The sequence below is a fragment of the Pseudomonas sp. S12(2018) genome (assembly GCF_024355235.1).
Classification (GTDB): Bacteria; Pseudomonadota; Gammaproteobacteria; order Pseudomonadales; family Pseudomonadaceae; genus Aquipseudomonas; species Aquipseudomonas palmensis.
The window spans coordinates 1-57,671 of the sequence record NZ_QLAD01000008.1 but is presented as its reverse complement, the minus strand read 5'-3'; the positions used below and the strand labels follow the sequence as shown (position 1 = coordinate 57,671).

General features: G+C 62.8%; 47 protein-coding genes and 2 tRNA genes (1 of these 49 running past the window's edge). 30 read left to right on the top strand and 19 right to left on the bottom strand.

Features of this window, described 5'->3' with window-relative positions; all coding sequences use genetic code 11:
• From ftsH to pnp, 14 genes are all read left to right on the top strand, one after another.
• Positions 1 to 746: the 3' portion of an ATP-dependent zinc metalloprotease FtsH gene (ftsH, locus tag DN388_RS19205; RefSeq protein ID WP_043863825.1), read on the top strand. The gene continues 1,162 nt to the left of window position 1, outside the view; the window shows 746 of its 1,908 coding nt (coding positions 1,163-1,908); its start codon lies off the left edge, out of view; its stop codon occupies positions 744 to 746.
• A gap of 8 nt (positions 747 to 754) precedes the next feature.
• Positions 755 to 1,606 carry a dihydropteroate synthase gene (gene folP / locus DN388_RS19200; protein ID WP_255001695.1) on the top strand — a complete coding sequence of 284 codons (852 nt, stop codon included), beginning with the start codon at positions 755 to 757 and terminating at the stop codon, positions 1,604 to 1,606.
• A 20-nt stretch (positions 1,607 to 1,626) separates the two neighbouring features.
• A complete protein-coding gene (gene glmM / locus DN388_RS19195) occupies positions 1,627 to 2,967 on the top strand; it encodes a phosphoglucosamine mutase (protein ID WP_054916542.1) in 1,341 nt (446 codons plus the stop codon).
• Between the two features lie 66 nt (positions 2,968 to 3,033).
• Positions 3,034 to 3,789, top strand: a complete 756-nt coding sequence (gene tpiA, locus DN388_RS19190; RefSeq protein ID WP_058540554.1) for a triose-phosphate isomerase — start codon at positions 3,034 to 3,036, stop codon at positions 3,787 to 3,789.
• Positions 3,790 to 3,792: 3 nt separating this feature from the next.
• Entirely contained in the window at positions 3,793 to 4,179 is a 387-nt protein-coding gene (gene secG / locus DN388_RS19185) for a preprotein translocase subunit SecG (protein WP_078481335.1), read from the top strand.
• Between the two features lie 19 nt (positions 4,180 to 4,198).
• A tRNA-Leu gene (locus tag DN388_RS19180) sits at positions 4,199 to 4,284 on the top strand.
• 98 nt (positions 4,285 to 4,382) lie between these two features.
• A tRNA-Met gene (locus DN388_RS19175) sits at positions 4,383 to 4,459 on the top strand.
• A 130-nt stretch (positions 4,460 to 4,589) separates the two neighbouring features.
• Positions 4,590 to 5,048, top strand: a complete 459-nt coding sequence (gene rimP, locus DN388_RS19170; RefSeq protein WP_043863937.1) for a ribosome maturation factor RimP — start codon at positions 4,590 to 4,592, stop codon at positions 5,046 to 5,048.
• A gap of 59 nt (positions 5,049 to 5,107) precedes the next feature.
• The gene (nusA, locus tag DN388_RS19165) at positions 5,108 to 6,589 is read left to right on the top strand and encodes a transcription termination factor NusA (RefSeq protein ID WP_043863821.1); all 1,482 of its coding nucleotides are present in this window, start codon (positions 5,108 to 5,110) and stop codon (positions 6,587 to 6,589) included.
• A 26-nt stretch (positions 6,590 to 6,615) separates the two neighbouring features.
• A complete protein-coding gene (infB, locus tag DN388_RS19160; RefSeq protein ID WP_043863820.1) occupies positions 6,616 to 9,120 on the top strand; it encodes a translation initiation factor IF-2 in 2,505 nt (834 codons plus the stop codon).
• A gap of 122 nt (positions 9,121 to 9,242) precedes the next feature.
• A complete protein-coding gene (gene rbfA / locus DN388_RS19155) occupies positions 9,243 to 9,644 on the top strand; it encodes a 30S ribosome-binding factor RbfA (RefSeq protein ID WP_043863819.1) in 402 nt (133 codons plus the stop codon).
• A gap of 3 nt (positions 9,645 to 9,647) precedes the next feature.
• Positions 9,648 to 10,565 (top strand): tRNA pseudouridine(55) synthase TruB, encoded by a 918-nt coding sequence (gene truB / locus DN388_RS19150; protein WP_043863818.1) that lies wholly within the window; start codon positions 9,648 to 9,650, stop codon positions 10,563 to 10,565.
• Positions 10,566 to 10,718: 153 nt separating this feature from the next.
• Positions 10,719 to 10,988: a 30S ribosomal protein S15 gene (gene rpsO / locus DN388_RS19145; RefSeq protein WP_010222985.1), complete on the top strand. Its 270-nt coding sequence runs from the start codon at positions 10,719 to 10,721 to the stop codon at positions 10,986 to 10,988.
• 250 nt (positions 10,989 to 11,238) lie between these two features.
• Positions 11,239 to 13,344: a polyribonucleotide nucleotidyltransferase gene (gene pnp, locus DN388_RS19140; RefSeq protein WP_043863817.1), complete on the top strand. Its 2,106-nt coding sequence runs from the start codon at positions 11,239 to 11,241 to the stop codon at positions 13,342 to 13,344.
• 221 nt (positions 13,345 to 13,565) lie between these two features.
• Here the strand turns inward: pnp and DN388_RS19135 are convergent, their stop codons facing one another.
• A complete protein-coding gene (locus DN388_RS19135; protein ID WP_255001688.1) occupies positions 13,566 to 18,485 on the bottom strand; it encodes a hypothetical protein in 4,920 nt (1,639 codons plus the stop codon).
• 326 nt (positions 18,486 to 18,811) lie between these two features.
• Here DN388_RS19135 and DN388_RS19130 point away from each other — a divergent pair, with 326 nt between their 5' ends.
• Positions 18,812 to 19,165: a BON domain-containing protein gene (locus DN388_RS19130; RefSeq protein WP_043863815.1), complete on the top strand. Its 354-nt coding sequence runs from the start codon at positions 18,812 to 18,814 to the stop codon at positions 19,163 to 19,165.
• Between the two features lie 136 nt (positions 19,166 to 19,301).
• On the opposite strand, the gene DN388_RS19125 is transcribed toward DN388_RS19130, so the two are convergent.
• From DN388_RS19125 to dksA, 14 genes are all read right to left on the bottom strand, one after another.
• Entirely contained in the window at positions 19,302 to 22,238 is a 2,937-nt protein-coding gene (locus tag DN388_RS19125; protein WP_255001685.1) for a DUF748 domain-containing protein, read from the bottom strand.
• Positions 22,239 to 22,339: 101 nt separating this feature from the next.
• On the bottom strand, positions 22,340 to 23,356 hold the full coding sequence (locus DN388_RS19120) for a class I SAM-dependent rRNA methyltransferase (RefSeq protein WP_043863813.1): 1,017 nt from the start codon (positions 23,354 to 23,356) through the stop codon (positions 22,340 to 22,342).
• Positions 23,357 to 23,415: 59 nt separating this feature from the next.
• Positions 23,416 to 24,285, bottom strand: a complete 870-nt coding sequence (locus DN388_RS19115) for an oxygenase MpaB family protein (RefSeq protein WP_058540550.1) — start codon at positions 24,283 to 24,285, stop codon at positions 23,416 to 23,418.
• A gap of 33 nt (positions 24,286 to 24,318) precedes the next feature.
• The gene (gene acs / locus DN388_RS19110) at positions 24,319 to 26,253 is read right to left on the bottom strand and encodes an acetate--CoA ligase (RefSeq protein ID WP_255001675.1); all 1,935 of its coding nucleotides are present in this window, start codon (positions 26,251 to 26,253) and stop codon (positions 24,319 to 24,321) included.
• A 132-nt stretch (positions 26,254 to 26,385) separates the two neighbouring features.
• Positions 26,386 to 28,050 carry a glucose-6-phosphate isomerase gene (gene pgi, locus DN388_RS19105; RefSeq protein WP_255001672.1) on the bottom strand — a complete coding sequence of 555 codons (1,665 nt, stop codon included), beginning with the start codon at positions 28,048 to 28,050 and terminating at the stop codon, positions 26,386 to 26,388.
• Between the two features lie 103 nt (positions 28,051 to 28,153).
• A complete protein-coding gene (gene panC, locus DN388_RS19100; protein WP_054916534.1) occupies positions 28,154 to 29,011 on the bottom strand; it encodes a pantoate--beta-alanine ligase in 858 nt (285 codons plus the stop codon).
• The gene (panB, locus tag DN388_RS19095; RefSeq protein WP_043863808.1) at positions 29,008 to 29,808 is read right to left on the bottom strand and encodes a 3-methyl-2-oxobutanoate hydroxymethyltransferase; all 801 of its coding nucleotides are present in this window, start codon (positions 29,806 to 29,808) and stop codon (positions 29,008 to 29,010) included. The genes panC and panB overlap by 4 nt, the downstream gene beginning before the upstream one ends.
• A 250-nt stretch (positions 29,809 to 30,058) precedes the next feature.
• Positions 30,059 to 30,535: a 2-amino-4-hydroxy-6-hydroxymethyldihydropteridine diphosphokinase gene (gene folK, locus DN388_RS19090; RefSeq protein WP_058540546.1), complete on the bottom strand. Its 477-nt coding sequence runs from the start codon at positions 30,533 to 30,535 to the stop codon at positions 30,059 to 30,061.
• A 6-nt stretch (positions 30,536 to 30,541) separates the two neighbouring features.
• Positions 30,542 to 31,927: a polynucleotide adenylyltransferase PcnB gene (locus DN388_RS19085; protein ID WP_043863806.1), complete on the bottom strand. Its 1,386-nt coding sequence runs from the start codon at positions 31,925 to 31,927 to the stop codon at positions 30,542 to 30,544.
• A 697-nt stretch (positions 31,928 to 32,624) separates the two neighbouring features.
• Complete coding sequence (locus DN388_RS19080) at positions 32,625 to 34,061, bottom strand: sigma-54 dependent transcriptional regulator (RefSeq protein WP_043863805.1); 1,437 nt, start codon at positions 34,059 to 34,061, stop codon at positions 32,625 to 32,627.
• Between the two features lie 22 nt (positions 34,062 to 34,083).
• Positions 34,084 to 37,038, bottom strand: a complete 2,955-nt coding sequence (locus DN388_RS19075) for a sensor histidine kinase (protein ID WP_162484883.1) — start codon at positions 37,036 to 37,038, stop codon at positions 34,084 to 34,086.
• Complete coding sequence (locus tag DN388_RS19070) at positions 37,022 to 37,198, bottom strand: hypothetical protein (protein WP_003250005.1); 177 nt, start codon at positions 37,196 to 37,198, stop codon at positions 37,022 to 37,024. The genes DN388_RS19075 and DN388_RS19070 overlap by 17 nt, the downstream gene beginning before the upstream one ends.
• Before the next feature lie 257 nt (positions 37,199 to 37,455).
• Positions 37,456 to 38,343 (bottom strand): tRNA glutamyl-Q(34) synthetase GluQRS, encoded by an 888-nt coding sequence (gene gluQRS, locus DN388_RS19065; RefSeq protein ID WP_255001663.1) that lies wholly within the window; start codon positions 38,341 to 38,343, stop codon positions 37,456 to 37,458.
• Between the two features lie 66 nt (positions 38,344 to 38,409).
• Positions 38,410 to 38,856 (bottom strand): RNA polymerase-binding protein DksA, encoded by a 447-nt coding sequence (gene dksA / locus DN388_RS19060; protein WP_043863802.1) that lies wholly within the window; start codon positions 38,854 to 38,856, stop codon positions 38,410 to 38,412.
• 210 nt (positions 38,857 to 39,066) lie between these two features.
• Here dksA and DN388_RS19055 point away from each other — a divergent pair, with 210 nt between their 5' ends.
• Complete coding sequence (locus DN388_RS19055; RefSeq protein ID WP_078481321.1) at positions 39,067 to 40,239, top strand: pyridoxal phosphate-dependent aminotransferase; 1,173 nt, start codon at positions 39,067 to 39,069, stop codon at positions 40,237 to 40,239.
• Positions 40,239 to 40,949, top strand: a complete 711-nt coding sequence (gene sfsA / locus DN388_RS19050; protein WP_043863800.1) for a DNA/RNA nuclease SfsA — start codon at positions 40,239 to 40,241, stop codon at positions 40,947 to 40,949. Before DN388_RS19055 ends, sfsA begins: the two co-directional genes overlap by 1 nt.
• Here the strand turns inward: sfsA and DN388_RS19045 are convergent.
• Complete coding sequence (locus tag DN388_RS19045; RefSeq protein WP_043863799.1) at positions 40,942 to 41,259, bottom strand: Rieske (2Fe-2S) protein; 318 nt, start codon at positions 41,257 to 41,259, stop codon at positions 40,942 to 40,944. The genes sfsA and DN388_RS19045 overlap by 8 nt on opposite strands.
• 166 nt (positions 41,260 to 41,425) lie before the next feature.
• Here DN388_RS19045 and DN388_RS19040 point away from each other — a divergent pair, with 166 nt between their 5' ends.
• From DN388_RS19040 to DN388_RS19025, 4 genes are read left to right on the top strand one after another with little or no spacing between them, the layout of a single operon-like run.
• Positions 41,426 to 42,307: a hemin ABC transporter substrate-binding protein gene (locus DN388_RS19040; protein WP_255001660.1), complete on the top strand. Its 882-nt coding sequence runs from the start codon at positions 41,426 to 41,428 to the stop codon at positions 42,305 to 42,307.
• Between the two features lie 50 nt (positions 42,308 to 42,357).
• Positions 42,358 to 43,341 (top strand): iron ABC transporter permease, encoded by a 984-nt coding sequence (locus DN388_RS19035; protein ID WP_178075056.1) that lies wholly within the window; start codon positions 42,358 to 42,360, stop codon positions 43,339 to 43,341.
• Positions 43,341 to 44,108 carry a heme ABC transporter ATP-binding protein gene (locus tag DN388_RS19030; protein ID WP_043863796.1) on the top strand — a complete coding sequence of 256 codons (768 nt, stop codon included), beginning with the start codon at positions 43,341 to 43,343 and terminating at the stop codon, positions 44,106 to 44,108. The genes DN388_RS19035 and DN388_RS19030 overlap by 1 nt, the downstream gene beginning before the upstream one ends.
• A gap of 10 nt (positions 44,109 to 44,118) precedes the next feature.
• Positions 44,119 to 45,018, top strand: coding sequence for a ChaN family lipoprotein (locus tag DN388_RS19025; protein WP_255001657.1), 900 nt, complete (start codon positions 44,119 to 44,121; stop codon positions 45,016 to 45,018).
• A 246-nt stretch (positions 45,019 to 45,264) separates the two neighbouring features.
• Here the strand turns inward: DN388_RS19025 and DN388_RS19020 are convergent, their stop codons facing one another.
• From DN388_RS19020 to DN388_RS19010, 3 genes are all read right to left on the bottom strand, one after another.
• Complete coding sequence (locus DN388_RS19020; protein WP_043863794.1) at positions 45,265 to 45,537, bottom strand: TfoX/Sxy family protein; 273 nt, start codon at positions 45,535 to 45,537, stop codon at positions 45,265 to 45,267.
• 167 nt (positions 45,538 to 45,704) lie between these two features.
• Positions 45,705 to 46,049 carry a pentapeptide repeat-containing protein gene (locus DN388_RS19015; protein ID WP_043863793.1) on the bottom strand — a complete coding sequence of 115 codons (345 nt, stop codon included), beginning with the start codon at positions 46,047 to 46,049 and terminating at the stop codon, positions 45,705 to 45,707.
• Positions 46,050 to 46,153: 104 nt separating this feature from the next.
• A complete protein-coding gene (locus DN388_RS19010) occupies positions 46,154 to 47,716 on the bottom strand; it encodes a bifunctional aminoglycoside phosphotransferase/ATP-binding protein (RefSeq protein ID WP_236177083.1) in 1,563 nt (520 codons plus the stop codon).
• Between the two features lie 118 nt (positions 47,717 to 47,834).
• Here DN388_RS19010 and mrcB point away from each other — a divergent pair, with 118 nt between their 5' ends.
• The 9 genes from mrcB (at position 47,835) to msrQ (ending at position 57,671) form a co-directional block, all read left to right on the top strand.
• The gene (mrcB, locus tag DN388_RS19005) at positions 47,835 to 50,156 is read left to right on the top strand and encodes a penicillin-binding protein 1B (protein ID WP_054916525.1); all 2,322 of its coding nucleotides are present in this window, start codon (positions 47,835 to 47,837) and stop codon (positions 50,154 to 50,156) included.
• Positions 50,157 to 50,183: 27 nt separating this feature from the next.
• The gene (locus tag DN388_RS19000; RefSeq protein ID WP_078481315.1) at positions 50,184 to 50,921 is read left to right on the top strand and encodes a hypothetical protein; all 738 of its coding nucleotides are present in this window, start codon (positions 50,184 to 50,186) and stop codon (positions 50,919 to 50,921) included.
• Complete coding sequence (locus DN388_RS18995) at positions 50,921 to 51,250, top strand: YqcC family protein (protein ID WP_043863789.1); 330 nt, start codon at positions 50,921 to 50,923, stop codon at positions 51,248 to 51,250. The genes DN388_RS19000 and DN388_RS18995 overlap by 1 nt, the downstream gene beginning before the upstream one ends.
• A gap of 422 nt (positions 51,251 to 51,672) precedes the next feature.
• Complete coding sequence (locus DN388_RS18990) at positions 51,673 to 53,397, top strand: acetolactate synthase 3 large subunit (protein ID WP_043863936.1); 1,725 nt, start codon at positions 51,673 to 51,675, stop codon at positions 53,395 to 53,397.
• Between the two features lie 2 nt (positions 53,398 to 53,399).
• The gene (gene ilvN, locus DN388_RS18985; RefSeq protein ID WP_043863788.1) at positions 53,400 to 53,891 is read left to right on the top strand and encodes an acetolactate synthase small subunit; all 492 of its coding nucleotides are present in this window, start codon (positions 53,400 to 53,402) and stop codon (positions 53,889 to 53,891) included.
• Positions 53,892 to 53,944: 53 nt separating this feature from the next.
• Positions 53,945 to 54,961 carry a ketol-acid reductoisomerase gene (gene ilvC / locus DN388_RS18980; RefSeq protein ID WP_043863787.1) on the top strand — a complete coding sequence of 339 codons (1,017 nt, stop codon included), beginning with the start codon at positions 53,945 to 53,947 and terminating at the stop codon, positions 54,959 to 54,961.
• 146 nt (positions 54,962 to 55,107) lie between these two features.
• Complete coding sequence (gene pssA / locus DN388_RS18975; RefSeq protein ID WP_043863786.1) at positions 55,108 to 55,968, top strand: CDP-diacylglycerol--serine O-phosphatidyltransferase; 861 nt, start codon at positions 55,108 to 55,110, stop codon at positions 55,966 to 55,968.
• Between the two features lie 63 nt (positions 55,969 to 56,031).
• Positions 56,032 to 57,045 carry a protein-methionine-sulfoxide reductase catalytic subunit MsrP gene (msrP, locus tag DN388_RS18970; RefSeq protein WP_255001646.1) on the top strand — a complete coding sequence of 338 codons (1,014 nt, stop codon included), beginning with the start codon at positions 56,032 to 56,034 and terminating at the stop codon, positions 57,043 to 57,045.
• Positions 57,045 to 57,671: a protein-methionine-sulfoxide reductase heme-binding subunit MsrQ gene (gene msrQ / locus DN388_RS18965; protein ID WP_255001645.1), complete on the top strand. Its 627-nt coding sequence runs from the start codon at positions 57,045 to 57,047 to the stop codon at positions 57,669 to 57,671. Before msrP ends, msrQ begins: the two co-directional genes overlap by 1 nt.

Below are 57,671 nucleotides of genomic sequence, written 5' to 3'. Positions count from 1 at the left end.
AGCTGGCCAAGGACAAGATCATGATGGGCGCCGAGCGCAAGTCGATGGTCATGTCCGAGAAAGAGAAGCAGAACACCGCTTACCACGAGGCGGGTCATGCCATCGTCGGTCGCGTGGTGCCCGAGCACGACCCGGTGTACAAGGTCTCGATCATTCCGCGCGGTCGCGCCCTGGGCGTCACGATGTTCCTGCCGGAAGAGGACCGCTACAGCCTGTCCAAGCGTGCGCTGATCAGTCAGATCTGCTCGTTGTACGGTGGTCGTATCGCGGAGGAAATGACCCTTGGCTTCGATGGCGTTACCACGGGTGCCTCCAACGACATCATGCGAGCCAGCCAGATCGCTCGCAACATGGTCACCAAGTGGGGCTTGTCGGAAAAACTCGGCCCGCTGATGTACGCCGAAGAAGAAGGCGAGGTGTTCCTGGGCCGCAGTGCCGGTTCCCAGCACGCCAGCGTTTCGGGCGAGACGGCCAAGTTGATCGACTCCGAGGTGCGCAGCATCATCGACCAGTGCTATGCCACTGCCAAGCAGATCCTCACCGAAAACCGTGACAAGCTCGATGCAATGGCCGATGCACTGATGAAGTACGAGACCATCGATGCTGACCAGATCGACGACATCATGGCCGGTCGCGAGCCGCGTGAGCCACGTGACTGGGAAGGTGGTTCGGGCACTTCGGGCACCTCTGCCACGCAAGGTGATCGCCCCGAGTCCCCGATCGGTGGTCCGGCGGCGCAGCTCTAAGGGTTGACATGACTTCACAGCAGTACCCAACCCGGTTGCCTTGCGGCAACCGGGTTCTCGACCTTTCCCGTACCCATGTGATGGGTATCCTCAACATAACCCCTGATTCCTTCTCGGACGGCGGTCGTTTCACCCAGCGTGATGCGGCCTTGCGCCATGCCGAAGCGATGGTGGCGGCCGGTGCTACGCTTGTCGATGTCGGCGGGGAGTCCACCCGGCCAGGTGCACGCGTGGTCACTGCTCTCGAAGAGCTCGAGCGGGTTGCACCCATTGTCGAAGCGATCAGTCGCGAGCTGGATGTCATCATCTCGGTCGATACCTCGACGCCGTCGGTGATCCGCGAGACTGCCCGCCTGGGCGCGGGGCTGATCAACGATGTGCGCTCGCTGACCCGCGATGGCGCCCTGGATGCCGCTGCAGCCACCGGTTTGCCGGTCTGCCTTATGCACATGCGCGGCGAGCCCGGCGACATGCAGAACAACCCGCACTACGACGATGTAACCGTCGAGGTGGCGATGTTTCTCGAGCAGCGCATGGCAGCCTGTGCTTCGGTGGGTATCGGCGCCGAAAAGATTGTGCTCGATCCGGGCTTTGGTTTTGCCAAGACGCTTGCGCACAACCTCAGCCTGTTCAAGCATATGCAGGACCTTTATCGCCTGGGCCGTCCCCTCCTGGTGGGCGTTTCGCGCAAGAGCATGATCGGCCTGGCGCTGGAGCGTCCGGTCGGTGAGCGGCTTTATGGCAGCCTGGCGCTTGCTGCGCTGGCGATGACCCGGGGTGCGAGCATCCTGCGGGTTCATGATGTTGCCGAGACCGTCGACGTGGTACGGATGATTGCAGCGGTTGAAGCCGCCGAATAAGAGTGACGGAGCATTTCACTATGAGCAGAAAATATTTTGGTACCGACGGCATTCGTGGCCGTGTCGGCGAATACCCGATCACGCCGGATTTCATGCTCAAGCTCGGTTGGGCCGCTGGCATGGCCTTTCGCAAGCTCGGCGCCTGCCGGGTGCTCGTAGGCAAGGACACGCGTATCTCCGGCTACATGTTCGAGTCGGCCCTTGAGGCCGGTCTGTCGGCGGCGGGCGCAGATGTGCTGCTGCTCGGCCCGATGCCGACGCCGGCCATCGCCTACCTGACCCGCACCTTTCATGCCGAAGCCGGGATCGTCATCAGTGCGTCGCACAATCCGCATGACGACAACGGCATCAAGTTCTTCTCCGGTCAGGGCACCAAGCTGCCCGACGATGTAGAGCAGATGATCGAGGAGTTGCTCGACAAGCCCATGACCGTGGTCGAGTCGAGCAAGCTGGGCAAGGTGTCGCGCATCAACGACGCGGCCGGCCGCTACATCGAATTCTGCAAGAGCAGCGTGCCGACCAGTACCGATTTCGCCGGCCTCAAGCTGGTGGTCGACTGCGCCCACGGCGCCACGTACAAGGTGGCCCCCAGCGTGTTTCGCGAGCTCGGCGCCGATGTCACGGTGCTGGCAGCGCAGCCGGATGGCCTCAACATCAACGAGAACTGCGGTTCGACCCATATCGAGTCGCTTCAGGCGGCGGTGCTGGTAGGGCATGCCGACCTGGGGATCGCGTTCGACGGTGACGGTGACCGGGTGCTGATGGTCGACCATACCGGCGCGATCGTCGATGGTGACGAATTGCTGTTCATCATTGCCCGTGACCTCCAGGAGCGTGGCAAGCTCAATGGTGGCGTTGTGGGTACGCTGATGAGCAACCTGGGCCTCGAGCTGGCCTTGCAGGAGCTCTCGATACCGTTTGTGCGTGCCAAGGTGGGTGACCGCTATGTGATGGCCGAACTGCTGGAGCGCGACTGGAACATCGGCGGCGAGAATTCCGGGCACGTGGTGTGCTTCAGTCATACCACCACAGGGGATGCGATCATCGCTGCCCTGCAGGTGCTGATGGCACTCAAGCGTCGCGGTGAAACCCTGGCTCAGGCCCGTCAGGCGCTGCGCAAATGCCCGCAGGTGCTGATCAATGTTCGCTTTGGCGAGAGCAAGGTGGACCCTGTCGAGCACCCGGCGGTCAAACAGGCCTGCGAGCGGGTCACCGAGGCCATGGCGGGTCGTGGTCGCGTGCTGCTGCGCAAGTCCGGCACAGAGCCACTGGTGCGTGTGATGGTCGAAGGTGACGACGAAAGTCAGGTGCGCGGCTACGCCGAGGAACTGGCAAAGCTGGTAACTGAAGTTTGCGCCTGATTAGCGCTTGCCAGTGGTGATCGGGTTGGGTAACATCTGCGCCCACTTTGACCGACGAGGTACAGCATGCGTCGCCCTATGGTAGCTGGTAACTGGAAGATGCACGGTACCCGCGCCAGCGTCGCTGAGCTGATCAAGGGCTTGAGCAATCTAGCCCTGCCGAGCGGTGTTGAAGTCGCGGTGTTCCCGCCCTGCCTGTACATCAATCAAGCGATTGAAGGGTTGCAGGGCAAGTCGATAGCCGTGGGTGCTCAGGATTCTGCGGTAGAGCCCCAGCAAGGCGCGCTGACCGGTGAGGTTGCTCCGAGTCAGCTGGTCGATGCGGGATGTGAGCTGGTGCTGATCGGGCACTCGGAGCGTCGCCAGATACTGGGCGAAAGCGACGAAGTACTGAATCGCAAGTTCGCTGCGGCTCAGGCTTGCGGGTTGAAGCCTGTGCTCTGTGTGGGGGAAACCCTGGAGGAGCGCGAAGCTGGCAAGACGCTTGAGGTTGTAGGGCGTCAGTTGAGCAGCATCATCGAAGCATTCGGTGTTGAGGCCTTCGCCAGTGCAATCATTGCCTATGAGCCTGTATGGGCCATTGGCACCGGCCTCACGGCCAGCCCGCAACAGGCTCAGGATGTGCACAAGGCCATTCGCGAGCAACTGGCGGCAAAGAATTCAGAGGTCGCGATGAATGTGCGGCTTCTATACGGCGGCAGCGTGAAGGCGGCCAATGCGGCTGAGCTGTTCGGCATGCCGGATATCGATGGGGGGCTCATTGGTGGAGCTTCCCTGAACGCAGACGAATTCGGTGCAATTTGTCGCGCCGCAGGAAACTGAAAAATGCTGGAAACAGTCGTAGTAGTTTTTCATCTGTTGGGCGCACTGGGTTTGGTAGTGCTGGTGTTGCTGCAACAGGGTAAAGGTGCGGAAGCAGGTGCATCTTTCGGCGCAGGGGCTTCAAATACTGTGTTCGGAAGCCAAGGTTCTGCTACCTTTCTTAGTAAGTTTACTGCTATACTTGCCGCCAGTTTCTTCATAACCGCCCTAGGGTTAGGTTACTTTGCTAAAGAGAAAGCTCATCAGCTGACTCAGGTAGGGCTTCCAGATCCAGCGGTACTTGAAGTGAAGCAGCAAAAACCGGCAACAGATGATGTACCGGTGCTCCAGGAGCAACAGGCACCCGCCAGCAACACCGGCGATGTACCTCCAGCTCAAGAGCAGAAGTAACGGGTTTCAAAGTAGTATTGCCGAGGTGGTGGAATTGGTAGACACGCAACCTTGAGGTGGTTGTGCCCATAGGGTGTAGGGGTTCGAGTCCCCTTCTCGGTACCAATTGAAACAAGACAGCCCGCTACAGCGGGCTTTCTTGTAGGTGGAGGTTAGATTGACCCCTCGCGGGGTTCGGTCGTATACTTTCGCCCCAGCTTTGACGCGGGGTGGAGCAGTCTGGTAGCTCGTCGGGCTCATAACCCGAAGGTCGTTGGTTCAAATCCAGCCCCCGCAACCAGTTTCAGCAGAGCCCCTTTTCAGGGGCTTTTTGTTAGCTGATCAGTTCTCAGCGCCGGTATTCACCCGGCGTATCAGGGATGGGCGCTTCGCCCATTTTTTATTTGCATAGCATGCACAAGGGGGTTCAGGTGTCGAGCAAGCTAGAAGAGTTGCAGGCCTTGTTGGCCCCGGTGGTCGTGGCCCTAGGCTATGAATGCTGGGGTATCGAGTTTTCGGCTCAAGGCCGCCACTCAATGTTGCGCGTTTATATCGACAAAGAAGGCGGTGTGCTGGTGGATGACTGCGCCATCGTCAGCCGTCAGATCAGCGGCATTCTGGATGTCGAAGATCCCATTTCCGTTGAATACACCCTTGAAGTTTCCTCTCCTGGCATGGAACGCCCGCTGTTCACACTTGAACAGTTTGCAAAGTATGTCGGTGAGCAGGTGAAGATTAAACTGCGCTCGCCTTTCGAAGGTCGACGTAATTTTCAGGGCCTTCTGCGCGGTGTGGAAGAGCAGGATGTCGTGGTGCAGGTAGATGACCACGAATTCCTTCTGCCGATCGACATGATCGACAAGGCCAACATTATTCCCAGTTTTGACTGAGACATGCCGGGTCCGATAGTTCGTGCGGACCCAATGGCTTGCGAAAGGCGAGGCGTACGATGAGCAAAGAAGTACTGCTGGTTGTTGAGTCGGTATCCAATGAAAAGGGTGTACCGGCAGACGTGATTTTCGAAGCATTGGAAGTGGCCCTGGCCACTGCTACCAAGAAGCGCTTCGAAGATGAAGTCGACCTGCGTGTGGAGATCAACCGCCACACCGGTAACTACGAGACCTTCCGTCGCTGGACGGTGGTCGAGGAAGAGGATCTTGACGATCCTGCGATCGAAACCTGGCCAAGCAAGATTCAGGAAACCCATCCTGAAGCCAAGGTTGGCGATGTCATCGAAGAGAAGATCGAGTCCATCGAGTTCGGCCGCATCGCTGCACAGACCGCCAAGCAGGTCATCGTGCAGAAGGTCCGCGAAGCCGAGCGCGCACAGGTGGTCGATGCCTATCGCGAGCGTCTGGGCGAAATCATCTCGGGTACCGTCAAGAAGGTTACCCGTGACAACGTGATCGTCGACCTGGGCAACAACGCCGAAGCGCTGCTGGCCCGTGAAGACATCATCTCCCGCGAGACTTTCCGTGTCGGTGTGCGTGTACGTGCACTGCTCAAGGAAATCCGCACCGAAAACCGCGGCCCGCAGCTGATCCTGTCGCGTACCGCGCCCCAGATGCTGATCGAACTGTTCCGCATCGAAGTGCCGGAAATCGCCGAGGGCCTTATCGAGGTCATGGCGGCTTCCCGTGACCCGGGTTCTCGCGCCAAGATCGCTGTCCGCTCCAAGGACAAGCGCATCGACCCGCAAGGCGCCTGCATCGGTATGCGCGGTTCGCGCGTACAGGCAGTGTCTGGCGAGTTGGGCGGCGAGCGAGTGGATATCGTCCTGTGGGACGACAACCCGGCCCAGTTTGTCATCAACGCCATGTCGCCGGCAGAAGTCGCGGCGATCATCGTTGATGAAGATGCCCACGCGATGGACATCGCTGTAGCCGCGGACAACCTGGCGCAAGCCATTGGCCGTGGTGGTCAGAACGTACGTCTGGCCAGCCAGTTGACCGGCTGGACCCTGAACGTGATGACCGAGTCGGACATCCAGGCCAAGCAACAAGCTGAAACCGGCGACATTCTGCGTAACTTCATCGAAGAGCTGGAAGTCGACGAAGAGCTGGCGCAGGTTCTCGTTGACGAAGGTTTCACCAGCCTGGAAGAAATTGCCTACGTACCGCTGGAAGAAATGCTCAACATCGATGGCTTCGACGAGGAGATCGTCAATGAACTCCGCGCGCGTGCCAAGGACCGCCTGTTGACCAAAGCCATCGCTACTGAGGAAAAACTGGCAGACGCCCATCCGGCCGAAGACCTGCTCTCGCTTGAGGGTATGGACAAGGATCTGGCGGCGGAACTGGCGGTGCGCGGCGTGGTTACCCGCGAAGACCTGGCCGAGCAGTCGATTGATGACCTGCTCGACATCGACGGCATCGACGAAGAACGTGCCGGCAAGTTGATCATGGCCGCCCGAGCCCACTGGTTCGAGTAAGTAGGCTGGCCTGAGGAGAGAAGTGCATGACGCAAGTCACGGTGAAAGAATTGGCCCAAGAGGTCGCTGCACCGGTAGAGCGCCTGCTGCAGCAGATGCGTGAGGCAGGTCTGCCGCACACCGACGCCGGTCAGGTAGTGACCGACAGTGAGAAGCAGGCTCTGCTGACCCACTTGAAAAGCAGCCACAAGGCGAAGGTGGAAGAGCCGCGCAAGATTACCTTGCAGCGCAAGACCACCAGCACCCTGCGTGTTGCTGGTAGCAAGAGCATCAGCGTAGAAGTACGCAAGAAGAAAGTTTTCGTACAGCGCAGCCCCGAAGAAATCCAGGCTGAGCAGAATCGCGAGCTGGAAGAACGTCGTGCCGCTGAAAACGCAGCACGCGACAAGTCTGAAGCTGAAGCGCGTAAACGTGCCGAAGAATCCGCCAGCCGTCAGCCGGCCAGCGCACCTGCACCAGCCGCTGCAGCACCAGCCGTGACGGCTGCGCCTGCAGCTGCCGAGCCGGTTGCAGCTCCGGCCCCGGGTGTCGAGCGCAAGAAAGCCGAAGACGCCCGTCGCAACGACAAGTCGCGTGACGACGACCGCCGTGGTGGCGAGCGCCGCAACGAGGCCCCGCGCGTATCGGTCAAGGTCAAGGAAAAGGAAAAGGCGCCAGCTCCACGTGCCGCCCCACGTACCACCGAAGAGGAAAGCGACAGCTTCCGCCGTGGTGGCCGTGGCAAGGGCAAGATGAAGAAGCGCAATGCCCACGGCTTCCAGAGCCCGACCGGTCCGGTTATCCGCGACGTGGCCATTGGCGAGACCATCACCGTTTCCGAGCTGGCACAGCAGATGTCGGTCAAGGCCGCTGAAGTCGTCAAGTTCATGTTCAAGATGGGTACTCCGGTCACCATCAACCAGGTGCTCGATCAGGAAACTGCTCAGCTGATCGCCGAAGAGCTGGGCCACAAGGTCACGCTGGTCAGCGACAACGCGCTGGAAGATTCCCTGGCCGAGTCCCTGAAGTTCGAAGGCGAGTCGTTCTCCCGTGCGCCGGTCGTGACCGTAATGGGCCACGTTGACCACGGTAAGACTTCCCTGCTCGACTACATCCGTCGTGCCAAGGTAGCTGCCGGCGAAGCCGGTGGTATCACCCAGCACATCGGTGCGTACCACGTGGAAACCGACCGTGGCATGGTCACCTTCCTCGACACCCCGGGTCACGCCGCGTTTACCGCAATGCGTGCCCGTGGTGCCAAGGCGACCGACATCGTGATCCTGGTGGTCGCGGCGGACGACGGCGTGATGCCGCAAACCCGTGAAGCGGTACAGCACGCCAAGGCGGCAGGTGTTCCACTGGTCGTTGCAGTGAACAAGATCGACAAGCCAGGTGCAGACCTGGACCGCATCCGCAACGAACTGGCCGTCGAAGGCGTGACCTCCGAGGACTGGGGTGGCGACACGCCATTCGTCAAGGTTTCGGCCAAGATGGGTACCGGCGTCGACGAACTGCTCGAAGCCGTTCTGCTGCAAGCCGAGATCCTCGAGCTCAAGGCCACCCCATCGGCCCCTGGCCGTGGTGTCGTGGTCGAGTCGCGCCTGGACAAGGGCCGTGGCCCGGTGGCTACCGTGCTGGTTCAGGACGGTACCCTGCGTCAGGGCGACATGGTGCTGTGCGGTTCGAACTACGGCCGTGTACGGGCCATGCTCGACGAGAACGGCAAGCCTGTTAAGGAAGCCGGCCCGTCGATCCCGGTCGAGATTCTTGGCCTGGATGGCACCCCGGATGCCGGTGACGAACTGAGCGTGGTTGCCGACGAGAAGAAAGCCCGTGAAGTGGCTCTGTTCCGTCAAGGCAAGTTCCGCGAAGTCAAACTGGCACGTGCCCACGCTGGCAAGCTCGAGAACATCTTCGAGAACATGGGCCAGGAAGAGAAGAAGACCCTCAACATCGTACTCAAGTCCGATGTGCGTGGTTCTCTGGAGGCCCTGCAGGGCTCCCTCAGCGGTCTTGGCAACGACGAAGTACAGGTTCGCGTGATCGGCGGCGGTGTCGGTGGTATCACCGAGAGCGACGCCAACCTGGCCCTGGCTTCCAATGCAGTACTGTTCGGCTTCAACGTGCGTGCCGATGCTGGCGCGCGCAAGATCGTCGAGCAGGAAGGTCTGGATATGCGTTACTACAACGTGATCTACGACATCATTGAAGACGTCAAGAAAGCCCTGACCGGCATGCTCGGCAGCGATGTTCGCGAGAACATCCTGGGTATCGCCGAAGTGCGTGACGTGTTCCGTTCGCCGAAGTTCGGCGCCATCGCCGGCTGCATGGTCACCGAGGGTGTGGTTTACCGCAACCGTCCGATTCGCGTACTGCGCGACGACGTGGTGATCTTCGAAGGCGAACTGGAGTCGCTGCGTCGCTTCAAGGACGATGCGTCCGAAGTACGTGCCGGCATGGAGTGCGGTATTGGCGTCAAGAGCTACAACGACGTCAAGGTCGGCGACAAGATCGAAGTCTTCGAGAAAGTCCAAGTGGCTCGCACGCTCTAAGCCGCGAGCTTGGGAGCCGCAGATCGCCCGCCGCAAGGCGCAGGTCGGCGGCTCTGAACGCAACGCCCGGTCAGGCCCAAGCCTGGCCGGGCGTTTGCCGCTTTAGTTACAGGTAGCAAAACATGGCAAAAGAATACAGCCGTACCCAACGTATCGGCGATCAGATGCAGCGCGAACTGGCGCAACTGATCCGTCGCGAAGTCAAAGATCCGCGCGTCGGCCTGGTGACCATCACTGCCGTCGACGTCAGCCGCGATGTCGGCCACGCCAAGGTGTTCATCACCGTGATGGGCGAGGACAGCGCAGAAGACATCAAGCAAAGCCTCAAGGTGCTCAACAGCGCCGCCGGTTTCCTGCGCATGCAACTGGGCAAGGAAATGAAGCTGCGCAGCGTGCCGCAACTGCACTTCCACTACGACGAGAGCGTGACCCGCGGTGCCCATCTGTCGGCACTGATCGAGCGCGCGGTCGCCGAGGACAGCCAGCACAAGTCCGACGATACCCCCCTGGACACCAAGGAGTAAGCGGTGGCTCAGGTCAAGCGTATCCGTCGTAACGTCAGCGGCATCATCCTGCTCGACAAGCCGTTGGGGTTCACCTCCAATGCTGCCCTGCAGAAGGTGCGCTGGCTGCTCAACGCCGAGAAGGCCGGACATACCGGCAGCCTCGACCCGCTGGCCAGTGGCGTGCTGCCGCTGTGCTTCGGCGAGGCGACCAAGTTCTCGCAATACCTGCTCGAGTCCGACAAGGGCTACGAGACGGTGATGCAACTGGGGCAGACCACCAACACGGGCGACGCCGAAGGCGAAATTCTGCAAACCCGCGAAGTGACCGTTGGTCGCAGCGACGTTGAAGCCGTACTGCCACAGTTTCGTGGTCCAATCAGCCAGATACCGCCGATGTACTCGGCGCTCAAGCGCGATGGCCAGCCGCTGTACAAGCTGGCACGTGCAGGCGAAGTAGTGGAGCGTGAAGCGCGTTCTGTTACTATTAACCGCTTGGAGCTGCTCGAGTGCGAAGGCACCCGGGTACGCCTCTCGGTAGGCTGCAGCAAGGGCACCTACATCCGTACGCTGGTAGAGGACATCGGTGAGCAGCTGGGCTGCGGCGCCTATGTTGCAGAGCTGCGCCGTACGCATGCAGGCCCCTTCGAACTGGCCCAGACCGTCACCCTCGAAGAGCTCGAGCAGGTGCACGCCGAAGGTGGGAACGAAGCGGTCGACCGCTTCCTGATGCCATCGGACAGCGGGTTGCAGGACTGGCCGTTGCTGCACTTCTCCGAGCACAGCGCGTTCTACTGGCTGCATGGTCAGCCGGTGCGTGCACCGGATGCGCCGAAGTTCGGCATGGTCCGCGTGCAGGATCACAACGGTCGTTTCATCGGTATCGGTGAAGTGAGCGAAGACGGGCGCATTGCGCCACGTCGACTGATTCGGTCGGAATGATCGAAACCTTCAGTGTCGGGTTCAGGCCCGGCACTGGCGGGCAAGAGGATGGCTGTCAATAGGCACGGTCACGCCTCACTTTTAAATACAGGGATCTGTCCCTGGCCTATTGGAAACCGTGCGTACGGTTTCCCTTGATATTGGAGAAGCCAGATGGCACTCAGCGTTGAAGAAAAAGCAAAGATCGTTGGCGAATACCAGCAAGCAGCCGGTGACACCGGTAGCCCGGAAGTGCAGGTTGCCCTGCTGACCGCCAACATCAACAAGCTGCAAGGCCACTTCAAGGCCAACGGTAAAGACCACCACTCCCGTCGTGGTCTGATCCGCATGGTAAACCAGCGTCGCAAGCTGCTGGACTACCTGAAAGGTAAAGACACCACTCGTTACAGCGCCCTGATCGGTCGTCTGGGCCTGCGTCGCTAATAGCGGCCTGGTCAGTGGTGTGCACGGCGTGCTGCTGTCATCCGCCGAGGGCTTCGGCCCCCGCGCGGGTGAGCACGCCGCGCGTATCTATGAGGTTGGCTGTCTGCCTCGCCCGCGCGGTTTACCGCAAGGGCAGGGCAGGCTCCCAACCTCTAGTTTTATCTGGACTGCCAACAGGGCCGATTCCCTGTGCTGCCCAAGAATTCGCAAGAACCAGTTCCCCCAGAGCCACTGAAGAAGGTAGGAAACCGTGAACCCGGTAATCAAGAAATTCCAGTTCGGTCAATCGACCGTTACCCTCGAGACGGGCCGTATTGCTCGTCAAGCGTCCGGCGCCGTATTGGTCACCGTCGACAACGATGTCACCGTGCTGGTGACCGTGGTCGGTGCCAAACAGGCCGATCCAGGCAAAGGCTTCTTCCCCCTGTCCGTTCACTATCAGGAAAAGACCTACGCCGCCGGCAAGATCCCTGGTGGTTTCTTCAAGCGTGAAGGCCGTCCTTCCGAGAAAGAGACCCTGACCTCGCGTCTGATCGACCGTCCGATCCGTCCGCTGTTCCCTGAAGGCTTCATGAACGAAGTGCAGGTTGTCTGCACCGTCGTTTCCACCAGCAAGAAAACCGATCCGGACATCGCTGCCATGATCGGTACCTCGGCTGCGCTGGCCATCTCCGGCATTCCGTTCGAAGGCCCTATCGGCGCCGCCCGTGTCGCTTTCCACGAAAGCACCGGCTACCTGCTGAACCCGACCTACGAGCAACTGGCTGCCTCGAGCCTGGACATGGTCGTTGCCGGTACCTCCGACGCCGTGCTGATGGTCGAATCGGAAGCCAAGGAGCTGACCGAAGACCAGATGCTGGGCGCCGTGCTGTTCGCCCACGACGAATTCCAGGCCGTGATCCAGGCCGTCAAGGAGCTGGCTGCCGAAGCCGCCAAGCCTACCTGGGACTGGACTGCCAAGGCCGAGAACACCCCGCTGCTGAGCGCCATTCGTGGCGAATTCGGTGCCGCGGTGTCCGATGCCTACACCATCACCGTCAAGGCCGACCGTTACGCTCGCCTGGGCGAGCTGCGCGAGCAGGTCATCGCCAAGTTCTCCGGCGAAGAAGGCCAGCCGACTGCCGCTGAAGTCAAAGAGATCTTCGGTGAAATCGAATACCGCACCGTTCGCGAAAACATCGTCAACGGCAAGCCACGTATCGATGGTCGCGACACCAAGACCGTGCGCCCGCTGAACATCGAAGTCGGCGTGCTGCCGAAAACCCACGGTTCGGCCCTGTTCACCCGTGGCGAAACCCAGGCCCTGGTCGTTGCGACCCTGGGTACTGCACGTGACGCACAGCTGCTGGACACCCTGGAAGGCGAGCGCAAAGACCCCTTCATGCTGCACTACAACTTCCCGCCGTTCTCGGTGGGCGAGTGTGGCCGCATGGGCGGTGCTGGTCGTCGCGAAATCGGTCACGGCCGTCTGGCCCGTCGTTCGGTCCAGGCCATGCTGCCGGCCGCCGACGTGTTCCCGTACACCATCCGCGTGGTGTCGGAGATCACCGAATCCAACGGTTCGAGCTCGATGGCTTCGGTCTGTGGCGCTTCCCTGGCCCTGATGGACGCTGGTGTACCGATGAAGGCGCCGGTAGCCGGTATCGCCATGGGTCTGGTCAAAGAGGGCGAGAAGTTCGCCATCCTGACCGACATCCTGGGTGATGAAGACCACCTGGGCGACATGGACTTCAAGGTAGCCGGTACCGCCAAGGGTGTGACCGCGCTGCAGATGGACATCAAGATCAACGGCATCACCGAAGAGATCATGGAAATCGCCCTGGGCCAGGCCCTGGAAGCGCGCCTGAACATCCTCGGCCAGATGAACCAGATCATTGGCCAGTCGCGTACCGAGCTGTCGGAAAACGCACCGACCATGATCGCGATGAAGATCGACACCGACAAGATTCGCGACGTCATCGGCAAGGGCGGCGCAACCATCCGTGCCATCTGCGAAGAAACCAAGGCGTCGATCGATATCGAAGACGACGGTTCGATCAAGATCTTCGGCGAAACCAAGGATGCTGCAGAAGCTGCGCGCCAGCGCGTTCTGAGCATCACTGCCGAAGCCGAGATCGGCAAGATCTACGTCGGCAAGGTCGAGCGCATCGTCGACTTCGGTGCATTCGTCAACATCCTGCCGGGCAAGGACGGTCTGGTTCACATCTCCATGCTGAGCGATGCTCGCGTCGAGAAAGTGACCGACATCCTGAAAGAAGGCCAGGAAGTCGAAGTACTGGTACTGGACGTGGACAACCGCGGCCGTATCAAGCTGTCGATCAAGGACGTTGCCGCCGCCAAGGCGTCGGGCGTCTGATGATGCAGCAGGGCAGGTAACTGCCCGGTAGTGCCAATGCCCCGTATCGCAGGATACGGGGCATTTTTTTTGCTTTCAGCCGGCAGCGCCGGCAAAGCGCCTGCGCCCCAGGTTGGTGATGATCAGGCTCAGCGAGTCGGCGTTGGCCAGGATCAGGTCGGTGCGTACCTGCGGATCGCTGTAGAACGCAGTGCGTGCAGCTGCCAGGGTGTTTGTCTTGCTTAGCCGAAAGATCGCGGGCAGGGCTCGTCCATCCTTTTTCCTGATATCTCTCCAGGTCTGGCTCGAGGTGTCGAAGGTTCTGAACAGCGCCTGGGCGGGGTGTTGATCGAGAGCCCGTTCTGTTTGTAGCCAAGGATCGTCTGATAGGCGATACGCCCGCCCCGCGTGTGCTGGCTGATCTGGTCCGGGAAGGGGGCGGCGGCTTCCACGTAGGCGATATCCACGGTTCGAAGTACCTGGTGTGACAGCTCGTGTATCAGCGTCGTTGCTTGCTGGTGGGCGAGCAGCTCGATGGCCGGTGGCGTTGCGTAAATCGAAACGTCCCATGGCAGGGTGAACACGCGTTCGGTGAGAAAGATCCGCTTGCCGGGGTCGTTGTGGTAGGTGAAACCGTAGGTATCGCGCTGATCGGGCATGTTCATGCCCACCACGAGGCGTTTGGAGGTGACCGTGTCCATCGAGGCCGACAACAGCTCGTCCAGTATCCGCTGGGTATAGTCACGCAGCAGGCGTACTGTCTGGTCTGAGGGAGGGTGGTCGAACACGTTTTGCAAGATGCTCAGTGTCTCGGGCGGCAGGGGCGCCTGGGGCGAAGACAGGTTGAGGTTCTTCAGGCAGTTGTCCAGATACTGGCGGCTCAAGGCATGGGCACGCAGTAGCATCTGGTACTTGGTCGGCTGGAGCGCGGCAATGTTCTTCATTCCCGAAGCCAGCGTGGTGTAGCGCAGGGATATGTCTTCGTCGGCCAGGGCCGTTTCGAAACTGCTGTAGGCCGCGCCGCCGCCACGCAAGCCTTCCTGCAGATCAACCTGCCACTGATTTCCCGTTCTTTGCAGCGTGGGCCCGAGTCGGCCCTGCTTGATGATCTGCCACTGCTGTGCTGGCTTGGCCACTTCATAGACGTGGCCCGCGATCACGCAATAGAAACGCTCGGTACCCGGGGCGAAATAAAGCCCCAGGGTGGTGTTGCGGACCATGTCCTTGAGTTGCACGTTCTGCGCCTGCAGGTCACTCAGCCGGTTGGGTACCAGGGGGTTGAGCAGTACCTCGTTCCAGGCAGGGTCCAGTTCCAGTGCAGGCGTGACGGGTGAAGGCTCGTCAGGTGTCTTCCTGCTCACGCTCGAGCCACCTGGGCGCATCATGACCAGGCCACTCAGGGCGGTGACGAACTCCGCAAGCGATTCGCCCCAGTTGTGCTGCAAAGCGGCGTTACCGGATGCCTGCAACCACTGGACACTCTGTAGCGAGCTGAGCATGGCTGCCAGCTTTCCAGGCAGGAAAAACGAACTCTGCTCGATGGCAAGGCCCATTACATAGCGCAGTACATTCCAGTATTCCTCGGCGGTAGTTACCGTGCGTGCCTTGGTCAGTGCCCGCAGGAATGCCACGTTTTCGGTGAACAGGTAGTCAAGTGCATTGCCTTCGATCTCGCTGCGCACCAGTTGAACCGCACCGGGGGTGGGCGAGAAATCGAACAGGTCCGATGAGGACCAGAACAGATGGGGGTGAAGAAAGCCGTTGTGGTCGTATCGCGACTGCACCGTGTCGGGAAGCCGGTTCAGAATATCTCGTTGCAGCTCTGGGTCCGAGAGGATGGCACTGCGCAGTGCGCCCTGGTCCTTGAACTCGAGCAACATCTTGTGTGGTCGGTAGGCGCAGTACAACACCAGGGGTCCGTCCTGTTCGCCCTGCGGTCCGATCACATACATGCCCCTCACGGTATCGGGGGCGAAGCCTTGCTCGGCCCGTAGCTGCAATTGGCACAGGGTGATCTTCCTGCCCTCGACCAGGTCGCGGGCGAGGGCATCCGGCTTGGCCAGCACATGGGAAAAGTAGTAAAGCGCCTTGGCCGATAGTTTGTTGTCCAGAAAATGCTGATACCCCTCTTCCATCAGGTAGGCGGTGGATACCAGCGTGTAGCGATGACGGCGTTCGAGGTAGTCGGGATCCTGCGGGGTGAACTTCTTCTCGAGCAGGGCACGGTATGCACTGGCCACGTCGAGGCGGTCGATCATGTTGCGGATGGTGGCTGCTTCCAGCGCTTCAGGTGCCATGCCTGGTCGCGTGACGCTGACCTTCATGCTTGTCGCTGTGCCGGTCAACCGGCTGTGGGTCAGGGCGTACTCGCTCAGTGTCTTGGTGGTGGTGGCCAGGTCCGAGGAAATCGGCGAGGGCGTCTGGCCGGGCATTACCGGGTTGGGGGTGAAGTGCGTGAAGGTGACGGTAATCAGGTCGGGATCGTCCGGTGCGCTCGGGTAATCCTGGGCGAGCCCTGCCTTGAGCTGCTGGTTGGCGAAGTCGTTGAGCGTTGGGATCGAGAACAGGTAGTTGAACTTGGGGTTGCTGACACGGGCGCAGGCCTGCACCAGTTGCGCGTAGTTTTTCATTTGCTGCGGTGTCGTGTTGCATAGCCATGTCGGTAGAAGGGTGCGCAAATACTGAATCTCGAGGCTGTCGCGTACCCGCTGCAAGGCCCCTTCGAACGGGTGCCTGGCGGCCTGGTTATCGATGAAGCGTTGCAGCAATGAGGTGCCGAGCCTGCTGCGCAGGGCATAGCCCAGGTAGTAACGCCGGGTTGCAGCACGAAAGCGTGCCGCACTGTGTTCAACAAACGCGAACAGCTCGCTTTGTTCGATGAGGCGTACGCTGGGCTGACTGGCACCTGGAAGCTGCGCCAGGGTGTGCCAGTTGCGCAGGTCTTCGGCGTTCACCAGGCTCAGCCACTGATGAAGCTTCTCCGGGTCGTCGAATGCGCCGGTCATTTCAGAGCGCAAGGCTGCTTCGCTGCTGAATTGACTCAGTGGCTCCAGCGGTGACCAGAGCAACAGGCTGTCATTGTCGGCCGTTGCCCGCTGTAGCACGAATGCATCGGCCAGTGGCAGCAGCCCGGCCTTGCCGGGTACCGACAAGCTCAGGCTGTGCAGGCGAATGGCACTGTGCCCCGGCCGGTCCAATGCTTGCTGCAGCAGGTCGAGCAGCGCGTCATCGATCACGCCGTTCTCGCGGGCTTGCTCCAGTTCGATGCGCAGCAGCGCTTCGTACAAGCTGCGCATGCTCGTGAGCGGGGACACCACACTGTCCTTCAGGCGCAACCGACCCGTGTCGAACGCCTCGAGTTGTTCAAGGTAGGTCGAGGCAAAGCCCGCTTTAAGGGTGTCGATCTGTTGCCGGATCACGGGTGCCGACGGCCACGACAGTGGCAAGCCTTGCCGGTCCTGCACCTGCACCTGATCCTGCGGCGCGTGCTGGTTGCCTGTTTCGCCCAGCTGTTCGAGAAACCTGTCGACCACCGTGCCAGTCTTTTCTGCCCATTTGAGCTGGATGTCCAAGGGGTGCAACTGGCCGTCGCTGATGGCGTCGAGGCTGGGGGCAAGCATGTCCAGAACACAGGACTGCACCTTCGGCTGGGCGGTGGCCAGGGATTGAAACAGCTGATGCAGTGCCCTGGCACGGGTGAGGCGCTCCACCAGCGTAACGCTCTGGCTGGGTGGCACGGGCAGCCTCATGGCGACTGCTGGCTGTGCATCGGGCAGCCATCGACCGTTGACCCCCAGGTGGGTCAGGCGCCTGTCCACCAGCGCGCGCATGTCCAGTGCATCTTCGACCCCGGCCATGGCCGTGCTGCTCTGGGCACCGGGGAAGCGTAGTGCGTGGGCAAGACGCCGGTTGACCAGTGCGATCAGCGCATCAGCAAGTGCGAGGAACATCGGTTGGCCGACCTCGACCAGCCTGACCACAGGCGTCGCGCTGGTTTGCAACTGCTCCCAGTCATCGCGGCTGATCGAGGCGGGGCAAGCAGGTTGTGTGAGCAGGGCCTGGCAATGCCGTTCAAGGGCGGCCTGATCGGCGAAGTGTTGAAACCCGGTTCGTGTGCTGAACAGGAACACCCCCTTGCTGGTATCGGTCGGTTGTTGCAGGGCCAGGCTGTCGGCCAGCAGCACCGTCCTACCCATGTCCTGAGCCGCTGGCACCAACGCCAGGCTACACACCCGCAAGGCGCCCAGGTCGGGGATCAGCGCTTCACGCAGCCATTGCAGCTGAGGGGTGTCGATGCGTTGTTCATTGGCCGCTCGCAACAGCGTACGACAGTAGTTGTCGGCAAGGCCAAGTGCCAGGGCTTCGCGGTTATCGCTGCCCACGTCGTTGTCGACACTGCTCCAATAGCTTCGCAGGGCCTGTGCAAAGGCCCCCGGAACGGCCTTGGCAGTGCTGGCAAGGGCCTGCTCGCAGGCGAGCGGGTCGGGCGTGTCGTGCGTTGCGGTGCCATCGCGTACGAAACGGCGCTTCAGGTCGATGCCCATCGGCTGGCCGCTGAACGCGTCCAGTGCAACATCGGCCAGGGCCTGCGTGCGCACCACGCTGGCGTTACTGGCAATGACCTGGACCCGTTGTTGCGCGATGTCGTCGACGCTCTCCAGCAGCGTCGAGAAGGCTGTGCTCAAGCAACTGTCGAGAACACCGGCCAGGGTGGGCAGTTTGGCCAGGCCGCCGGATTGCCCCCGCAGCAGATCGATTTGCTGTTGCATCAGGTGGTGTGACCACCGGGTGAACACGGCATCGCTCAGGTTCACGAACTGCAGCGGTTCGCTCGGCACGCCCAGGTGAGTCAGCTGGGCCTGCAGGGCACTTTCAAGCTGTTGCAGCGTGTTGAAGCCCTGTACGCCATGCAATGGGCTGTACAGGTAGGTCGCCTCAAGCAGTGGGTCGCGCTGATGAATGACCAGGCAATTGGCAGACAGTGGCTGCAGGTTGCCTGTCACCTCCACCCGCATGCTCGCCGGCAGGGACGTTTGATCGGCCAGGCGACGCAGCCACCGCGCTTCGATGATGCTCAGGCTCAGGTCGCGCTGTGTGGTCTCCAGCGCGGTGATGAAGCCTGCGCGCAAGGTGCCGGGCTCAAAGTAGGGCATCACGATCATGGCGTTTCCTGCAGCGGGGGACCCGGTTCATCCGGCTCACGACGCCTGCCACGTTAGAGGGTGCCCTGTTGAAGGCAGTGGTACATATTGCAACGCCCGTTGGATTCCCGGGCATGGGTGCGGCGGTATTTTGTGAACATGCAACTTGCACGCGCATCCATCGCAAAGCATGCAATGTGCACGATGGGCTATTTTTTGGTGATTTTTAACCTGTTGATTTTTAAAGGTTTTATTTTTTATTCGGGTTGGCACAGCTTCTGCACTATCCCTGTTACCTGCTGCCAGGAATGACGGCGCAGACCTTTCGAAAAACAGGAGTGTCTCGTATGAAGAAGTTCGCTATTGCTGCTGCTACTGCCACCGCGCTGACCCTGACCATGGCTAACGCCGCCTTTGCAGCCCAACCTGCATCGCAAGCACCGATGATGCTGGCTGCTGGTGAAATGACCAAGGCCAAAGAAGAAACTTCCGATACCTGGATCACCACCAAGGTCAAAGCCGACCTGGTCACCGAGAAAGGCATCCCGGGTACCGACATCAAGGTCGAAACCAACAAAGGTGTGGTTTCCCTGTCCTCGACCACCGCGATCACCGAAGCGCAGAAAACCACTGCGGTGAACATCGCCAAGAAAATCAAGGGCGTGAAAGCCGTTTCGGCTGATGGCCTGAAAGCTGAGTAAGCGTTTCGCTCGCTGATCCTGACGGTTCATGCGAAAGGCCACACGGAGGTGGCCAACCCTAAAGCCCCGGCGCAGTCAGCCGGGGCTTTTCTTTGTGCGCTGGAACACTGGCCTGGCGCCAGTGCTCCCGCCAGCCCTACTCGGCGTCCAGGTGCAGGGGCGAGATCACCCGGCCATCCGCTTCGGCCTGGCCCAGCGTGGCGTCGATGAAGTACACCCGGTCGTCTTGCAACTGACCCTTGTCGACCAGGTAGTCCTTGATGCTGCTGGCGCGTGCCTGACCGAGCTGACGCAGCAGCACGGTGCTCTCGGCCCATGACTTGATCACCGCTTCCTGCAGCTTGGCAGTACGCTGTGCACGGTCCAACTGCTCCCACTCGGCCGGTGGCTGCTGCTTGAGACGGGTACGGTAGATACCCTCGAGCATGGCCGGCTTGTCGCCATCGGGCACCTGCAGTTGCGAGGCCTGTGCCGGCACCTTGTCGCCGCGACGCTGAAGGATCTTGTAGTAGGTGCTCTGGTACTCACGATCCAGACGCTGTGCGGCAATCAGTGGCCCGTCGCTGCTCTGGGCGCTGGTGCCTTCGATTTCCAGGCGCAGGGCAGGGCGTTCCTTGAGTGCTGCCGCCAGCTTGTCCAGCGAGCCCTGGGCATCGCTGCTCAGCTCGCTTGAGCCGGGGGCGAAGGACACGGTGCCCAGGTCTTCGGAACCGCCACCACTGACCAGCCCGCCGATGAACTTGAACGGCGCCTGGGCGGCGCGCAGCACCAGGTTGCGCAGGGTCTGCCACACGATCGGCATTACGCTGAACTGCGGGTTGTTGAGGTCGCCCGACACCGGCAGCTCGATGGAGATCTTGCCCTCGGTGTCCTTGAGCAGCGCGATCGCCAGGCGAATCGGCAGGTTGACGGCGTCGGGGCTGTCGACCTTCTCACCCAGTTGCAACTGCTCGACCACCACCTTGTTCTCGGCCTTGAGCTGGCCCTTGGTGATCAGGTAGTGCAGGTCCAGGTTCAGGCGGCCCTTGCGAATCCGGTAGCCGGCGAACTTGCCCGAGTACGGCGTCAGGGTCGTCAGCTCGACACGCTTGAAGCTGGTGGCGATGTCCAGGCTGGCCATCGGGTCGAACGGGTTGAGCGCGCCCTTGATGGTGACGGGCGCATAACGATCCACCTTGCCCTTGATATCGACCTTGGCCGGGTGTGGCTGGCGGTTGTCGATGGTGCCGATCTGGCCGTTGAGCTGCTGGATGGCGGTGGCGAAGTTGGGCGTCAGGCTGAAGTCGGCGAAGTTGGCCGAGCCATCGTTGATGTCGATGCCACCGATACGGATACCCAGGGGCTTTTCATTGCTGGCCGGGGGCTTGCCCTGGGGCTTGGCGGCGCCGTTGGCCGGCTGCGGAATCAGCAGGTCATCCACGCTGGTGGTGCGGTCTTCGTTGATCATGAAGCGGGCATAGGGCTGCTGCAGGGTCACCTTGGCAATGCTCAGTGCATCGCCGTGGCGATAGTCCAGGCCGTCCACGTTCAGTTGCTGCCATTTGACGAAGTCACGGCCCTTGATGGTGTCCAGGGTATGCAACTGATTGACCTGCGCCTTGCCGGTGACGCTGAACGCCAACGGGGCGGTGTTCTTCAGGTCCACGTTCAGGTCGCTGCCGAGCATGCCGCTGCGCAGCTCCAGGCGAATGAACGGGCTGATGTAGGCCTGGGCTACCCGCAGGTCGATGTCCTGTGTGCTGACCTTGAGTCGGGCGCTGACCGGTGCCAGGTTGACCTCACCCGATGCCTGCAGCTTGCCCTGGCGGCCGACGCCGCTGTCGAGCTTGAGGGTGAAGGGGCTCTTGTTGAGGCTGTCGAAGTTCTGCAGGTCGAGGTTGAGCGGGCCGACATCCAGCGCCACCGCTTCTTTCTGCGAGCGATCGGCCAGATGAACCTGGTAGTTGCGCAGTTGCACGTCGCGCAGCAGCACCTGCCACGGCTTGCCGGGCGCGGCCTTGGCGCTGGCTTCCTGCGGCGCGGGCCCGGCAGTGGCCGGCTCGGCCTTTTCCTTGGGGGTGGCCTTGGCAGGCTGGCTGGCGAAGAGTTTTTGCCAGTCGAGCTGGCCGTCGGCTTCCAGGGCAGCCCAGGTTTCCAGCTTTTCACTGCGGATCTTGCCGACCGTGACCAGCTGTTTGGCCAGGTCGACCGTGGTTTCACTCACGTCCAGTCGGGCCAGGCGGGCCAGCGGGCGACCGTCCGGGGCCTTGATCGCGAAGGGGGCGATGCTGAGCGAGGCGTTGTCCAGCAGCAGCTCGGTTTCCTTCGACAGGTTGAGTTTGTAATGGGTGTCCAGGTTGAGCACGCCGTCTTCCAGCACCAGCGGCAGGGCGTCGCGCACGTACGGCCACCACACCTTCATCTTGCCGTCGGTGACCTTGAGGGTGCCTTCGGAGGCGATCGGTACCAGGCTGATGGTGCCGGCCCAGTCGATGCGCCCGCCCTCTGGCCCGGCAGCCACCAGAGTCATGTCGGCGTTGTCGTCGGGCAGGGTGCTGAGGTTCTTCAGCTCCAGGTTCATCGAGTCGTAGAGGAATTCGATCGGCTCGCTCGGGCGCAGGTCCTGGAAGTGCAGGTAGCCCTCGCTCAGCTTGATGCTGCCGATGCGCAGCGGGAACGGTTCGCTTGCCGGTGTCTCGGCCTTGGGCTCGCTGGGCGGCAGCTTGAACAGCTGGGTCAGGTTCAGGCTGCCGTCCTTGGCGAACAGCAGCTCGGTGCGCGGCTTGTCCAGCTCGACGGCTGCCAGGTGCAGCGCACCGGACCACAGGCTGTCGAGCTGCAGGTTGGCGTAGAGGCGTTCGAAGCCGACCTGCTCCTTGCCGGTCTCGCCGATCTGCAAGCCCCATAGCGTCAGCTCGAGGCTGAACGGATTGAGCTCGATACGCTGGATGTGCGCCGGCACGGTGGCGTAACTGGCCAACTGCTGATTGGCGATGCGCAAGGCTACGCCAGGCAGGATCAGGAAACCGAGGAGGCTGTACAGGGCCAGGCCGGCCAACAAGGCGCCGAGGGCGCGTTTCAATCCTTTGGGCATGTGCGGCGTCGTCTGTCTAGAGCGGGAGTGCTTGGAGTATGGCACGTTAATTCGGTTCCGAAGGTAGTCCGAAATACCGGACCACCTGCGGTTTTTTCCACTTACAGCTGCAGGATCAAGCACTTCAGGGGCGGCTGTCCGTCCAGTGACGGGAAGTCGTCTGCCGGCTTGAGCACCTGCCATTCCCGCACCGGGCGGCCGATCTTCTGTGCGCAACGCAGTACTTGCTCGCGCCAGTCGTCGAGGCCAACCTTGGCCAGGTTGTTGCAGCAGATCAGCACGCCGCCTTCGGCCGTGCTCAGCAGGGCGGGCTTGAGCAGGCTCTGGTAATCACGCAGCAGGTCGACGGTGCCGAACGCGCTCTTGGCCCAGGCAGGCGGGTCGAGCAGTACCAGGTCGAACTCGCGCGGCTCCAGGCGCGGGTAGGCCGGCAACTTGTGCCCGCGACGCTGGCTGACCGGCAGGCCTGCCAGCTGGCGAATGGCCGGAAAGTAGTCGGACTGAATGAACTCCATGGGCGCCAGTTGCGGGTTGAGTGCGCCGTTCTCGCGGCCAACGGCCAGGTTGCCTTCGGCGAAATCCAGGTTGCACACCGCGCTGGCACCGCCGGCGGCAGCGCTCAGGCCTACCCCGCAGGTATAGGCGAACAGGTTGAGCACGCGTTTGCCGGCACTGTGTTGCTTGACCCAGCCACGGGCATTGCGCAGGTCCAGAAACAACAGCGGGTCCTGGCCGGCATGGCGACCACGCACGCGGTAGTTCAGGCCCCACTCGTGACCGACCAGGTCGGCCAGCGCGGCCTCGCTGGGCTGGTAGACCGGGTCGCGCCGGTCGATGCGGCTGTTGCCCTGGGAGCGGTCGTTGTACACCAGCAGTAGTGGCAGGCCCAGTTCGCGTTCGATGTGCCCATGCAGGTCCAGCAGGGCATCGCGCTCGAGGGTGTGGTGAAAGCTCTGTACCAGCAACTGCGGGCCATAGCGGTCGACGGTCAGTCCGCCCGCGCCTTCCTGGCTGCCGTGGAACAGCCGGTAACAGTCGGTGCCCTGGGCGTGCAGCTCACTTAGAAGCTGCTGGCGGGCGTCGAGGGCGGCGCGCAGCGCCTGATTCAAGGAGGACATGCACGTAGCCTTGGTTTGCGGGCGTGCAGTTTAACAGCAGGTGGGTGCCTTGCACCTGTTCAGGCGCAGCCCACTCGCCGCCTGGCCCGGTGCAGCGAACTGTCGCGCATGGCCCAGCGCAGTACCGGCGCCGTGCTGTCGATGCCCAGGCCTACCAGCCGCCGCTTGAGCGGGTGCGGCGTGCGCTCGAGCAGTTCGCCGGCCCAATCGGGCAGCAGGTTGATCCCCGCCTGCATCATCAGGTTGGCCACCGGTTTGGCCAGGCGGCTCGGCGCCGGGGCCTCCAGCAACACACGCACCACTTCGCGGCTGCGCTCGTCGCATACCAGTTGCGGACGCATGGCTTGCAGGTAGTGCGCCACCGCCTGGCGCGAACGCGGCACGTTGCGAGCCCCCAGGCGTTCGGCCACCAGGGCGATCTCGGCGTAGTAGGCGTCCTGGTCGGCCAGCGAGAGGTGCGGGTTGCGGTAGCGCAGGTGCGCGGCCATGAAGCTGCTGACTTCGGCCACGTGCACCCAGGTCAGCAGGTCCGGGTCACTGGCGGCATACGGGCGGCCATCGGCCGCGGTCCCCACCACCTGCAGGTGAATGGTGCGTACCTTGTCGATCAGCCATTCGGCGTCGCGGGTGGAGCCGAAGGTGGTGCCGGAGATGAACTGGCTGGTGCGGCGCAGGCGGCCGATGATGTCCTGGCGAAAGCTGGAGTGGTCCCACACCCCGGCCAGGGCCAGCGGGTGCAGCACCTGCAGCAGCAAGGCGCTGATACCGCCGATGAGCATGCTGGGGAAATCCCCGTGCACCTGCCAGCTGATGCTGCGCGGACCGAACAGCCCGGGGTCGCCCTTGGGCTGTTCGAGGTCGAGTTGGCCCAGGGCCAGGCCCGTAAGGCTCAGCAACTGTGTTTCGATACGGCGGCGTAGCGCTTCCATGGGTACCTTGAGGCACCGTCGCCGCGGTGCCGTTCATTGATTCAGGCGTTTGTCGATCAGGCCTTGGACCACGCTCGGGTCGGCCAGGGTCGAGGTGTCGCCCAGGTTGTCCAGCTCGTTGCAGGCGATCTTGCGCAGGATGCGGCGCATGATCTTGCCCGAGCGGGTCTTGGGCAGTGCTGGCGCCCACTGGATCAGCTCGGGTTTGGCAAAGCTGCCGATCTCCTTGCTGACCAGCGCCAGCAGTGCCTGCTTGAGGTGGTCGTCCGGGGTCACGCCGTTCATGGGCGTGACGAAGGCATAGATGCCCTGGCCCTTCAGGTCGTGAGGGTACCCGACCACGGCGGCTTCGGCGATGCTGTCGTGCAGCACCAGGGCACTTTCCACCTCGGCAGTGCCGATGCGGTGCCCGGACACGTTGATCACGTCGTCGATGCGCCCGGTTATCCACAGGTCGCCATCGGCATCGCGGCGCGCGCCGTCGCCGGTGAAGTAGTAGCCCGGCAGGGGTTTGAAGTAGGTGTCGATCATGCGCTGATGATCGCCGTATACGCTGCGGATCTGCCCCGGCCAACTGGCCTTGATCGCCAGCAGCCCGCTGCCGGGGCCCTCGATCAGCGCGCCCTTGTCGTCCAGCAGCACCGGCTGCACGCCGAACAGCGGACGGGTGGCACAACCGGGCTTGATGTGGCGGGCGCTGACCAGCGGGCTGAGCATGATGCCGCCGGTCTCGGTCTGCCACCAAGTGTCGACGATCGGGCAGCGCTTCTCACCGACCTTCTCGAAGTACCATTCCCAGGCTTCCGGGTTGATCGGCTCGCCCACGCTGCCCAGCAGGCGCAGGCTCTTGCGCGAGGTACCGTCGAGCGGCGCCGAACCTTCGCGCATCAGTGCCCGCAGAGCGGTGGGGGCGGTATAGAAGATGTTCACCTGGTGCTTGTCGACCACCTGCCAGAAGCGCGAGGCATCGGGGTAGTTGGGCACGCCTTCGAACATCAGGGTGGTGGCGCCGTTGGCGAGCGGGCCGTAGACGATGTAGCTGTGGCCGGTTACCCAGCCGACATCGGCGGTGCACCAGAACACCTCGCCGTCGCGGTAGTCGAACACCACCTTGAACGTCAGGGCGGCCTGCAGCAGGTAGCCGGCGGTGGTGTGCAGCACGCCCTTGGGCTTGCCGGTGCTGCCGGAGGTGTAGAGGATGAACAGCGGGTCTTCCGCATCCATCGGCTCGGGCGGGCAGTCGTCGCCCACCTGGCTGATTGCCTCGTGGTACCAGAGGTCGCGGGCTTCGTTCCAGTCCACCGGGCCGCCGGTGCGGCGTACCACCACCACGCTGCTGACGTCCGGGCAGCTTTGCAGGGCCTTGTCGACGTTGTTCTTCAGGCCAATGCTCCTGGCGCCGCGCACGCCTTCGTCGGCGGTAATCACCGTGCGGCAGTCGGCGTCGAGGATGCGGTCGCGCAGGGCGTCGGGGGAAAAGCCGCCGAACACCACCGAGTGAATCGCGCCGATGCGGGTACAGGCCAGCATGGCGAAGGCAGCTTCGGGAATCATCGGCATGTAGATGCACACCCGGTCGCCCTTTTTCACCCCGCGCTGCTTGAGCACGTTGGCCAGGCGGCACACCTGCTGATGAACCTGGCGGTAGGTGAGGGTGGTGGACTGCTGCGGGTCGTCGCCTTCCCAGATGATCGCCGGCTGGTCGCCGCGCTGAGCCAGGTGGCGGTCCAGGCAGTTGTAGCTGACGTTGAGCTTGGCATCCTTGAACCAGGTTGCCTGGCCCGTGCGCAGATCGCTCTGCTGAACAGCCGACCAGGGGCTGATCCAGTCCAGGCGCCTGGCTTGTTCGGCCCAGAAGGTGTCGGGATCGTCTACGGACTGGCGATACAGGCGCTGGTAGTCGGCCTGGGAGAGTTGTGCCGCCTTGCTGACGGCATCGGCTTCGGGGTAGTCGCTGATATCGAACATTGGGGGGCCCTTTCCTGTTGGATAGGTGTCGCTCCCATCGCGGGCCAAGCCCGCTCCCACGCGGTGTGCATCGTACCTGTGGGAGCGGGCTTGGCTCGCGATGGGGATAACAACATCCCGACAGTGTAGCCCTTAGCCCCGGTGACGCCCGCGGAAGTAGTTGATCAGGCCCTGGGTCGAGGCATCTTCGGCCGGCTCTTCGATACCGCCGGTCAGGCGCTGGTACACGCCCTTGCCCAGTTCCTTGCCCAGCTCCACACCCCACTGGTCGAAGGCATTGATGCCCCACACCACGCTCTGCACGAACACCTTGTGCTCGTACATCGCCACCAGCGCGCCCAGGCGCCGCGGGCTGATACGCTCGACCACCAGGGTGTTGCTCGGACGGTTGCCCGGGATCACCTTGTGCGGCGCCAGGCGCTGCACCTCGGCTTCGGCCATGCCCTTTTCGCGCAGCTCGGCCTCGGCCTCGGCGCGGGTCTTGCCGAGCATCAACGCCTGGCTCTGGGACAGGCAGTTGGCGTACAGCCACTGGTGGTGGTCTGCCACCGGGTTGAAGCTCACCACCGGCACGATGAAGTCGGCCGGGATCAGCTGGGTGCCCTGGTGCAGCAACTGGTGATAGGCATGCTGGCCGTTGCAGCCCACGCCGCCCCAGATCACCGGCCCGGTGTCGTGGTCGACCGGGGTGCCGTCCTGGCGCACGCTCTTGCCGTTGGACTCCATGTCCAGTTGCTGCAGGTGCTTGGTGATGTTGCGCAGGTAATGGTCGTACGGCAGGATCGCGTGGCTCTGGGCGCCCCAGAAGTTGCCATACCACACGCCCAGCAAGGCCAGCAGTACCGGCATGTTCTGCTCGAACGGTGCGGTCTGGAAGTGCTGGTCCATGGTGTAGGCACCCGACAGCAGCTCCTTGAAGTTGGCGGTGCCGATGGCCAGGGCGATCGGCAGGCCGATGGCCGACCACAGCGAATAGCGTCCGCCTACCCAGTCCCACATCGGGAAGATGTTCTCTTCACGGATACCGAAGGCCACCGCAGCGGCCTTGTTGCTCGATACGGCGATGAAGTGCTTGTACAGCTCGGCTTCCGAACCACCCTGGGCCAGGTACCAGACCCGAGCCGCCTGGGCGTTCTTCAGGGTTTCCAGGGTATTGAAGGATTTGGACGACACGATGAACAGCGTGGTCTCGGCACGCAGCTTGGCCGACAGCTCGTGGAATTCGCTGCCGTCGATATTGGCCAGGTAGTGGCAGCGCACGCCGCGCTGGGCGTAGGGCAGCAGGGCCTCGGAGACCAGCTCCGGGCCGAGGAACGAGCCGCCGATGCCGATGTTGACCACGTCGGTGATCGGCTTTTCGCTGTAGCCGCGCCACAGGCCGTCGTGGATGCGTCCCACCAGCTCGGTGACCTGATTCAGCACCTTGTGCACGTCGGGCATGATGTTCACGCCATTGACGCTCAGTTTGTCGCCCACCGGGCGCCGCAGCGCGGTATGCAGGGCCGGACGGCCTTCGGAGGCGTTGACGATTTCGCCGGCGAACAGCGACTTGATCGCGTCCTGCAGGCCCACTTCGTTGGCCAGCCCCACCAGCAGGTCGCGGGTCTGGTGGTCGATGAGGTTTTTCGAATAGTCCAGAAACAGCCCGCAGCTGCTCAGGCTGAACTGCTCGAAGCGCTGCGGGTTGGCGTTGAACGCATCGCGCATGCTGAAGCCCTGCATGGCGCTGCGGTGTTGCTGGAGCGCCTGCCAGGCGGGCAGCGTAGTGACATCGTGGGGGGTGCGGTAGTACGCCATCGCTGCAGGTTTCCTTGGTACGTGAACTGCCTTTGACACTGGAAAGACGGGCCCGTTTCCAGTGTGGCAGGTTAATTGCCCGGCAGCCCGGCCGGGTGCGTTGTCACTGTTCGTCGAGGTTCAGGTGCAGGTTGTCGATCAGGCGCGTGGCGCCCAGTACCGCTGCTACCAGAATCACCAGGTCGCGGTCGTGCGCCGCTGCCGGGCGCAGGTTCAGCGCCTGACGGATTTCCAGGTAGTCGGGCTTGAAGCCGGCCTCCACCAGTTGTTGCCGACCTTCGGCGATCAGCACCTCGAAGTCACGGCGGCCCTGGCCGATTGCCTGGGCGATCCGGCTCAGGGTGCGGTAGATCGTGGGCGCAGTGGCACGTTGTGCGTCGGTCAGGTAACCGTTGCGCGACGACAGGGCCAGGCCGTCCTCGGCGCGCACGGTCGGTTCGCCGATGATCTGGATGGGCAGGTTGAGGTCGCGCACCAGCGCGCGGATCACCGCCAGTTGCTGGAAGTCTTTCTGGCCGAACACGGCCAGGTCGGGCTGGACCATGTTGAACAGCTTGCTGACCACCGTGGCAACACCCTCGAAGTGCCCGGGACGGCTGGCGCCACACAGCCCTTCGGACAGGTGCGGCACGCTGACCAGGGTCTGGGCCGCCATGCCGTCGGGGTACATTTCTTCGACGTTGGGGGTGAACAGCAGGTGGCAGCCGGCCTGCAGGAGTTTTTCCTGGTCGGCGGCGAGGGTGCGCGGGTACTTGTCGAGGTCTTCGTTGGCGCCGAACTGCAGCGGGTTGACGAAGATGCTCGCCACCACGAAATCGGCCCGCTGCGCGGCCTTGGTCACCAGCGCGGCATGCCCGCTGTGCAGGTTGCCCATGGTGGGCACGAAGCCGATGCGCTTGCCCTCGCTGCGTGCGCGGGCGACCGCAGCGCGCAGTTCAAGGATGGTCTTGACGGTATTCATGCGCTGAACCCATGTTCGGTGCCGGGGAAGGTCACGCCCTTGACGGCTTGCACGTAGGCACCGAAAGCACCGGCAATGTCGGGCTGGCCGAGCATGAAGTTCTTCACGAACTTGGGCACGCGGCCGCTGAGCGACAGGCCGAGCATGTCGTGCATCACCAGTACCTGGCCATCGGTGGCGCTGCCGGCACCGATGCCGATGACCGGAATGGTCACGGCCTGGGTGATTTCCGCCGCCAGCTCGCTGGGCACACATTCGAGCAGCAGCATGGCTGCGCCGGCCTGCTCCAGGGCGATGGCGTCGGCGCGCATCTGCCGTGCCTGGTTCTCCTGGCGGCCCTGGACCTTGTAGCCGCCCAGGATGTTCACGGTCTGCGGCGTGAGGCCCATGTGCGCACACACCGGCACGCCGCGTTCGGCCAGCAGGCGAATGGTCTCGGCCAGCCAGGCGGCGCCCTCGACCTTGACCATGTGCGCGCCGGCCTGCATCAGTGCGCCGGCATTGGCGAAGGCCTGCTCGGTGGTGGCGCAGGCCATGAAGGGCAGGTCGGCCAGAATCAGCGCACCCTGGTTGCCGCGCTTGACGCAGGCGGTGTGGTAGGCCATCTCGGCGTTGGTCACCGGCAAGGTGCTGTCATGGCCCTGCAGGACCATGCCCAGGGAGTCACCCACCAGCAATATTTCCACGCCGGCCTGACTCGCCACCTTGGCAAAGGTCGCGTCATAGCAGGTCAGCATGGTTATTTTCTCGCCCTTGGCCTTGAGGCCTTGCAGGGTGGTCAGGGTTACTTCTGGCATGAAAGGAATCCTCGTTCAGGCGCTGTGAAAAACGACTGCGTACAACGCGTGTATTCATCTACTGGAACAGCACATCATCGATTGTGGTGTTTGGAGTACAACCCTGTTCCAGGCCTATATACGCCTTATGCGGCGCCGGGGCGCTGCGGGACGCCTATAGTCGTGAGCACGAAGACTGAAGTCAATTACCCTGTTACCGCATTGTTACGAAGGCGCTGTTACGGGCGTTACCGCGTGGGGGAGCGCCCGGTTACAGGCGCTCTAGGCCAACGAACGGGCATTCTGCCAGCCATTGCGCGAGGGGGCGCTGGTCGGGCAGGCAGAAGTCGCCGGGCACCAGCTCTGCCAGGGGGTACAGCACGAACGGGCGTGCGTGCATGTGATAGTGGGGAACCTTCAGGCGCGGCTCGTCGAGCACCTGATCGGCATACAGCAGGATATCCAGGTCCAGGGTGCGTGGGCCCCAGCGTTCCTTGCGTTCGCGGCCCTGGTCGGCCTCGATGGCCTGCAGGGCATCGAGCAGCGCCAGCGGCGCCAGCGAGGTATCGAGCGCCGCAACCGCGTTGGTGTAGCGCGGCTGGCCAGGCGACAGCGAGTCGCTGGCGTAGAACGACGACACACCGGCCAGTTGCGAACCCGGCAACCGGCCCAGCGCCTCGAGGGCGCTGCGCAGTTGCTGTTGCGGGTCGGCCAGGTTGCTGCCCAGGCCGATGTAGGTACGCACCATGCGGCGTTACTCGCCTGCGCCGTCGGCGCGCTTGCGCTTGCTCGGGCTGCGCTTGCGTTTGCGCGGGCCCGCGCCGGCGCCGTCGTCGCGGCTGCCCAGGTCACGGATCATGTCGCGGCGCTCGCTGTCGTTGCAGTCCTGGTAGTCGGTCCACCATTGGCCCAGGCCGTCGGTTTCCTCGCCCGCGCTCTCGCGCAGCAGCAGGAAGTCGTAGCCGGCGCGAAAGCGCGGGTTGTCCAGCAGCAGGTCGGCACGTTTGCCGCTGCGCCGTGGCAGGCGCTCCTGCATGTCCCAGATCTCGCGGATCGGCATCGTGAAGCGCTTGGGGATCGCAATGCGCTGGCACTGTTCGGCGATCAGCTCGTGGGCGGCTTCCTGCAAGGCCGGGATCGGCGGCATGCCACGGCTCTGCAGGCGCAGGGCACGCCCTGGCAGCGCCGGCCAGAGCATGGCGGCGAACAGGAAGGCCGGGGTGACCGGCTTGCCTTGCTTTATGCGCAGGTCGGTGTTGATCAGCGCCTGGCTGATCAGGGTGTGGGTGTAGGTCGGCTGGTCTTCCAGCGCCTGGGCACTGGCCGGAAACAGCGGGTCGAACAGTTGCAGGTCGACCAGCATCTCGAAGGTGTCGGCCGCATAGCCGGACAGGAACAGCTTCAGGGTTTCTTCGAACAGGCGTGCGGCAGGGATTTCACGCAGCATCGGGGCCAGCTCGCGGATCGGTTGCACGGTGTGCTTTTCGATACCGAAGTTGAGCTTGGCCGCGAAGCGCACGGCCCGCAGCATGCGTACCGGGTCTTCCTGGTAGCGCTGCACAGGGTCGCCGATCAGGCGGATCAGACGGTTGCGGATATCGTGCACGCCGTTGGCGTAATCGAGAATGCGCTCGCTGACCGGATCGTAGTACAGGGCATTGATGGTGAAGTCACGGCGCTGCGCGTCTTCTTCCAGGGTGCCGTATACATTGTCACGCAGGATGCGCCCGCTCTCGTTGCGTGAAGAGGTGTGGCTGTTCTCTTCCTCGACCTCGGGATGGTTGGCGCGGAAGGTGGCGACTTCGATGATTTCGCGACCGAAATGGATATGCACCAGCTTGAACCGCCGGCCGATGATCCGGGCGTTGCGAAACTCTGCACGGACCTGTTCGGGGGTGGCACTGGTGGCGACGTCGAAGTCCTTGGGGGTAATGCCCAGGAGTTGATCGCGAACGCAACCGCCGACCAGGTAGGCCTGGTAGCCTGCGTTCTGCAGGCGCTCGACGATGTTCACCGCGTGGCGGCTGAACTGGCCACGTTGCAGTGAATGCTGGCCGCTATTGATCACTTCGGGCGTGGTGCGAATGTGGTGCTGGCCACGCACGGTAGGACGGAATGACTGGAACAACTTCTTCAGCATGGGATGCACTGTTTGAAGGAATGTTCGGCCAAAAACGAAGAATGGCCGCATGATGGGCGGGGATTCTAGCATTTACTCGAAGGATGGTGTAGGCGGGTGCATCGGGCGGGCTGAAAGCCGGAAACTACAAGGGGAGCCGAAGCTCCCCAAGAAGTAGTTGCATGCTCTTATTGTTCTTTTGCCGGGCTTCTTGTTTTTGTTGAGTGCCCTACCCACAAAACCGCAAGGCTTGTGGGTGTTCTCCCTAACCGGGAGTCAAGAGCAAACGGATTGCTTTGGTCGCTGAGGTTGCAGTGATCATGCGATCCAACCAGTTCAGGCCCTGCTTGAGTGCAGTTTTTGTTGTTCTCTGCCTGGTTGTGGGGCAAGCCCCAAATACAACTCCTCTCCAAAAGAATCAGTTAGCTGCGCCTCCGCCGTCTTGTTCTTATTGTGCGTGAGCCGATTCGTCTTATTTTTATTGTCTTTTGCAGTGCTTGTTATTGTTCTTGTACCGAACATATAGCAGGTGCCGTGCCAACTTTTGCAAACCCCAGTAAAACAAGGGGTTAGGCGGTTTTGGGGGCGGCTGACGGGCATAAAAAAACCGGGGATTCGTTACCGTATGCCCCGGTTTCTGTTACGTGATCAGCGTGAGGTAACATTTTTTTCACACGCCCTGGTGTTACCTGCCGGTAACACCGGTGCGCGTGCTGGTTCAGCTTTCGCTGGTGGCCCCGCTCTTGCGCCGCGGGATACCCAGGCGCTGACGACGTTCCCACAGGCATTTGCGGCTGACACCGAGCTTGCGGGCCAGCTCGGTCTCGGTCATGTGGTCCTGGTGTTCGAGTACAAAGTGCTGGAAGTAGTCTTCCAGTGACAGGTCTTCGGTCGGTTCGTGGCTGGTGTTGCTGGCGGCGCCGCCGGCAGACGGCAGGCCGGCGAACACGTCATCGTCTTCCAGGTCGGCCAGCTCGATGTCGATGCCCAGCAGGTCGGCAGAGATTTCCGGGCTTTCGCACAGGATCACCGCGCGCTCCACGGCGTTTTCCAGCTCTCGCACGTTGCCCGGCCAGGAGTAATGACGAATGGCCTGTTCGGCGTCATGGGCGAACTTCAGGTCGTTGCGCCCGATGCGTGCGCTCTGGCGGGCGAGGAACGCATTGGCGATCTCGTTGACGTCGGCGCCACGCTCGCGCAGGGCGGGCAGCTTGAGGGCGATCACGTGCAGGCGATAGTAAAGGTCTTCGCGGAACTGGCCGACCTTGGCCAGGTTCTTCAGGTCGCGGTGGGTGGCGGCAATCAGGCGCACATCGACCTTTTGCGATTGCACCGAGCCCACCCGTCGGATCTCGCCTTCCTGCAGTACGCGCAGCAGGCGCGCCTGGGCTTCGAGCGGCAGTTCGCCGATCTCGTCGAGAAACAGCGTGCCCCCGTCGGCCGCTTCGACCAGGCCGGCACGGCCGGCGCTGGCGCCGGTGAACGCGCCCTTTTCGTGACCGAACAGCTCGGACTCGATCAGGCTTTCGGGAATCGCCGCGCAGTTGACCGAAATCATCGGCGCCTTGGCCCGGCGTGACAGGTTGTGCAGCGCGCGCGCCACCAGCTCCTTGCCGGTACCCGATTCACCCTGGATCAGTACATTGGAGTCGGTGGGCGCGACCTTGCGGATCTTGCCGTACAGGTCCTGCATCGGCGGGCACGAGCCGATGATGCCGATTTCGCCATTGGCATTGCCCGGCTTGTCCGCCGGGGCCGCCTTGGCGCCGGCGCTGCTGCGCTCGGCAGGGGCGGCGGGGGCGTTCTGGCGGTCGCGCAGGATGCGGGCGACGGCCTGGAGCATCTCGTCGTGATCGAAGGGCTTGGCGATGTAGTCCACTGCGCCCATCTTCATCGAGTCGACGGCCGAGCGCAGGCTGGCGTAGCTGGTCATGATCAGCACCGGCTTGCCTTCGCCCAGCTTGATCAGCTCGGTACCCGGTGCGCCGGGCAGGCGCAGGTCGCTGACAATCAGGTCGAAGCTCGGAATGCTGAAGCGTTCCTGGGCCTCCTGTACCGAGCCGGCTTCGCTGACCTGGTACTGGTTGCGTTCGAGCAGGCGACGCAAGGCCGAGCGGATGATGGTTTCGTCTTCGACGATCAGAATATGCGGCATTGATTCAATTCTCTCGACGGTCTCAGTTCACAGCGGACGTCGCTACGACATGACGCGGCAGGGTCACACGGATCCGGGTGCCACGCTGGCTTTGAGTATCGGCCGGGCTGTCGATGGTGATTTGTCCATAATGCTCTTCCACGATGGAATAGACCAGAGCGAGCCCCAGCCCGGTGCCTTCGCCCGGATCCTTGGTGGTGAAGAAGGGTTCGAACAGCCGGTCCATGATGCTCTTCGGAATGCCGCTGCCTTCGTCCTCGACGATCAGGTCGACGGTGTGCTCGCTGGCTTCGCTCTTGACCCGTACCGCCGTGCCGGCCGGCGATGCATCGCGGGCGTTGGACAGCAGGTTGATGAGTACCTGCGCCAGGCGCTGCGGATCGCCGTCGACCCAGTGCTCGGGGTCGCACAGGTTGAAGAACTGTACTTCGAAATTACGCCGGTTCAAGGCCAGCAGACCGATGGCATCCTGCGCCACTTCGGCCAGGCACACCGGTTCGTCACTGTGCTGGTGGCTGCCGGCGTGGGCGAAGCTCATCAGCGACTGGACGATGCGCGAGATGCGCTTGGTCTGCTCCAGGATCTGGCTGCTCAGCTCGGTGATCTCACCGTCGTCCTCGCGCTCTTCACGCAGGTTCTGCGCCAGGCAGGCGATGCCGGTGACCGGGTTGCCGATTTCGTGGGCGACCCCGGCGGCCAGGCGGCCGATGCTGGCCAGGCGCTCGGAGTGCACCAGCTTGTCTTCGAGCATCTGGGTTTCGGTGAGGTCTTCCACCAACAGCACCAGGCCGCTGTTGCCAGGTGCCAGGGGCTCGTCGATGGCGGCCTTGTGCAGGTTGAGCCAGCGGGTCTGCCCGTCCAGGCCCAGGCGCTGCTTGTGCAGGTGCTCGTCGGGCACGTTGATGAACCCCAGCAACAGGCCGCGCCAGGGTTCGCCGATGGTGGTCAGGCGCGAGCCGACCACACGCTTGGCGGGGATGCCGGTCAGCTCTTCCATGGCCCTGTTCCACATCAGGATCTCCTGATCCTTGGCCAGCGAGCAGACGCCCATGGGCAGCTCCTGCAGGGTCTGGCGGTGGTAGCGGCGCAGTGCATCGAGCTCGGCGGCCAGGCCGGTGAGGCGCGAGTGATAGTCTTCCAGGCGGCTCTCGATGAAATGGATGTCTTCGGTCACGTAGTTCTCGCTGCCCGACTTGTACGGCAGGAAGGTCTCGACCATGTCCTGTGCCACGCTGGGGCCCATCAGGCCCGACAGGTTGGCCTCGATGCGGTCGCGCAGGCGTCGCAGGGCGTACGGGCGGCGTTCGTCGAAGGGCAGGTACAGGTCGCGCAGGGCTTGCTCGACTTCTTTCTGCGCGGCCTTGGCGCCCAGCGGCTTGGCCAGCTGGGTGGCGAATTCCTGCGGCGAGGCGGCGTGCAGTTCGCGCCGTTGCGGACGGCGCACGTTATCCACGGCGCAGGCCTCGGCGGCGGCGACTTCCTCGGCGCTGGCGTTGCTGAACAGCGAGATCAGGGTGAACAGCAGCACGTTGGCCGCCAGCGAGGCGATCGCCGCCATGTGCCAGCTGGTGTCGTCGAGCACATAGATCATGTTCAGCAGCGGAATGTAGAAGCCCTGCAGGTTGCCCACCAGCGGCAGCAGCATGGTCACCATCCACACCAGGATCCCCGCCAGCAGGCCGGCGATGAAGCCGCGCCGGTTGGCGGTGGGCCAGTACAGCACCGACAGCACGCCGGGCAGGAACTGCAGGGTGGCAACGAAGGCGACGATGCCCAGGTTGGCCAGGTCCTGCTGGGCGCCGAGCAGCAGATAGAAGCCGAAACCGGCGGCGATGATCGCCACGATCAGCGCGCGGCGCGTCCATTTCAGCCAGCGATAGATGTTGCCTTCGGCCGGCGGCTGGTACAGCGGCAGCACCAGGTGGTTCAGCGCCATGCCCGACAGCGCCAGCGTAGTGACGATGATCAGCCCGCTGGCAGCGGATAGCCCGCCGATGTAGGCCAGTAGCGCAAGGGCCTGATTGTTGGCGGCGATGCCCAGGCCCAGGGTGAAGTATTCCGGGCTGGTGCTGGCGCCCAGCTTGAGCCCGGCCCACAGGATCAGCGGTACCGCCAGGCTCATCAACAGCAGGAACAGCGGCAGGCCCCAGCTGGCGCTGACCAGCGAGCGCGGGTTGAGGTTCTCGGTAAAGGCCATGTGGTACATGTGCGGCATCACGATGGCCGAGGCGAAGAACACCAGCAGCAGGGTGCGCCACGGGCCTTCCTGCAAGGGTGTGTGCAGCGCGGCGAGGGCGGTCTGGTTCTGCAGCAGCCACACCTCCAGCTCGTGCGGGCCGCCGAACACCCCGTACAGCGCATACAGGCCGATACCGCCCAACGCCAGCAGCTTGACCACCGACTCGAAGGCGATGGCGAACACCAACCCCTCGTGTTTCTCGCGGGTGGCGATATGGCGTGAGCCAAAGAAGATGGTGAACAGCGTGATCATGGCGCAGAAGGCCAGGGCCACGCGACTCTTGACCGGCTCGCCGGTGAGGATGCTGATGGAGTCGGCCACGGCCTGGATCTGCAGGGCCAGCAGCGGCAGCACGCCGATCAGCATGAAGATCGTGGTGAGGGCGCCGGCCCAGGTACTGCGAAAGCGGAACGCGATGAGGTCGGCCAGCGACGAGAGCTGGTAGGTGCGGGTGATCTTCAGGATCGGATAGAGCAGCACCGGGGCGAGCAGGAATGCACCGGACACTCCCAGGTAGCAGGCCAGGAAACCGTAGCCGTACTGGTAGGCCAGGCCGACTGTACCGTAGAAGGCCCATGCGCTGGCGTACACGCCCAGCGACAGGGTGTAGGTCAGTGGGTGGCGAATGATCGAGCGCGGGATCATGCCGCGCTCGCTGATCCAGGCCACGCCGAACAGCACCAGCAGGTAGGCGGCGCTGATCAGGATCATCTGGGTCAGGCTAAAGCTCATCGGCATCACGTTGGCTCTGCAGGATAAAGGTCACGACGATCAGGATCAGCCACAGCAGGTAGGGGCGATACCAGGCGCCGGTGGGTTCGATCCACCAGTCCATGATGGCCGGGGAGAACAGGTAGATCCCCACTACCAGAAGCAGGACCAAGCGATAGATGTACATGCGGGCCTCGTTGGCTGTGGACGCTGCGTGCCTGGGCTTATTATTGGCGCAAATCGGCGTCGATGGTAACGGAAGGGCCGGTGCCTGCAAACGACCTTCGCCAGAATGCCCAACGAATTGAATTTGTTGGGCTTTGTGCAAGCTGTTCCGGCCTCTTCGCTGCCCAGGTTCTGTACTGGCCTTGAGGGCAACGGTGCACCGATGGGCGCTGGCCTGCCAGCGAAGGGCTCAACGCCTGTGTCAGCAGTGAGCAGCGATCAGTGAAGGTCGGCTTCGGGCACGCTCAGGCGCCGGGGCAGGGCGTCGGTATTCCAGTGCTGGGCGGCGTGCGCGAGTACCTCGCTCGGCGTACCCAGCGCCATGCCCGCCTCGACCGGTTGGCCGAGCGCACGCAAGGCCCGCAACAGCAAGGGTGTGGCCTGGTCCGCCGGCAACGGTGCCGAGCGATACGACTTGCCCAGCTTGTGCCCGTCGGGCTGGGTGATCAGCGGCACATGCAGGTAGCGCGGCTGCGACAGGCCCAGCAGCTCCTGCAGGTACAGCTGGCGCGGGGTGTTGTCGAGCAGGTCGGCGCCGCGCACGATATCGGTCACGCCTTGCCAGGCATCGTCCAGCACCACTGCCAGCTGGTAAGCGTACAGGCCATCGCGGCGCCGGATCACGAAGTCGCCCACCTCGCGTCCCAGGTGCTGCTCGAAGCGGCCCTGCAGACGGTCGGTGAAGTGATAGCTCAGCTCGGGCACGCGCAGGCGAATGGCCGCGTCCTCCAGGGCGTGGCCCAGGTTGCGGCACAGGCCCGGATAGATACCGTTGTACCCTTCCAGCTGCTTGCGCGAACAGGTACAGGCGTACGCCAGGCCCTGCTGGAACAGGCGCTGCACCACGGCGGCATAGGCGTCGTGACGCTGGCTCTGGTACACCACTGCGCCGTCCCAGTGCAGGCCGTAGTTTTCCAGGGTATGCAGGATGGCGGCCTGGGCGCCGGGGGCTTCGCGCGGCGGGTCGATGTCTTCCATGCGCAGCAGCCATTGCCCGCCCACCGCGCGTGCGTCCAGCCACGAGGCGAGGGCGGCGACCAGCGAGCCGAAATGCAGAAAACCACTGGGGGTGGGGGCGAAGCGCCCGATGTAGCGCGGGGTGTTCATCACAGGCGGGTAGATCCGACAGCCATAAATGAAACGGGGCGCCTTGAGCGCCCCGTTCTGTTCAGGTCAGGCCTTGCCGACCTGTTTTTCCTTGATTTCCGCAAGGTTCTTGCAGTCGAAGCACTTGTCGGCGGTAGGGCGGGCCTCCAGGCGGCGGACACCGATTTCAACACCGCAATCTTCGCACCAGCCGTAGTCCTTGTCCTGGATCAGTTGCAGCGTCTTGTCGATCTTCTTGATCAACTTGCGCTCGCGGTCACGATTGCGCAGTTCCAGCGCAAACTCTTCTTCCTGGCTGGCACGGTCTGCCGGGTCGGCAAAGTTGGCTGCCTCTTCCTTCATGTGGTCTACAGTCCGATCCACTTCCTTCATCAGGTCCTGTTTCCACTTGTTCAGGATGGAGACAAAGTGGGCCCGCATGTCATCGCTCATGTACTCCTCACCCTTACCAGCTTCATAGGGGGTGAAGTCGCCAACGGCTTGAACGGTTTGTTTCTTTTCTTGGGTGGACATGAATAGACCGCCTCTCACTCTTCTAATCCATTGCGCAGGCTTCTCCATCTCCGGCGCCCGCCGGCCCTGCGACTGCGAGCCGCCGAACTTACCAGATCGAATCGGGGCGCGCTACTCCCGGTTGTCTCCCCGGTTGACCACGGCTTTACCCACACGTTCGTTCCCATGCATGGGTAGAATCATCATTTTAGACCCATTTGAGAGAAGGCCATGGCCCAGCCCTACAGTGCGCGCAGTCGCGCCATCGAACCCTTTCATGTCATGGCGCTGCTGGCGCGGGCCAACGAACTGCAGGCAGCCGGGCATGACGTGATCCACCTGGAGATCGGCGAGCCGGACTTCACCACTGCCGCGCCCATCGTCGAAGCCGGCCAGGCTGCCCTGGCCGCAGGCCACACGCGCTACACCGCGGCACGCGGCCTGCCTGCGCTGCGCGAGGCGATTGCCGGGTTCTATGCCCAGCGTTACGGGGTGAACATCGACCCGCAACGCATCCTGATCACCCCGGGCGGTTCGGGCGCATTGCTGCTGGCGGCCAGCCTGCTGGTCGACCCAGGCAAGCACTGGCTGCTGGCCGACCCGGGCTACCCGTGCAACCGGCACTTTCTGCGCCTGGTCGAGGGCGGTGCGCAACTGGTGCCGGTCGGCCCCGAGGCCAACTACCAGCTCAATGCCGACCTGGTCGAGCGTTACTGGGACAACGAGACCGTCGGTGCACTGGTGGCCTCGCCCGCCAACCCCACCGGCACGGTGCTCGACCGCGAGCAACTGGCCAGCCTGTCGCAGGCCACCCGTGCGCACAATGGCCACCTGGTGGTCGACGAGATCTACCACGGCCTGACCTACGGCATCGACGCCCCCAGCGTGCTGGAGGTCGATGACGAAGCCTTCGTGCTGAATAGTTTCTCAAAATATTTCGGCATGACCGGCTGGCGCCTCGGTTGGCTGGTAGCGCCGCCTGCAGCGGTCGCCGACCTGGAGAAGCTGGCGCAAAACCTCTACATCAGTGCGCCGAGCATGGCCCAACATGCTGCGCTGGCCTGTTTCGAACCCCGCACGCTGGCGATTTTCGAGGAGCGTCGCGCCGAGTTCGCGCGGCGTCGCGACTTCTTGTTGCCGGCCCTGCGCGAGCTGGGCTTCGGTATCGCGGTGGAACCGCAAGGGGCGTTCTACCTGTACGCCGATATCAGCGCGTTCGGCGGTGATGCCTTCGCGTTCTGCCAACACTTCCTCGAAACCGAGCACGTAGCCTTCACCCCGGGCCTGGACTTCGGTCGTCACCAGGCCGGGCACCATGTGCGGTTTGCCTACACCCAGAGCCTGCCGCGCCTGCAGCAGGCGGTCGAGCGGATCGCCCGCGGTTTGCGGAGTTGGCAAGGCTGATGCGTTTTTTCCCCGAACTTGAGCAGGCGCGCCTGCTGCGTCGCTACAAACGTTTTCTGGCCGACATCGAACTGGCCAACGGAGAACAGATGACCATCCACTGCCCCAACACCGGGTCGATGCTCAACTGCATGCTGGAGGGCGGCAAGGTCTGGTTCAGTCGGTCCAGCGACCCCAAGCGGAAATTGCCGGGCACCTGGGAAATCGCCGAGACCCCGCAAGGCCGGCTGGCCTGTGTGAACACCGGGCGGGCCAATGCCATCGTCGAAGAGGCGCTGCACGCCGGGCGCATCACCGAGCTGGCCGGCTTCACGGCGCTCCGGCGGGAGGTGGCCTATGGCGAGGAACGCAGCCGCATCGATTTTCGCCTGGAGTACCCCACAGGGCCGGCCTATGTCGAGGTCAAGAGCGTGACCCTGGGCTTCGACGGCTCGCGGATAGCGGCGTTTCCCGACGCGGTGACCCAACGTGGCGCCAAGCACCTGCGCGAACTGTCGGCACTGGTGCGCCAGGGTGTGCGGGCGGTGCAACTGTATTGCGTGAACCTGAGCGGCATCGATGCGGTGCGCCCGGCCGAGGAAATCGACAGCGCCTATGCCGCGGCCTTGCGTGCAGCGGCAGCCGAAGGTGTCGAGGTGCTGGCCTACGGCGTGCACCTGGACGGCGAGCAGATCAGCATCGACCGCGCATTGCCGGTGATGCTCACGTAATGAGCCAGATGCCCTGGCTGTCTTCCCGGCAGTCCAGGGCCTGCAATGCATCCCCGGTACAGGGGCCGGCCACGCATTCACCGGACTCCGGCACGAACAGTGCGCCGTGATGAACGCAGGCGATCAGTTGGGCGCTGGGGTCCAGGAATTGGTCTGCCTCCCAGTTCAGGCCGATGCCACGATGCGGGCAGCGGTTGCGGTACAGGTAGACGCGGCCCTGGCGACGTACGCCGAACAGGTCGATGCCTGCGGCCTTGAAGCCGCGGCTCTGGCCCTCGCCCAGCTCGGACGGGCGGCAAAGAAGGTGCATGGGTAGGTTCACTTGAAGAAACGAGAGTCGGCTTGACGTCCAAATGCAAATAATTATCAAATTGCCCGCAATAGCCGTGCCCGGCGTCTTTATACCGCGAGTACGGGCACTGCCCAACCGTTATCCACCTGGACAACGGTCCGCCTTCATCTAAGGAAGCCTTGCTATGCGCCGACGTGCCAGCCTGATCGCCCTGTGTATCGGGCTTGTTTTCAACTCGGCGGCCCAGGCCGAACCCCTGGCCGCCCGCTGGGTCAGTGCCGGCGGTGCGCTGAGCGAGTGGGTGGTGGCGCTGGGCGGCGAGTCGCGGCTGGTGGGCGTCGACACCACCAGCCAGCACCCGGCGAGCCTCAAGGCGCTGCCCAGCATCGGCTACCAGCGTCAGCTGTCGGCCGAAGGGGTGCTCAGCTTGCGCCCGGACCTGCTGGTGGGCACCGAGGAAATGGGCCCGCCAGAGGTGCTCAAGCAGCTCCGGGGGGCCGGGGTGAAGGTGGAGCTGTTTTCGAGCACGCCCGAGCTGCAGGCCGTGCATGGCAACCTCCGGCAACTGGGCCGCCTGATGGGCGACGAGGCACAGGCAGAGCTCCTGTTCGGCGAGTACCGGCAGCAGCTTGACGGGCTGGCGGCACGAATCAAGGCAGTGCAGGGCAGTCAGGCGGCCCCTGGCGTGATTCTGCTGGTGGGGCATGGCGGTGCCAAGCCGATGATCGCGGGCAAGGGGACCGCAGGCGACTGGATGATTCGCCAGGCCGGCGGGCGCAACCTGGCCGACAATGACGGCTACAAGAACTTCTCGGTCGAGGCGCTGGCGGCGCTGAACCCCCAGGTGCTGGTGTTTGCCGATCGCAGCCTGTCGGGCGAGGCGGCGCTGCAGGCCCTGCTCAAGGAAAACCCGGCGCTGGCGGCCTCTCGCGCAGCACGGGACAAGCGTCTGGTCGAACTTGACCCGACCTTGCTGGTGGGCGGCCTCGGGCCGCGTCAGCCGGCCAGCCTGCAAGCGCTGGCGCAAGCCTTCTACCCGGCGGCCAAGGCGCAACTGGCCCCATGAATCGACTGGTACCACCGCGTGCTCTGTTCATCGGCCTGAGCCTGCTGTGCCTGTTGGCGGTGTGGCTGTCATTGGCACTGGGGCCGGTCAGCCTGCCGTTGCTCGACACCCTGCGAGCCGGGCTGCGCCTGATAGGCGTGCCGATTCAGGCCCAGGGGCTGGAGCAGGCCGAACTGATCCTGGGCCAGATTCGTCTGCCGCGCACCTTGCTCGGGCTGGTGGTCGGCGCGGTGCTGGCGATTTCCGGGGTGGCGATGCAGGGCCTGTTTCGCAACCCGCTGGCCGACCCCGGCCTGGTCGGGGTGTCCAGCGGTGCTGCACTCGGGGCGGCGGTGGCGATTGTGGGCGGCAACTGGCTGGGGGGCGTGCCCGAGGTGTTCGCGCCCTATCTGTTGTCGATCTTCGCCTTTCTCGGCGGGCTGGGCGTGACCGCGCTGGTCTACCGGTTGGGCCGGCGTGACGGTCAGACCAGTGTCGCCACCATGCTGCTGGCGGGCATCGCCCTGACCGCCCTGGCCGCCTCGGTGGTGGGGCTGTTCACTTATCTTGCCGACGACGCCACGCTGCGTACGCTGACGTTCTGGAACCTGGGCAGTCTCAATGGCGCAAGCTACACGCGCCTGTGGCCGTTGTTGCTGGTGGCGGTGGTGGTGACCTGGTGGCTGCCGCGCCGGGCCGAGGCGCTCAATGCCCTGCTGCTGGGTGAGTCGGAGGCGCGCCACCTGGGTATCGAGGTCGAAACACTCAAGCGCGAACTGGTGTTCTGCACCGCGCTGGGCGTGGGGGCGGCGGTAGCGGCGGCGGGGTTGATCGGTTTTGTCGGGCTGGTGGTGCCGCACATGGTGCGACTGTTGTCCGGCCCCGACCATCGCGTGTTGCTGCCGGCGTCGCTGCTGGCCGGAGCGTCGCTGCTGCTGTTCGCCGACCTGATCGCGCGGCTGGCACTGGCGCCGGCAGAACTGCCGATTGGCATCGTCACTGCATTTATCGGTGCCCCCTTCTTCCTGTTTCTGCTGCTACGGGGGCGTGCCTGATGCTACGGGTGGAGAACCTGCAGGTGGTGCGCGGGCAGACCCGGGTGCTCGATGGCATCACCCTGGGCATCGAGCCGGGGCAGGTGCTGGGTGTGCTGGGCCCCAATGGTGCTGGCAAGAGCACCTTGCTCGCAGCGTTGTGCGGCGAATTGCCTGCCCATCATGGCCGTGTGCTGCTGGATGAGCGTGCGTTGGGCGACTGGAGCGGGCATGAGCGGGCACAACGCCTGGCGGTACTGCCGCAGACTTCAAGCCTGGGCTTTGCGTTTCGTGTCGAGGAGGTGGTGGCCATGGGGCGACTGCCCCACCGCACTGGTCAGGTGCGCGACCAGGCAATCGTGGTCGAGGCACTGGAGGCGGCGGATGCCGGGCACCTGGTGGGGCGCAGCTACCTGGCGCTGTCGGGGGGCGAGCGTCAGCGAGTGCACCTGGCGCGGGTGCTGGCGCAGCTCTGGCCAGGGGGCGACGGCTGCACGCTGTTGCTCGACGAGCCGACGTCCATGCTCGACCCCCTGCATCAGCACACCACGTTGCAGGCGGTCAGAGCCTTTGCCGACCGTGGTGCGGCGGTACTGGTGATCCTGCATGACCTGAACCTGGCGGCGCGCTATTGTGACCGCATCCTGCTGCTCGAACGTGGCTGCCCGCATGCGCTGGATACCCCTGAACAGGTGCTTCGGCCCGAAGCGCTGCGCGCCGTGTTCGGCCTTGAAGTACTGGTTCAACCTCACCCCGAGCGGGGGCACCCGCTCATCATCGCCCGCTAGGAGCTCGCCCATGCCTCGCACGTTGCTGTTTGGCACCCTGTTGCTGCTGGCGTTGGGACTGAGCGCTTGCCAGTCTGGCGCAGCGTTGGCGCCACTGCCGCAGTGGCAAGGTCCGCAGGGGCGCGATCATGCCGAGCTGGGGCAGATCCGCGAGTTGAGCACAGGCCGGTTACTGACACCGGAGCAACTGGTCCGGCGCCTGGCTGCGGCACCGCGGGTACTGGTGGGGGAGCAGCACGACAACCCCGATCACCATGCCTTGCAGTTGTGGTTGTTACGCGCGCTGGAGCAGCAACGGCCGCAGGGCAGCCTGCTGTTGGAGATGCTGGAGCCGGCGCAGCAGGCGCGGGTGGATGCACTCAAGCAGCAGCCCACGCTACCGGTCGACCTGGTGTCGGCGCTGCACTGGCAATCAGGTTGGGATTGGGCCCTGTATGGCCCGATCGTGCGCCATGCGCTGGGGCAGCCCTATCCGTTGCTGGCGGCGAACCTTGATCGCGCCGAGGTGCGGGATATCTACCGCCAGCTACCGAAGTTGGAGGGGCAGCACGCTACGACCGCTGCGGTTACCCAGGCCTTGCTCGACCAGGTACGTGAAGGGCATTGCGGGCTGCTGCCTGAATCGCAGATGCCGGCCATGCTGGCGGTACAGCAGCAGCGTGACCGGCGAATCGCCCAGCGCCTGATGCAGGCGCCGACGCCGGCCCTGCTGTTGGCGGGGGCCTATCACGTGCGCAACGACCTGGGCGTGCCCTTGCATCTGCTGGACCTGGGGGTAGAGCAGGGCACCAGCGTGCTGATGCTGGCGCAGGTGGGGGAAAAGGTGGACGCAGGCATGGCCGATTACGTGTGGTTTACCGCTGGCGTGGCCGAGCAGGATTACTGCGCGAGCCTGCGCAAGGGCGGGTGATACAGGCTGTGAATGTGTGGTGGCCCTTTTCGTGGGCTTGCCAGTGCATAGGCCATGACAGGCAACTCAAATCCCAGGCAAAAAAAGACCCGGCAAAGTGCCGGGTCAATAACCGTGATTAGCCTGATGAGGAGATAATCTGAGAGTCCGAACCAAGGTCTTTCAGAATATCCAACCAGTCTCGCGACCAGTTGTGATAATCATAACGATTCTCATTTCGAAGTCAATCCTTTCATTCTGCTTATTTCAATTATTTTTGCAGGGCGCCTTGGCATCCAGCTGTTTGTTCAGCGCATCCTTGCGCTCAACGGGGATGTCGTTCCAGTGCACATCCAGCAGCGCGCCTTCTATCGCGTAGAGCAGCACCTTCGAGGCACGAAAGCCGCGGCTGCGTACCGCGTGGTAGGCGTTCACCGCGCCCAGCCGACGAAGGTCCGAAAGACTGTGGATGCCCACCGCATGCAGCCACTGCGCCGACGTCTTGCCAAGATTTTTCAGATGCTGAAGTTCATCGTTCATCAAGCCTCCTTGCGACGGCTGAACGGGTCCTGGAGATTGATTCGTGGGCAGGTCAAGAAGGAGTGTAGCGGCAGTTGGAAAATACGCGGCGTTTTGCCATGGGCGGCGCACGGCGGGGCCTGCAGCCACCGCCGGCGTTGCCAGGCGGTAGCTGTCGGCAGATGCTTTCAGCGGGTGCGATAACGCAGGCGGGTGCCGAAATTGACCGACATCAGAATCTCGTCGGCACTCAGTTCTGCGGGGAAGTAGGTGCCGGAGATCTGCGCATGGGCCAGGCTGGCACCTTCGAGGCAGTTCTCGCGCAGGTCCAGCCCACGCAGGTCGGAGGCGCGAAAGTAGGCACCACTGAAATCGATGCCCTCGGTGTCCAGCTTGCGCAGGTCCAGCCCTCGAAAGTCACCGTCCTTGAAGTCGACAATGGCGTTCCTGGGCTTCTCACGATTGAATTCCGCGATGTGTTCCTTGTGCACCAGAGCGTATAGCGCGCTGTCGAGCTGGCGTGGCTGGTTCATGAGGGCGCCTCCTTGTGTGGCCTGATGATGGCATTATAGTGCCACTGTGCGGAGGCGCCCGAGATTGAGGCGTGAAGTGTGGACTGCTTCACGCCCTCGCCGTTTTAAAGGCCGGGCAGGCGCTGGCGAATCTGCTTGACCAGTTCATCCAGGCTGCCGCTTTCGTTGGTTTCCACGCGCTTGGCCTTGAGCAGCTCTTCGCCTGTCAGCGGGTCGCGACTGGCTTGCTGGGCGGCGACCACTTCCAGGGTGGCGTCGGACGGGTCGTTCTGGTCGGCCTGGCGCTGTGCCAGCCAGCTGGCGATCACGGCGTCCGGTGCATTGCAGTCGAGGATCAGGAAGGGAACGCCGGTTTCGCTGGCAACGTCGGCGGCGGCCTGGCGCTGTGCCTGCTTGAGGTAGGTGGCATCGATCACCACCGGGAACCCCGCGCGCAGGATTGTCCCGGCCAGCTGATGCAGGTGCTGGTAGGTCTTCTGGCTGGCGTCATCGGCGTAGATGCCTTGTTGCAGCTGACCGGCGGCCTGCTCGGCCTGCTCGCCGAACAGGCGCTTGCGTTCAACGTCCGAGCGCAGGCGAATGGCACCCAGTGCTTCGACCATGCGCATGGCGACATGGCTTTTGCCAACGGCCGACACACCGTGGGTGATTGCCAGCAGGCGCGACGGGATGGCGCTGTAGCTCTCGGCCAGGTTGGCGTAGTTGCGGTACTGACGCAGGGTGGTGGCCCGTTGTACGCCATCGGCGTCGGCCGGCATGCTGAACAGCGCGACCTTGGCCCGTACCAGCGCACGGTAGGCCTTGTAGAAGTTCAGCAGTTCGAGGCCGGCGTAATCGCCGGTGATTTCCAGGTACTGGCTGATGAAGCGCCGCGCCAGCGACTTAAGGCCGCGGTCCTCCAGGTCCATGGCCAGGAACGCCGTATCGGCGTACACATCGGTCAGGCGGAAGGGTTCGTTGAATTCGATGCAGTCGAAAATCACCACCTTGCCGTCGATCAGTGTGGCGTTGCCCAGGTGGATATCGCCATGGCACTCGCGTATGAAACCTTCGGCCTTGCGCGTTTCGAACAGGCCATGCAGTCGATCGAAGTTGCTGCGCGCCCAGGCCTGCAACGCATCGAGCTGCACCAGGTCGGCCTTGTCGCTGAGGAACGGGCGAATCTGTTCGAAGTTCTGTTCAACCGGGGCCATCACGCTGTCGGGCGTGCCCAGTGGGTGTTCGACAGCCACTTTCGGTGCGGCCAGGTGGAACTGGGCGATCTGGCGGGCCATCTGGTCGATATGCGCAGCGGTCAGTTCGCCATTGGCCTGCAGCGTGCTGAGCATCTGGTTCTGGGGGAACTGGCGCATTTTCAGCGCGTACTCGATCGGCGCGCCGTCACCTCCCAACTGCGGGGCCTCGACGCTGCCGGTGATGGGCAGTACTTCCAGGTACAGGTCGTCGGTCAGGCGCTGGTTGAGGCGCAGTTCTTCGGCGCAGAAATGCGCGCGACCCGACAGCTCGGTGAAGTCCAGGAAGCCGAAGTTCATCGGTTTCTTGATCTTGTAGGCGTATTCGCCCGTGAGCAGCACCCAGGAAATGTGCGTCTCGATGACCTGGAATTCCTTTACAGGGTGCGCAAACAGGGCCGGGTTTTGCAGGGCGGCGATCAAGGCTTGGCTCACGGTCGATCCTTCTGGGTCGTGGGAGATTCGAATCGACCATTATGGCGGCAAGCGGGGCCGCTGCAAACCGCCGGAGGGCGTCTGTCGACAAGCCATAAAGTGCGTATAATCCGCCGCCATGACTCGTACCCGATCTTCCCGTACCTCTAAAAAACGCCCTTCTGGCCGCGCGCGCGCCTGGTTGGGCTGGGCCCTCAAGCTCAGCCTGGTCGGCCTTGTGGTGCTGGCCGGCTTTGCGGTTTACCTTGATGCCGTGGTCCAGGAGAAATTCTCCGGCAAACGCTGGACCATCCCGGCCAAGGTCTACGCACGCCCGCTCGAGCTGTTCGTCGGGCAGAAGCTGAGCAAGAACGACTTCCTGATCGAGCTCGATGCCCTGGGCTATCGCCGCGAAAGCGTGGCCAACGGCCCGGGCGCAGCCTCGGTCAATGGCAACACCATCGACCTCAATACCCGCGGCTTCCAGTTCTATGAAGGCATGGAAAAAGCCCAGGGCGTGCGCGTACGCTTCTCGGGCGACTACGTTGCCGGCCTGAGCGGTACCAATGGCTCGAAGCTCGACGTGGTGCGCCTGGAGCCGCTGCTGATCGGCGGCATCTACCCGAAGAACCTCGAAGACCGCATCCTGATCAAGCTCGATCAGGCGCCGCCCTATCTGCTCGAAACCCTGGTGGCGGTGGAAGACCGTGACTTCTATCACCACTTCGGGGTGTCGCCCAAGTCGATTGCGCGGGCCATATGGGTCAACACCTCGTCCGGCGCCATGCGCCAGGGCGGCAGTACCCTGACCCAGCAGTTGGTCAAGAACTTCTACCTGACCAACGAGCGCAGCCTCAGCCGCAAGCTCAACGAAGCGATGATGGCGCTGCTGCTCGAAGCCCACTACAGCAAGCGCGACATCCTCGAGGCGTACCTCAACGAGGTGTTCGTGGGCCAGGATGGCCAGCGTGCGGTGCACGGTTTCGGCCTGGCCAGTCAGTTCTTCTTCAGCCAGCCGCTGTCCGAGCTCAAGCTGCACCAGGTGGCGCTGCTGGTGGGCATGGTCAAGGGGCCGTCCTACTACAATCCGCGTCGTTCCCCGGAACGCGCGCTGACGCGTCGCAACCTGGTGCTCGACCTGCTGGCCGAGCAGGGCGTGGCGACCCCCGAAGCGGTCGAGGCCGCGAAGAAAATGCCACTGGGTGTGACCAAGCGCGGCAGCCTGGCGGACAGCTCGTTCCCCGGCTTCCTCGATCTGGTCAAGCGCCAGTTGCGCCAGGACTACCGTGACGAAGACTTGACCGAGGAGGGGCTGCGTATCTTCACCAGCTTCGACCCGATCCTGCAGATGAAGTCCGAAGCGGCGATGAACGAAACCTTCAAGCGCCTCAGCGGGCGCAAGGGGGCGGACGAAGTCGAGGCGGCGATGGTGGTGACCAACCCGGAAACCGGGGAGGTGCAGGCGCTGATCGGCAGCCGCCAGGCCGGGTTTGCCGGATTCAACCGTGCCATCGACGCCGTGCGTCCCATCGGCTCGCTGGTCAAGCCGGCGGTGTACCTGACCGCGCTGGAAAAACCGAGCCAGTTCACCCTCACCAGCTGGGTGCAGGATGAACCCTTCTCGGTGAAGGGCGCCGACGGCCAGGTGTGGAAGCCGCAGAACTACGACCGGCGCGCCCATGGCACGATCTTCCTGTACCAGGGGCTGGCCAATTCCTACAATCTGTCGACCGCCAAGCTTGGCCTGGAAGTGGGCGTGCCCAACGTGCTCAAGACCATTGGCCGCCTGGGTGTCAACGTCGACTGGCCGGCCTTCCCGTCGATGCTGCTGGGTGCCGGGGGCATGTCGCCGGTGCAGGTTGCGACCATGTACCAGACCCTGGCCAATGGCGGCTTCAACACGCCGATGCGAGGCATCCGCAGCGTGCTGACCGCCGAGGGCGAGCCGCTCAAGCGCTACCCGTTCCAGATCCAGCAGACGTTCGACCCGGGGTCCATCTATCTGGTGCAGAACGCCATGCAGCGGGTGATGCGTGAAGGTACCGGGCGCTCGGTTTACAGTGTATTGCCCAGTTCGTTGAACCTGGCCGGCAAGACCGGTACCAGCAACGATTCGCGTGACAGCTGGTTCGCAGGGTTCAGCCAGGACCTGCTGGCAGTGGTGTGGCTGGGTCGCGATGACAACGGCAAGACACCGTTCACCGGCGCCACCGGCGCGTTGCAGGTCTGGACCAGCTTCATGCGCAAGGCCGACCCGCTGCCGCTGGACATGCCACAGCCTGACAACGTGGTGCAGGCCTGGGTCGATCCGCATACCGGCCAAGGTTCCGATGCCAGCTGCCCGGGCGCGGTACAGATGCCGTATATTCGCGGCAGTGAGCCAGTGGCCGGCGCCGCCTGTGGCGGCGAGCAGGCACCTGCCGAGTCCGTGATGGACTGGGTCAAGGGCTGGATGAATTAAGCCAAAGCACAGCAAAGAGGGTGTGACGTGAACAAGTGGTTGTTTCCTGCCTTGACGGCACTGGCTTTGCTTACAGGTTGCGCCAGCGTGCAGCGTGGCTCGATCCCCGTAGTGGATTCAGGGACGCGGGTTTCCAACAGCGAGCGAGTGTCGGCCAACCGTGCCGGCGCTGCCGTGAACACCGGTACTCGCCAGGCGCAGGCGATGCCGCAGGATTCCGGGGTGACGGTGATGGTGCCCCAGGGCGCCGGCTCCGAGCCGATCCAGACCTTTGCGGCGCCTACCGGGCCAGCGTCGATCGACACCGGGCCGATTACCCCAGGCCCGCAGAATTCGGCGCCGTTCCCGAGCACCAGCAGCGGTGGCTACAGCGCACCGAGCGCACCCACCGGCATTCCCAGTTCGAACGCCGGCAGCGGCGGCCTCTCGGCTGACGAACAGCTCGATGGCCCGGTGCTGGCGCTGTTGACCACGGCGCAGACGCAGCAGACCGGGGGCGATCTCAACGGCGCCTCGTCCAGCCTTGAGCGTGCCCAGCGCATTGCCCCGCGTGAACCGCAGGTACTCTACCGTCTGGCCCAGGTGCGACTGGCCCAGGGCGATGCGGCGCAGTCCGAACAGCTGGCGCGACGTGCCCTGACCTACGCCAACGGTCGCCCCGATCTGCAGGCCGGCCTGTGGGACATCATCGCCCAGGCGCGCGACAAGCAGGGTGACGCCGCCGGCGCCGCGCTGGCTCGCCAGAAAGCCAAGGTCAGCCTGTAATGGAGGCTCGCATCCTGGCGATTGCAGACCACCTGCTGCTGATAGAGCACGAGCTGCACAGGCAGGGCTGGTGGTCCGCCGAGGCGCCCAGTGCGCAAGCCCTGGCCAGCACCACGCCGTTCGCCGTCGACGCCATGAACTTCGATCAGTGGCTGCAGTGGATCTTTCTGCCGAAGATGAAACAGATACTCGAAAACGGTGCGCCGCTGCCCAGTGCCTCGGGCATCCTGGTGATGGCTGAAACGGTGTACGTGGATCGGCCGCAAGAAAGTCGCGAGTTGCGTCGTCTATTAGCAGAGTTTGACCAATTGATCAGTGCTTCTGCCTGAATTTCCCTATTTTCACCCTAAGAGCCGCAGATTGTGGCTCTTTTTGTTTCTGAAGTTTGTTTTTCTGCTGCTGTCTTTGTAATTCGTGGTGGCTGCGGATCGTCATTTGGAAAAATTGGCAATAATTTTTCTTGACTTGCAGACGCAGAATCAGAAGAATCCAGTTTCCGCTGTAGAGGGACTGCCAGAAGCAGACCCGCTAAGCAGATCATGAGGCGCACACCCGCGCCGACCTGTTACACCCCGCAACGCGTTACCTCGCGCTGGGTGGGAAAACCCCGCAACACTTTGGGGCGCTCCCAATACTTGCTCAGTCAGTGCTGACGTAGTCGGCGATTTCGTCGCTCATGCTCTGCTTGGCAGTAAACCTATTAAGACCCGTCCTGCCTGGACGGTATTCTGGCGTTTTAGAGGTGAACAACGTGGAGCTTTTATCTGGCGCTGAAATGGTCGTCCGCTTTTTGCGTGACGAAGGCGTTAAGCACATCTACGGGTACCCTGGCGGTGCTCTCCTGCATGTATACGATGCCCTGTTCAAGGAACCGGAAGTAAGCCACATCCTGGTTCGCCACGAGCAGGCGGCAACCCACATGGCCGACGGCTATGCCCGTGCCACCGGCAAGGCCGGCGTGGTACTGGTGACTTCCGGTCCGGGTGCCACCAATGCCATCACCGGTATTGCCACGGCGTACATGGACTCCATCCCGATGGTCATCCTCTCCGGTCAGGTGCCCAGCACCATGGTCGGTACCGATGCCTTCCAGGAAACCGACATGATCGGTATCTCGCGGCCGATCGTGAAGCACAGCTTCATGATCAAACATGCCTCGGAAATTCCTGAAATCCTGAAAAAAGCCTTCTACCTGGCTGAATCCGGTCGTCCTGGCCCGGTTGTCGTCGATATTCCGAAAGACATGACCAACCCGGCCGAGAAGTTCGAGTACGTCTACCCGAAAAAGGTCAAGCTGCGCTCCTACAGCCCGGCCGTTCGCGGGCACTCGGGTCAGATCCGCAAGGCCGCCGAGATGCTGCTGGCCGCCAAGCGTCCGATCGTCTACTCCGGCGGTGGCGTGATCCTCGGTGGTGGCTCGGCTGCGTTGACCGAGGTCGCGCAACTGCTCAACCTGCCGGTCACCAATACCCTCATGGGGCTGGGTGGCTATCCGGGCACCGACCGTCAGTTCCTGGGCATGCTCGGCATGCACGGCAGCTACACGGCCAACCTGGCGATGCACCATGCCGACGTGATCCTGGCCGTCGGTGCGCGTTTCGACGACCGTGTGGTCAACGGCCCGGCGCGGTTCTGCCCGAATGCCAAGGTCATCCACATCGACATCGACCCGGCATCGATCTCCAAGACCATCAAGGCCGATGTGCCTATCGTCGGTCCGGTCGAGAGCGTGTTGAGCGAAATGCTCGCCACCTTGCGCGAAATCGGCGAGAAGCCTGATCAGGCGGCGATGGATGCCTGGTGGAAACAGATTGCCGAATGGCGTGGCGACGGCATCATGTTCCCGTACAACAAGGGCGATGGCAGCGTCATCAAGCCGCAGACCGTGATCGAAACCCTGTGCGAAGTCACCAAGGGGGATGCGTTCGTCACCTCCGACGTGGGTCAGCACCAGATGTTCGCGGCGCAGTACTACCGCTTCAACAAGCCGAACCGCTGGATCAACTCCGGTGGCCTGGGCACCATGGGCTTCGGTTTCCCGGCGGCCATGGGCGTCAAGCTGAACTTCCCGGACCAGGACGTTGCCTGTGTCACCGGCGAGGGCAGCATCCAGATGAACATTCAGGAGCTCTCTACCTGCCTGCAGTACGACCTGCCGGTAAAGATCGTCAACCTGAACAATGGCGTGTTGGGCATGGTTCGCCAATGGCAGGACATGGCCTACAACAGCCGTCACTCGCACTCCTACATGGAATCGCTGCCTGACTTCGTCAAGCTGGCCGAAGCCTATGGTCACGTGGGTATTCGCATCACCGACCTGAAGGACCTCAAGCCCAAGCTCGAGGAAGCCTTCGCCATGAAAGACCGGTTGGTGTTCATCGATATCCAGGTCGACAACAGCGAGCACGTCTACCCGATGCAGATCAAAGACGGCTCGATGCGCGATATGTGGCTGAGCAAGACGGAGCGGACCTAATCATGCGGCACATTATTTCCCTGCTGTTGGAAAACGAACCAGGTGCCTTGTCCCGTGTGGTCGGCCTGTTCTCGCAGCGCAACTACAACATCGAAAGCCTGACCGTCGCCCCGACCGAAGACCCGACCCTGTCGCGCCTGACGTTGACCACGGTTGGTCATGACGAGGTGATCGAGCAGATCACCAAGAACCTGAACAAGCTGGTTGAAGTGGTCAAGCTGGTCGACCTGTCGGAAAGCGCGCACATCGAGCGTGAACTGATGCTGGTCAAGATCAAGGCCACGGGTGCGCAGCGTGCCGAGATCAAGCGCACCACCGATATCTATCGTGGACAGATCGTCGACGTCAGCAGCACGGTCTATACCGTGCAGCTGTCGGGCACCAGCGACAAGCTGGACAGCTTCATCCAGTCGATTGGTACCGCGTCCATTCTCGAAACAGTACGCAGTGGTGTCACCGGCATTGCCCGTGGCGACAAAGTGCTCAGCATCTAACTCAAAAAATTAGCGAATGGCCTGAAAGGGCCGAGATAACCAGGGGTATTTTCATGAAAGTTTTCTACGACAAAGACTGCGACCTTTCGATCATCCAGGGCAAGAAAGTTGCCATCATCGGTTACGGTTCCCAGGGCCACGCTCAAGCGTGCAACCTGAAAGACTCCGGTGTGGATGTCACTGTCGGTCTGCGTAAAGGTTCGGCCACCGTTGCCAAAGCCGAAGCCCACGGCCTGAAAGTGGCTGACGTGGCAAGCGCTGTTGCCGGTGCCGACCTGGTCATGATCCTGACCCCGGACGAGTTCCAGTCGCAGCTGTACAAGAACGAAGTCGAGCCGAACATCAAGAAGGGCGCCACCCTGGCCTTCTCCCACGGTTTCGCTATCCACTACAACCAGGTCGTTCCACGTGCTGACCTGGACGTGATCATGATCGCGCCAAAAGCGCCTGGTCACACCGTGCGTTCCGAGTTCGTGAAAGGCGGCGGTATCCCTGACCTGATCGCCATCTACCAGGACGCTTCCGGCAATGCCAAGAACGTTGCCCTGTCCTACGCCGCAGGCGTTGGTGGCGGCCGTACCGGCATCATCGAAACCACCTTCAAGGACGAGACCGAAACCGACCTGTTCGGCGAGCAGGCCGTTCTGTGCGGCGGTACCGTCGAGCTGGTCAAGGCCGGCTTTGAAACCCTGGTTGAAGCGGGCTACGCGCCAGAAATGGCCTACTTCGAGTGCCTGCACGAACTGAAGCTGATCGTTGACCTCATGTACGAAGGCGGTATCGCCAACATGAACTACTCGATCTCCAACAACGCCGAATACGGCGAGTACGTGACCGGCCCTGAAGTCATCAACGCCGAATCCCGTCAGGCCATGCGCAATGCCCTGAAACGCATTCAGGACGGCGAATACGCCAAGATGTTCATCAGCGAAGGCGCTACCGGCTATCCTTCGATGACCGCCAAGCGTCGCAACAACGCTGCCCACGGTATCGAAGTCATCGGCGAGCAACTGCGCTCGATGATGCCTTGGATCGCAGCGAACAAAATCGTCGACAAGGCCAAGAACTGATCTTGATCTGATGCGATGAAAACGCGGCTTCGGCCGCGTTTTTTCGTTTAGGCAGTCAGCTTCTGGTATAAAGCTTCATCGTTTGCCGGCGAACCCTCGTCGCAGACGTCTGTCGAAACTTTCCAAACCGTTGCAAGGTAATGTCCATGAGCGAACGTCCCGAAGAGCCGAACAAGGCCTCTGACGCCGAAAGCCTGCTACCGATCGATGAGCATGTTGAAGAAGGGCATGACGCCGAAGGACGCAAGGTACGGCATCGCGGCATCTATCTGCTGCCCAACCTGTTCACCACTGCGAACCTGTTCGCCGGTTTCTATTCGATCATCAACTCCATGAGTGCGCAGAGCGCCCTGAGTGCCGGTGATCCGCGCGAAGCGAGCAAGTACTTCGCTTTCGCTGCCATCGCGATCTTCGTCGCCATGGTGCTCGATGGTCTGGACGGGCGTGTTGCCCGCATGACCAACACCCAGAGCGCCTTCGGCGCCGAGTACGACTCGTTGTCCGACATGGTCGCCTTTGGCGTGGCCCCGGCGTTGCTGGCCTTCGGCTGGGCGCTGGGTGACATGGGCAAGGTCGGCTGGATGGTCGCCTTCATCTATGTGGCGGGTGCGGCATTGCGCCTGGCACGCTTCAATACCCAGGTCGGCAAGGCCGACAAGCGCTACTTCATCGGCCTGGCCAGCCCGGCGGCAGCCGGCGTGGTTGCGGGTACGGTGTGGGCGTTCAGCGACTATGGCATCCAGGGTTCCAAGCTCTCGTTCCTGGTGGCGCTGCTGGTGGCGGCTGCCGGCATGCTGATGGTCAGCAACATCAAGTACAACAGCTTCAAGGAGCTGGACCTAAAGGGGCGGGTGCCGTTTGTGGCGATCCTTGTGGTGGTGCTGGTGTTCGCGGTGGTGTTCAGCGATCCGCCACGCATTCTGCTGCTGATTTTCCTCGCGTATGCCGCGTCGGGTCCTATCCAGTACCTGTTGCGTTCGCGTCGCAAGAAAACCACCGAGCAGTGATGTAATTTCCCCAAGGCTCCGTAGTCTACTGGTGCATCAGCTCACCGGTTCTACGGAGTCTTTATGCTTATCAAGCTGTCCCGGCCTTCCGACTGCAAAGAATCGGAAATCACGCCTGAGTCCCTCTATCTCTCCCGACGCGCTCTGCTGGGTGGCACTGCGGCTGCATTGGCGGTCGGCAGCTTGCCGCGCTGGGCCGCTGCCGCCGAGGTTTCGCAGTATGCGGACGTCGACGCCGGTGCTGCCCCCAACTGGTTTGCCGAAAAACTGCCGGGCACCCAATGGCAGGCGGTAACGGTCAAGGGTGAAGCGATCACGCCGTTCAAGGATGCGACGCACTACAACAACTTCTACGAGTTCGGAACCGACAAGGGCGACCCTGCTGCCAATGCGGGTGCGCTGCCGACTTCGCCATGGACGGTGGTGGTGGATGGCGAGGTCGGTAAGCCGGGCCGCTATGCGCTCGAAGACTTCATGAAGCCTTATCAGTTGCAAGAGCGCATCTACCGGCTGCGTTGTGTGGAGGCCTGGTCGATGGTGATCCCCTGGTTGGGGTTTCCGATTTCGGCATTGCTCAAGCAGGTGGAGCCGACCTCCAAGGCTCGGTACATCCGCTTCGAAACCCTGCAGGATCCAAGGCACATGCCCGGGCAGCGTTCGGGCTTCGCCCTGATCGACTGGCCCTATGTGGAAGGGCTGCGACTGGATGAGGCGATGAACCCGCTGGCCATCCTGGCGGTGGGCATGTATGGCCGCGAACTGCCCAACCAGAACGGTGCGCCGCTGCGCCTTGTGGTGCCGTGGAAGTATGGGTTCAAGAGCATCAAGTCCATCGTGCGTATCAGCCTGGTCGAGCAGCAGCCGCGCACCACCTGGCAGAACATCGCGCCTGAAGAGTACGGGTTCTATGCCAACGTGAACCCCACGGTGGACCACCCGCGCTGGACCCAGGCCCGTGAGCGCAGGCTGCCCAGCGGCCTGTTCAGCCCCAACGTTCGCGATACGCAGATGTTCAACGGCTATGCAGACGAAGTGGCTTCTTTATATAGCGGCCTGGACCTGCGGAAGAACTACTGATGCGCTATCCACTGTTTCGTTTCGCGGCCTTTCTGTTGGCTTGTGTCTGGCCGCTGTACTGGCTGGCCCAGGCTGTGCTCGATACGCTGGGCCCCGATCCGGGCAAGGTGCTGGTGGACAGGATGGGGCAGGGTGCTCTGGTCATGCTGCTGGTAACGCTTTGCATGACGCCGTTGCAGAAGCTGACAGGCTGGTCTGGCTGGATCGTGGTGCGCCGGCAGCTCGGCCTGTGGTGCTTTGCCTATGTGCTGATGCACTTGTGTGCCTACCTGTTCTTTATCCTCGGGTTGGACTGGGGGCAGTTGGGCGTCGAGTTGCGCAAGCGCCCTTACATCATTGTTGGGAGTTTGGCGCTTGTCGGGCTGCTGGCACTGGCGGTGACCTCCAACCGCTACAGCCAGCGCCGCTTGGGCGCGCGGTGGAAGAAGCTGCACCGGCTTGTTTACGTGATCCTGGGTCTGGGGCTGCTGCATTTTCTGTGGATAGTTCGGGCAGACCTCAAGGAATGGACGGTGTACGCGGTCATCGGTGGGTTGTTGATGCTGCTGAGAGTGCCTTCTATAGAGAGGCGCATTCCCCGTGTGGGAGGACGCAAGCGTGTATCGGTGACGAAAGTTTCAAATTAG

Coding starts and splice junctions, on each gene's coding strand:
- folP (WP_255001695.1), top strand. CDS start 755: ATGACTTCACAGCAGTACCCAACCCGGTTGCCTTGCGGCAACCGGGTT.
- glmM (WP_054916542.1), top strand. CDS start 1,627: ATGAGCAGAAAATATTTTGGTACCGACGGCATTCGTGGCCGTGTCGGC.
- tpiA (WP_058540554.1), top strand. CDS start 3,034: ATGCGTCGCCCTATGGTAGCTGGTAACTGGAAGATGCACGGTACCCGC.
- secG (WP_078481335.1), top strand. CDS start 3,793: ATGCTGGAAACAGTCGTAGTAGTTTTTCATCTGTTGGGCGCACTGGGT.
- nusA (WP_043863821.1), top strand. CDS start 5,108: ATGAGCAAAGAAGTACTGCTGGTTGTTGAGTCGGTATCCAATGAAAAG.
- infB (WP_043863820.1), top strand. CDS start 6,616: ATGACGCAAGTCACGGTGAAAGAATTGGCCCAAGAGGTCGCTGCACCG.
- rbfA (WP_043863819.1), top strand. CDS start 9,243: ATGGCAAAAGAATACAGCCGTACCCAACGTATCGGCGATCAGATGCAG.
- rpsO (WP_010222985.1), top strand. CDS start 10,719: ATGGCACTCAGCGTTGAAGAAAAAGCAAAGATCGTTGGCGAATACCAG.
- DN388_RS19135 (WP_255001688.1), bottom strand. CDS start 18,485: ATGATCGTGATGCCCTACTTTGAGCCCGGCACCTTGCGCGCAGGCTTC.
- DN388_RS19130 (WP_043863815.1), top strand. CDS start 18,812: ATGAAGAAGTTCGCTATTGCTGCTGCTACTGCCACCGCGCTGACCCTG.
- DN388_RS19125 (WP_255001685.1), bottom strand. CDS start 22,238: ATGCCCAAAGGATTGAAACGCGCCCTCGGCGCCTTGTTGGCCGGCCTG.
- DN388_RS19120 (WP_043863813.1), bottom strand. CDS start 23,356: ATGTCCTCCTTGAATCAGGCGCTGCGCGCCGCCCTCGACGCCCGCCAG.
- DN388_RS19115 (WP_058540550.1), bottom strand. CDS start 24,285: ATGGAAGCGCTACGCCGCCGTATCGAAACACAGTTGCTGAGCCTTACG.
- acs (WP_255001675.1), bottom strand. CDS start 26,253: ATGTTCGATATCAGCGACTACCCCGAAGCCGATGCCGTCAGCAAGGCG.
- pgi (WP_255001672.1), bottom strand. CDS start 28,050: ATGGCGTACTACCGCACCCCCCACGATGTCACTACGCTGCCCGCCTGG.
- panC (WP_054916534.1), bottom strand. CDS start 29,011: ATGAATACCGTCAAGACCATCCTTGAACTGCGCGCTGCGGTCGCCCGC.
- panB (WP_043863808.1), bottom strand. CDS start 29,808: ATGCCAGAAGTAACCCTGACCACCCTGCAAGGCCTCAAGGCCAAGGGC.
- folK (WP_058540546.1), bottom strand. CDS start 30,535: ATGGTGCGTACCTACATCGGCCTGGGCAGCAACCTGGCCGACCCGCAA.
- DN388_RS19085 (WP_043863806.1), bottom strand. CDS start 31,927: ATGCTGAAGAAGTTGTTCCAGTCATTCCGTCCTACCGTGCGTGGCCAG.
- DN388_RS19080 (WP_043863805.1), bottom strand. CDS start 34,061: ATGCCGCATATTCTGATCGTCGAAGACGAAACCATCATCCGCTCGGCC.
- DN388_RS19075 (WP_162484883.1), bottom strand. CDS start 37,038: ATGCCGATGAGCTTTAGCCTGACCCAGATGATCCTGATCAGCGCCGCC.
- DN388_RS19070 (WP_003250005.1), bottom strand. CDS start 37,198: ATGTACATCTATCGCTTGGTCCTGCTTCTGGTAGTGGGGATCTACCTG.
- gluQRS (WP_255001663.1), bottom strand. CDS start 38,343: ATGAACACCCCGCGCTACATCGGGCGCTTCGCCCCCACCCCCAGTGGT.
- dksA (WP_043863802.1), bottom strand. CDS start 38,856: ATGTCCACCCAAGAAAAGAAACAAACCGTTCAAGCCGTTGGCGACTTC.
- DN388_RS19055 (WP_078481321.1), top strand. CDS start 39,067: ATGGCCCAGCCCTACAGTGCGCGCAGTCGCGCCATCGAACCCTTTCAT.
- sfsA (WP_043863800.1), top strand. CDS start 40,239: ATGCGTTTTTTCCCCGAACTTGAGCAGGCGCGCCTGCTGCGTCGCTAC.
- DN388_RS19045 (WP_043863799.1), bottom strand. CDS start 41,259: ATGCACCTTCTTTGCCGCCCGTCCGAGCTGGGCGAGGGCCAGAGCCGC.
- DN388_RS19040 (WP_255001660.1), top strand. CDS start 41,426: ATGCGCCGACGTGCCAGCCTGATCGCCCTGTGTATCGGGCTTGTTTTC.
- DN388_RS19030 (WP_043863796.1), top strand. CDS start 43,341: ATGCTACGGGTGGAGAACCTGCAGGTGGTGCGCGGGCAGACCCGGGTG.
- DN388_RS19025 (WP_255001657.1), top strand. CDS start 44,119: ATGCCTCGCACGTTGCTGTTTGGCACCCTGTTGCTGCTGGCGTTGGGA.
- DN388_RS19020 (WP_043863794.1), bottom strand. CDS start 45,537: ATGAACGATGAACTTCAGCATCTGAAAAATCTTGGCAAGACGTCGGCG.
- DN388_RS19015 (WP_043863793.1), bottom strand. CDS start 46,049: ATGAACCAGCCACGCCAGCTCGACAGCGCGCTATACGCTCTGGTGCAC.
- mrcB (WP_054916525.1), top strand. CDS start 47,835: ATGACTCGTACCCGATCTTCCCGTACCTCTAAAAAACGCCCTTCTGGC.
- DN388_RS18995 (WP_043863789.1), top strand. CDS start 50,921: ATGGAGGCTCGCATCCTGGCGATTGCAGACCACCTGCTGCTGATAGAG.
- ilvN (WP_043863788.1), top strand. CDS start 53,400: ATGCGGCACATTATTTCCCTGCTGTTGGAAAACGAACCAGGTGCCTTG.
- ilvC (WP_043863787.1), top strand. CDS start 53,945: ATGAAAGTTTTCTACGACAAAGACTGCGACCTTTCGATCATCCAGGGC.
- pssA (WP_043863786.1), top strand. CDS start 55,108: ATGAGCGAACGTCCCGAAGAGCCGAACAAGGCCTCTGACGCCGAAAGC.
- msrP (WP_255001646.1), top strand. CDS start 56,032: ATGCTTATCAAGCTGTCCCGGCCTTCCGACTGCAAAGAATCGGAAATC.
- msrQ (WP_255001645.1), top strand. CDS start 57,045: ATGCGCTATCCACTGTTTCGTTTCGCGGCCTTTCTGTTGGCTTGTGTC.